Genomic DNA, 46,381 nt, shown 5'->3' with positions numbered 1-46,381 from the left:
CATCCTATGTAAAGCAGTCATCTAGTTCCAAAAACAAAAATAAGATTTTTAATTCATTTTAAATATAATTTATTATTAGGTGTGTTGAAATGTGAAAAACTAGGCGCAGGATTGCGCGATCGAAAGTTTTACACGTTTCAATGCACCATTTTTATTTTAATCATTTCGCTCAGTCTCCTATGTGTAGTCCGACTATTTTATATCCGGCCGCTACCAGCACCCGTATGGTTTGAATGATTATAAAATAGCTACCTGCTTAGCGGTGTGACTCAGTACAGTTGTTCTGATCACCAGCCCCGTTTTGTAGTCTATTCTTATTTTGTTTTGAGCTTCATGATGATTTAGTTTTTTAAAAAGCAGCTACAGGCTTGCCTTTGTAACTTCCTTTTGGAGGAATTACCTGCGGTGTTTTGTAGTCTGCTTTATTTCTTTTGAATAGTTTTTTTGATAAGGTGTTTCCTTTTTTATTACTGACAACATTCTGTTTAATAATTTTCTTGCAATTTTTATGATGATACTCTTTGGATTCTTGCCTTGGTGTTTTCGATAATAAGTTTGTATTTCAGGATCCAAACGCAGGGCTACCCAAGCACTTTCTATGATATAACTCCTCAGAAGATCTCTGCATCTTGGAGTTACTCCAAAAACATTCTCAGTCATCCCGGAATTTCGAATATTTGGAACCAACCCTACGAAAGATGCAAATTGTGTTTCTTTATTGAATCGCCTCAGATCTCCTACTTCAGCAAGAACAACCGATGATAAATATCCCCCAACCCCAGGAATACTTTTTAATAAATAATAATCCTTCTTGTGATTTTTTTCTGCAATAGGATCGTAGTTGATTGGCCAATTCTAAATATTCCTGATAAATTACTTTCAATAATCGAATCTTACTCTCCATACATAATTTTCCTACCGGTTCCTGCCATGGAATATTTTCAATCCATTCTATAAAATGCTTTGGACCAATTTGGATTGTCGAACTCTTTTGGTATTTCAATTCCATGATAAAGTAATAACGCTTTGATGCTACATTTTATCTTGCGGAGTTGCCGAGTAGTTTCTGCTCGTTGCCGTACTAAACTTTTCAAATAATCTTGTTTTTGATCCGGAATATAGATTCCTCGCAAATGACCGGACTGAAGTTGCTTTGCTAAGTTCCGACAATCGAGCACATCGGTTTTCTGGTGACTTTGTTTGTCAGTTCTAGGCACATCAGCCGGATTGACGACCAAAACATTCCATCCCAGATTTAAAAAATACCGGGAAGCCGTAAAACCGCAGCAGCCCGCTTCATAAACCAATGACACTTCATGCTCCGGAAAATTAGTTTGAACGTAATGATAAAGAACGTCATTGCTGGAAGGAATTGTAATTGTTTTGTGATCTGATATATCTGTCCGAAGATGTACAGACCAACTTTTTTTGTGAATGTCCATGCCAATGTATAGCTTTGGAAGAACAGTAGGTTGTGTTGCCATATCTTATCGTATTTGGGTAGACAATTTATTAATTAATTTGTACTACATTATTTTAGATGGAACACGACTTACTGCTTTTACATGGGTGCTTGCCAAAACATTATTTTTTGACTCTTTTTATTTTTATATTTCGGTAAAAAATAATGCTTCGGCAATGCTAAACGTTACCAGCAATGTTAGCCGCAACTGATGGAACCTATTTCAAAACATTCAATTAACCTTACATGGATACTGAATTACTAATTAAAAAAGAAGCAGACAATTTTAGACGTATTCTTGAATATGATTTTAAACCAGATTATCACCTAAAAGTTAAGAATGAATTAGAAAGCAAACTCTATAACTATGATGAAAATGTAGATAAGCTAATTTTTCTCTACAGAACGTTGACAAATATTGAAGACTTGTTGACTGCTCATAATAAAAAGTGTAAACATGTTAACGACCCAGAAAATTGTAACATAAATGTTTACTTTGAAAATGTAAAGTTTTTTACCGAACAAGAAATCAGACGGTTGAATCCATCCAATGAATTTTCTATACTTAGACCAAACATAAACTCAAATTTAATTAAACAGAATCTTGTGAATTTAGAAACACATCCAAAAACTTCTAAAATATATATTTCCGCCCTAGATAAGCTAAATCAAGCAAGTTATCAACGTAATTTACTTGATGATTTAAGATTATCAATGGAAGTCCTCTTAAAGGACATATTAAAAAATGAAAAATCTCTAGAGAAACAAAAAGATGAGCTAGGAAAGTACTTAAAGAATAAAAATGTTTCAACGGAAGTAATAAATATGTTTGTGACTCTTCAAGATTACTTTGTTAAATATCAAAATAATTATATAAAACATGACGACAATGTCAACAAGCATGAAATTGAGTTAATGATAAATTTATCATCTACATTTATGAATTTCATTTTGAATATCTAACAAATGGAATAAATTCCGTATGCGTCTAACACCGCATCCTATGTAAAGCAGTCATCTAGTTCCAAAACAAAAATAAGATTTTAATTCATTTAAATATAATTTATTATTAGGTGTGTTGAAATGTGAAAAACTAGGCGCAGGATTGCGCGATCGAAAGTTTTACACATTTCAATGCACCATTTTTATTTTAATCATTTCGCTCAGTCTCCTATGTGTAGTCCGACTATTTTATATCCGGCCGGCTACCAGCACCCGTATGGTTTGAATGATTATAAAATAGCTACCTGCTTAGCGGTGTGACTCAGTACAGTTGTTCTGATCACCAGCCCCGTTTTGTAGTCTATTCTTATTTTGTTTTGAGCTTCATGATGATTTAGTTTTTTTAAAAAGCAGCTACAGGCTTGCCTTTGTAACTTCCTTTTTTGGAGGAATTACCTGCGGTGTTTTGTAGTCTGCTTTTATTTCTTTTGAATAGTTTTTTTGATAAGGTGTTTCCTTTTTTATTACTGACAACATTCTGTTTAATAATTTTCTTGCAATTTTTATGATGATACTCTTTGGATTCTTGCCTTGGTGTTTTTCGATAATAAGTTTGTATTTCAGGATCCAAACGCAGGGCTACCCAAGCACTTTCTATGATATAACTCCTCAGAAGATCTCTGCATCTTGGAGTTACTCCAAAAACATTCTCAGTCATCCCGGAATTTCGAATATTTGGAACCAACCCTACGAAAGATGCAAATTGTGTTTCTTTATTGAATCGCCTCAGATCTCCTACTTCAGCAAGAACAACCGATGATAAATATCCCCCAACCCCAGGAATACTTTTTAATAAATAATAATCCTTCTTGTGATTTTTTCTGCAATAGGATCGTAGTTGATTGGCCAATTCTAAATATTCCTGATAAATTACTTTCAATAATCGAATCTTACTCTCCATACATAATTTTCCTACCGGTTCCTGCCATGGAATATTTTCAATCCATTCTATAAATGCTTTGGACCAATTTGGATTGTCGAACTCTTTTGGTATTTCAATTCCATGATAAAGTAATAACGCTTTGATGCTACATTTTATCTTGCGGAGTTGCCGAGTAGTTTCTGCTCGTTGCCGTACTAAACTTTTCAAATAATCTTGTTTTTGATCCGGAATATAGATTCCTCGCAAATGACCGGACTGAAGTTGCTTTGCTAAGTTCCGACAATCGAGCACATCGGTTTTCTGGTGACTTTGTTTGTCAGTTCTAGGCACATCAGCCGGATTGACGACCAAAACATTCCATCCCAGATTTAAAAATACCGGGAAGCCGTAAAACCGCAGCAGCCCGCTTCATAAACCAATGACACTTCATGCTCCGGAAAATTAGTTTGAACGTAATGATAAAGAACGTCATTGCTGGAAGGAATTGTAATTGTTTTGTGATCTGATATATCTGTCCGAAGATGTACAGACCAACTTTTTTGTGAATGTCCATGCCAATGTATAGCTTTGGAAGAACAGTAGGTTGTGTTGCCATATCTTATCGTATTTGGGTAGACAATTTATTAATTAATTTGTACTACATTATTTTAGATGGAACACGACTTACTGCTTTTACATGGGTGCTTGCCAAAACATTATTTTTTGACTCTTTTTATTTTTATATTTCGGTAAAAAAATAATGCTTCGGCAATGCTAAACGTTGTGCGTCAGTGTAAGACAACACTGCAAACAAGAAATGAACTAACAAAATATTGACACATAAATGACAAACGAAAATACATTGAAACTTTTGAATTCAATTCATAGCGACTTAAAAGTTGTAAAAGAATTGGTTTATGACAAATGTGGTTTTGACTTGTCAAACTTGAAGCAAAACATAGAAAGTTCAGAATACGGAGCTTGCACTTTTGAACTTAACGGGAAGAGAGTTCAACAACGAATTTCTAAAATCACACCGACAAAAACAGGACAATTTGTGACGATTTGGAAACGAAATAAACATGGAATTACAGAACCGTTTGACACTTCTGACGATTTTGATTTCGTAATTATAACAGCAAGAAATGACAACAATTTCGGACAGTTTATTTTTCCAAAATCGGTTTTGGCTGACAAAGGGATAATAACAAGAAAAGGAAAAGAAGGAAAACGTGGGATAAGAGTTTATCCACCTTGGGACAAAACAACAAATAAACAAGCGGAAAAAACTCAAACCTGGCAGACAAAATATTTTTTGACAATCAAGAATGACAACTCAACCGACCTTGATTTGACTAAGAAATTACTAACACAAACAATCGAAAATGTTTGACGAAGAAAAACACCGAACGCACAACAGCACCTACACGCAAGTGGGGGTTCAGTGCTTCTTTGAAAGTGAAGTGCTAAATCCAAGTTCTGTATTTTTAATGAAGTTTAGTGCTAAAAATCCCCACCTGCGTGTAGCTGCCAAACGTTACCTGCAAGTGTAACAGACCGACAATCCTAAACAAGCCAGCAATAAATTTTGACTGAAAAAGAAAATGTTGAAAACTTTTATTTCATTAAGTTAGTTATCCTAACTATATTTGCACCGACAATAATGTCATAACAAATTAAATTCATAAAAAATGAGTAAATCAGTTTTCTATCACGCAGGTTGTCCTGTTTGCGTAAGTGCAGAACACGACATCATTAACCTTTTAGGTCAAGACAATGTAGATGTTGTTCACTTCGGTAACGACAAATCTAGAATTGACGAAGCAGAAAAAGCAGGTGTAAAATCTGTTCCAGCATTGGTTACACCAAATGGAAATGTGCTACACATCAACTTTGGTGCATCAATGGCAGACGTAAAAGGTTAAAAAATTTGCCCCATAAAGTTAGGATAACTACCTTTGTGGGGCATTTTAAAAATGTAAAATGAAACCAATTTTAAATATTGTTTTGCTTTTAATCTGTTTTCAAGGTTATAGCCAAACTCAACATAAAACAAATACTAAAATGAAAATAGCAGTATGGGACACCTATGTAACAAAAAAAGACGGAACAATAATGCATTTTGACATTCTTGCACCCGAAACCATTAAAGATACAAGCGTAATATATAATTATGGTAAGGATTATTTAAAATCAAAAGAGCAAGAAGAACAACCTTTGACATCAAAGGAATGTAGATTTTGCCACGTTGAAACTTTACGACCACAATGGGAAACAGAAATTAAGCAAAATGGATATTTCATCATTGAAATGGAAAATTGTAATTAATGAAAAAGATATCGAAAATAGAGAAGACATTATTTTACTTGTAAATACATTTTACAATTCAGTAAAAGAAAATAAAACACTTGGTTATATTTTTAATGATGTAGCCAAAATTGAATGGGAAAGTCATTTACCAAAAATGTATTCGTTTTGGGCAAGTTTGCTTTTAGCAGAACATAGTTTTTCAGGCAATCCAATGGAAAAACATATTGCTTTAAGCAAAATCACATCAATGACAGAAACTGAATTTTCAGAATGGATTTTACTTTTTACAAATACTGTTGATGCACTTTTTGAAGGAGAAACAGCCAATGAAGCAAAATTAAGAGCAGGAAACATAGCACGTTTAATGCTTCATAAAATCCAAACTGTATGAAAAAATCGGCATTCGACTTAGAACACCAAAATTCGAGTATTGAAAGCAAAATTATTGCTTCATTAGAAAGGGTTTCACAGGCATTTAGAGTTTTGCTTTGGAACGAGAGTAAAGAACATTCGCTAAGCCCAATTCAGGTTCAAGTGCTGATATTTTTATTACATCATTCAGACCAAAAAAGGAAAGTGAGTTACTTGGCAGACGAGTTTAATATGACAAAAGCAACTATCAGCGACACCATAAAAACTCTTGAACAAAAACAACTCATCAAAAAAGAATTCGAGCAACACGACACAAGAAGTTATATAATTCAGCTAACAAAAAAAGGAAAAGAAATTGCAGAACAGACTTCTTTGTTTGCAAAACAAATTCAAGTTCCTATTGACAAATTGCATTCAACAGACAAAGAAAATTTATTATTAAGTTTATTAGACATCATTCATCATTTGAATAAATCAGGAATAATAACTATTCAAAGAATGTGTTTTACTTGCCATTTCTATAAAGCAAACAAAAACGGACAAGAACACTTTTGCGGACTTCTAAACACCAAACTTGCCGACACAGAATTACGCATTGACTGTGCAGAACATAATCAAAAACAAGCTGTATGACAAGAACACCAGCAGGTAACAGCGGTTTGGCAAAAGTGGCGGTTTCGTTCTCCGCAGACACATTTGTGGTTAATCAAAGTTTGGTTCTCCGCATCAACATTTGTGGTGAAAATCGCCACCTTCGCCAAGCCGCAAACCGTTAGCGGCAAGTATAACGAACCGACCAAGCGGACCTGTTAAACATAATTATCTTCACAAACACTTATCTCTTACTTTTACCGTAGACAGATTTTCTATAAGCTGTTCCCCATTTTGCCAATTCATCAATTAGTGGGGTAAGTGTTTTACCATATTCCGTTATTGAATATTCAACTGTTATTGGCTTTGTATTCATTACTTTTCGACTGACCAAATTATTTATTTCCAAATCTTGAAGTTCCTTCGAAAGCATTTTAGTTCCAATTCCATTTATTTCTCGCAACAAATCCATAAACCCCAATGTATTACCCTCTATGAGTGTTCCAAGAATATGAAATTTCCATTTCCCAGACAATAGACTCATAGAATCACTAATTGCTTGCATTCTTACCTGACAAACAGGTGTTGCATTTATTTCAGCGTTTTTTTTCATTGTCCTCAATTAATTTATTTGCCTCGCAAAGTTACAATTTGCTTAGATAGTTTCCAAGAGGAAACTAATTTCTTAATGGAAACCCATAGCAAATATACATTTACTGTGCAGTAGTTTTGTGCCATCAATAACAATTAAAAATTTAAGAAAATGTCACAAGAAACAACAAAAGCACTCAACGTAGTGCAAGAAATGCTAACCGCATTTGGCAAAGGCGATATGGAAGCCTTACAAAAAACTTTATCTGATGATACAATTTGGATTTACCACGGGACAGATGGTATTCCATATAATGGAACGTATAAAGGTAAAGAAGGAGCAGTAAAATTCATTACTAACATTGTGTCTAATGTAGATGTTTTGGATTTTCAGGTAACTAAAATTGTAGCTGACCAAAACACCGTTATTGTTTTAGGTAGCGAAAAGCAAAAAATAAAAAGTAATGGTGAAGTGTTAGAACAAAAATGGGTGCAAGTCTATACCGTAGAAAACGATTTGATTACCCGATTAGATGAGTTTGCTAATACTGCATTTTCACTACAACTATTTCAAAAATGAGATTAACTCAAAAAGTATTCATAATATTAATAATGCTTGGCAACTTAGGTTGCCAAGCTCAAAAAAGTAAGGAAATGGAAGAAAATAATAATCCGCTAATGTGTGACCCTGTCGAAGGAATATGTGGAATACCTGACAGCACAACAAAAACAAAATTCGCTACTTCTCCAAGCATAGAAAAACCAGTTAAAGTCATTTATTTTACAGACCCGATTTGTTCTTCTTGTTGGGGCATTGAGCCACAACTACGAAAACTGAAATTGGAATATGGCAACAGCATAGAAATTGAATACCGTATGGGAGGTTTGTTGCCCGATTGGAATTACAACAGCGGAGGTATCAGTAAACCAGCTGACGTAGCACACCATTGGGACGAAGTAAGTGCTTATTACGATATGCCTATTGACGGAGACGTTTGGTTGGAAGACCCTTTACATTCTTCCTACCCTCCTTCAATCGCTTTTAAAGCAGCACAAATGCAGGACAACGAGAAGTCTGTTTTGTTTTTAAGAGAAATCCGGGAAATGGTTTTTCTGCAAAAGAAAAACATTGCAAAATGGGAACATATAGAAACTGCCGCCAAAAAAGTTGGGTTAGATGCTGTGCAATTGAAAAAAGATTATGAAGGCAAAGCAAAGACACTTTTTGAAGAAGATTTGAAAGTATCAAGAGAATATGGTGTAAGAGGTTTTCCAACGATTTTCTTTTTAGACAATTCAGGAAACAAGGAAATTGTGTATGGTTCAAAACCTTATGCTTTTTATGAGACATCAGTTTTAAAACTTCATTCCACAGCAATCAAAAGTGAATACAGTAAAAATTGGGAAACACTTTTTACAAAGTATCATTCTTTGACAGCCAAAGAATATGCAGAACTTTCGGGAACACCAAGAGCAGAAAGCGAAAAACAACTAAATGAGCTTGTGACAAAAGGGAACTTAGAGAAACTGACTACTAAGAATGGTTCTATTTGGACGAGAAAGAATACCAGCCGCTAACAGCGGTTTGGCGTAATGGCGGGTTCAGTGCTTCGTAGAAACATTTTTGTATATTTGAATTGTGTGCTTCGTATGAACATTTGTGGTTAAAATCCGCCACTACGCCAAGCCGCAAAACGTTAGGCAATGCTCGGGCAAAACGTTAGGTGCAACCCTTGACGTGCTTCGTAGGACACATTTGTGCCGACATTAACTGAAATAAAAAACAGCCACCGCACGGTCAGGCACATTGTCTTGCCCCAACGCACAAGCCGACCCTTCAGCAAGCCAAAGAGCCTGCCCTTTTGCCTACGCACCCAAGCCCGCCCTCCACCCCAAACGACTTTCTTTCAAATTTTTGTAACCTTTTCATTTCTGACATACTCTAATGTAGCAGAAGTCAAATTTTATTTAAACAATTTAAAATTCTAAAAAATGAAAAGAAAAATCACACAACTGTTCTCAAATGGCAAGGTATTACTGCTTACTGCTGTCCTTGCCTCATCGTTTACGATGCAAAGTTACGCCTGCGAAATGTGCGGAAAAGATAGTAAAGCACAGCAACTACATACTGCCATGCAAAAATTATGGGGCGACCACATGATTTGGACGTATGCCTCCGTTGATGCTTTTTTCCATAATCCCACTGCCGTAAAACCATCCTTAGACAGACTATTGCAAAACCAAAAGGACATTGGAGCTGCCATTGTTCCTGTATATGGGCAAGCGGCAGGCGACAAATTAACGGCACTTTTAACTACACACATCAATCAGGCAGTACCTGTACTCACAGCCGCAAAAAGTGGTGATAAAATGGCTTTAGACAAAGCCCTTGCCGATTGGTATGATAATGCAAAAGAAATTGCACAATTCTTAACCTCCGCTAATCCTAAAAACTGGCCTGCTACCGCCACAGAGCCGATGATGAAAGCACATATTGACCAAACAACCGCTTACGCAGTTGATTTATTAAAAAATGATTATACAAACGCTGTTATACATTTTGATGCGGCACGACAACACATGGTAGAAATGGGTACTATACTTGCAAGTGGAATTATTAAACAGTTCCCTGATAAATTTAAAGAAGAAAAATTTAAGAAAAAGTAAGTTTAATTTTTAAATAAAATCATAACAATGGATAATAATAAATCTTTGACACAAACCTTTAATCTTTTAAAATACACTTTCGGAATTGTTCCCATTGTGGCAGGTGCAGATAAGTTTACCAATATACTAACCAACTGGGAGCAATACATCAATCCTTCTATTGCAGAAATGCTCCCATTTTCTACTTCTGTATTTATGATGATTGTAGGAATAATTGAAATTGTTGCAGGTATTATCGTGCTAAAAAAGACCGAATTTGGTGGCTATATTGTTGCAAGTTGGCTTACCGTAATTGCCTTAACTTTACTACTTGGATTTAACTATGTTGATGTAGCAATAAGAGATTTAGTAATGGCTATTGCAGCACTTTCTATGGCTCGATTAGCAAAAATTGTTTAATAAAATATGAGCCAGTTCACAGAACTTACGGAAGTAGAAATTATTGAACGGATTTTAAAAGGGGAAAAATCGCTTTACGAAATTATCGTAAGGCGGTTTAATCCCGTTTTATACAAAATTGGTCGTTCGTATAATTACAACCATGAAGACACGCAAGATTTAATGCAAGACACGTTTATTGATGCTTATAAAAGTTTGAGCCAGTTTGAGGGACGTGCCGACTTTAAGACATGGATAATTCGGATAATGCTAAATAATTGCTACCGCAAAAGGAGAAACTTAGTTTTAAAAATGAAATAACAAAAGATGCAAACGAAAATGCAATTCCCATGTTTACCAATTCGCAAAACGACACCCATAAATTAGTTCAAAACCGTGAATTAGGACACGTTATTGAAGAAGCTATCAGTCAAATACCCGAAGATTACCGAATGGTATTTTCTTTGAGAGAAATTAATGGATTAAATGTTGCCGAAACAGCCACCTTGCTCAACATTAGCGAAGCCAATGTAAAAGTGCGGCTCAATCGCTCGAAAGCAATGTTGAGAGGCGAAATCGAAAAATCCTATTCTGCCAACGAGTTGTTTGAATTTAATGCCATCTATTGCGATGCAATGGTAGATAAGGTGATGAAAAAAATAAATGCTATAATTTTTTGATGAAAGCGACAATCTATCGTAAAGAGCATTTTAATGCTGCCCACCGTTTGTATAACCCCAATTGGACAGAAGAAAAAAACAAAGAAGTCTTTGGGAAATGTAACAATCCTAATTTTCACGGACATAACTACGAGTTAATACTCCAGCTTACGGGCGAAATTGACCCCGAAACAGGCTATGTGCATGACACCAAAAAATTAAGCGAACTGATACGAACAAATATTATAGAGAAGTTCGACCACAAAAACCTAAACCTTGATGTAGAAGAATTTAAAAACCATAACCCAACCGTAGAAAATATTGCAGTTATAATTTGGAATATTTTACGAGAAAAAATTAGAGACGAATACATTTTGAAAGTGATACTTTATGAAACAGAACGGAATTATGCTGAATATCCACACGCTTGACACAATACTGAATGGTAATGGCAAAGTACATACTAAAACATCAATAGAAACACCAATCCGTGCCAATGCTTTTGAATTGACAGATGAAGAAAAAATAGCCAAAATTGAATATCATTTTGCCGAAATAATGGAAGCCCTTGGGCTTGATTTAACTGACGACAGCCTAAGCGACACACCCAAACGAGTAGCTAAAATGTATGTACAGGAAATATTTAGTGGACTTAATCCCGATAATAAGCCTGCAATAAGCCTGTTTGAAAACAAATATGGATACAAGCATATGTTGGTAGAAAAGGACCTTACACTCTATTCTAATTGCGAACACCATTTTGTACCCATAATTGGCAAGTCTCATGTAGCTTATATTCCGCACGACAAAGTAATTGGACTGTCTAAAATAAACCGCTTGGTACAGTATTATGCCACACACCCCCAAGTGCAAGAACGCCTTACTATTCAAATTGCAGAAGGCTTAAAAGAAATTTTGCAACACAACGATGTAGCTGTGGTAATAGAAGCCGACCATTTGTGTGTGGCTTCAAGAGGAATTAAAGATACTGGCAGTATTACCGTTACAGCAAGTTATTCGGGCAAGTTTGAAACCGAAAATACACAACAAGAGTTTTCATCATTTATACACAACAAAAGATAACGGACATGGCAGATATAGTAAAAATAAAATCTATTGAAAACCTTACCCACGATGTGTTACGAATTGTAACTGAAAAGCCCGTTGGTCTTGTTTTTCAAACAGGTCAGGCAGCCGACATTTCTTTAAACAAAAGCGGATGGGAAAATGAACTTCGGCCATTTACATTTACCTCGTTACCCCAAGATGATTTTGTGGAATTTATCATTAAAACCTATCCTACGCACAATGGCGTTACCAATCAACTATGTTCACTTGTTGCTGGCGATGAACTAATTATTGGCGATGTGTTTGGCGATATTCACTACAAAGGCGAAGGTGTTTTTATTGCGGGTGGAGCAGGTGTTACACCTTTTATAGCCATTTTGAAACAGCTTGAAAAAGAAAATAAAATAGGTAATAACAAACTAATTTTTGCCAACAAAACCAAAGCCGATATTATTTTGGAAGAGAAATTAAAATCGCTTTTAGGAGCTAATTTTATCAATGTTTTATCTGATGAAAAAGTAGAGGGCTACGTAAACGGATTTATCTCATCTGACATTATTAAAACCAAAATAGAAGGACGTAAATATTTCTATCTCTGTGGTCCTCCGCCTATGATGGAAGCAGTTGTCAAGTATTTAGCTGATTTGGGTATTTCAAATGAATTTATAGTCCAGGAAGCATTTTAATTATTTAACACGACTACTCAATTATTTAGGACTACGACAACGTTATTTACCCCTACACATTCATTTCTTACCTAAACTGACACATTATTGCAATGCCAACGCAATGCAGGCACATGGCAAAGCCACAGAAGCCGCCCACTACCAAAGCTTTGCCAAGAGACTGCACCCCACCCCGCCAGACAGACAGACAGAAGGGCAGCACCTAACAGCGGGCTTATGCAATGGGGGCTGACGTGGGTTTATTACCTTTGGTGCTTTCTATTATCTTTGTGCCGGTGGACAGTGGAGTGCTACTAATGCCCCCACTGCATAAGCCCGCAAACCGTTATGCAAAAGCCATTCTTGCTCATCATAACTTAGACTCTATCTAATGAAGAAAATTGTATTCATATTTTTTCTGCTTCTTTTCAAAAAATTCGTCAGTATGTTTTTCGCAAAACTCATGGATTCAAATGTCAAATTTTGGTGGAGGCGTACGTAATAGTGCTGTGAGTTTTTCCATTGGTAGTAAAGGATATGTTGGAACTGGTTCACCAAATAATACAGGCTTAAATCTTCAAAACGATTTTTGGGAGTTTGATCCTTCGACAAATATTTGGACACAAAAGGCAAACTATGGGGGAGGCCCTAGACTAGGTGCTGTTTGTTTTTCAATTGGAACGAAAGGATATATTGGGTTGGGGTCAGATGCAAATATGATATACCGAGATTTTTGGGAATACGATCCATTTACAAATATTTGGACTCAAATGGCAGATTTCCCAGGAAGCCTTCGCCATGCAGCGGTCGGTTTTTCAATCGGAACGAAAGGGTACATTGGTACTGGTAACGCGCCAACAGGTGGTGCTTTGCAAGACTTTTGGGAATACGATCCATCATCAGACAGCTGGTCACAAAAGTCGAATTTTGGGGGTATTGCTAGAACTGAAGCTGTTGGCTTTTCAATTGGAAATCATGGATACATCGGAACTGGGTGGATTCCAAATGGAATTTCTTTACAAGATTTTTGGGAATACGATCCTACTTTAGATACTTGGAATCAAAAATCTAGTTTTGGTGGAAATCAAGAGTCTCTGCAGTTAGTTTCTCGATTGGATCTAAAGGATACATTGGAATTGGATTGGATGGATCGTTTTCAAGAGATTTCTGGGAATACGACAAAGCAAATGATACATGGGCGCAAAAACAAATTATGGGGGCCCTGGAAGATCTAATGCGGTTGGCTTTTCTGTTGGGGGGCAAGGGTTATGTTGGGACTGGCTGGGCTGGATCATTTCAAAGTGATTGTTGGGAATATACACCAGATTCAATTAATTCCGAAATCACTCAATATGATCAACAACAATCAATTTCAATTTACCCCAATCCAATAATTGACAAATTAAATATCGAATCTAACAATAGTAATTTTTTCTTAGAGCTATATGAATTATCCGGTAACCTATTAGTGAAGGAAGTTATTTCTTCAAAACAATACTCATTAAATATGAACGAGTTTTACAGCGGAATTTATTTTTTAATACTTAATAGTAATAATAAATCCTTTCGATGGAAGATTATTAAGAAATAACTAGTCTTTTATTCTTTTTCAACAACTATTCCCACAAATATAATTGGCCTTCGCATAACACCGCATGCCAAAACATTATTTTTTGACTCTTTTTATTTTTATATTTCGGTAAAAAAATATTGCTTCGGCAATGCTAAACGTTATATGCCACCTTATGATGAACAGCGTTAGACGACATAAAACACTATTCTATATTTTTATCACTTTAACAGTGTTGACGGTTTTAGACTTTTCGCCTATGATATATCAAAGGATGTTTGGCAATGGCGGGTCTTTTGTCAAATTTTATTACGTTGATATAACTGGGGACAATTTGATAAAGCAACTTGTGACATATGATAATAATTTGGAATTTGATGTTACTCCTACTGATCATAGCGGATATTCTAAAGTTCAAGTTTTTGTTCCTAACTCAAAAGAATATATACACATGTGGGTCCTGACAGATCCTGCTTTTAGCTCGGGAACAAACATTGTATTCTATGGAATTTCCGATTCCCCTGATTTTAACGAGAGGAAAATAATTAACCGTGACTATGATAACATTTTCCGCAAAATTACTATTGACAAGTTTGAAGATCTTATTATTGAAAGAGTAAAAAATCAGAAAGGCAGCATATAACACCGCATTGCCAAAACATTATTTTTTGACTCTTTTTATTTTTACATTTCGGTAAAAATAATGCATCCGCAATGCTAAACGTAAAGGTGCAACCCGACCGAAACGCTCATCAAAACTAAAAACATTCAAAAATGGATAAAGAATTTAAAAACTGTCAGTCTTGTGGAATGCCATTAAAACGAGATGAAAAAGGAGGCGGAACAAATGCAGACAAAAGCATTAGCAAAAAATATTGTTCTTACTGCTATGAAAATGGCGATTTTATTTACAAAGGAAACAATGTTTTAGAATTTCAAGAATATAACAAACAGAAAATGATGGAAGGTGGACATTCAAGATTTTTTTCTTGGTTATTTACGAGAGGAATGAAGCGTTTGGACAGATGGAAATCTTAAAAATTAATGTGGAATAATTCAGAAACAGGGTAGCACCTAACAGCACCTACTGGCCATTGGGCGGAATCGGGTCATCGCGCGCGCAAAAAAGCGGCCCCTTCGGGAAATTAATTTGCGGCTAGCTAATAAACATGTATCTTCGAAATAACCTTTTGTCGGTAAGGAAGATGGTGCTTCGAAAGACCAACGGCCAGTATCTGCAAAACGTTAGCATCATAAATGAAAAAAACAATCGCCTTACTTCTATTATTCCATTTATCATTATGCGGATTGATAGCATCAACTCCTCATGAAAATGAATTGAAAAGTGAACAAGATTCGGTTGATTTAAAAATTTTGAAGTCGTGGAAAAGCTTTGTTACTGCGATTTTAGATTTTGACAAAATTAAATTGGTCAACTTATCTACAGACTGTATTGATTGTTATAGTTGTGTTCGAAATACTACAGAAAAGGATTCGCTTTTTTCATTATATCAAAATAACAATCCGGATGTTTGGTATGATAAACTTAATAATGAATTTTGTTACATATCATCACCAAAGTTTTATGATGAAGAATTTCTTAATATGTTCGATGAATTTATCAAATCAAAAATAGCGGATTCAACAAATTGGAGAATCTATGATGAAGGTGAACAAAACAGACGGATGTTTTATAAAGATTGTATATCCAAAAATTCAAATATAGATATTGCCAAAATTAAAGTAGTTTCAATTAAGACCTTTGAAACTACTGCTGATTATGAAGGAGCCGCTCTTCTTCTAAGTTTTATAGAAACGAAAGACGGATACAAATTCTGTAGATACAATACAAATCCGTAAAAAATATGATGCCACTAACACCGCATTACCAAAACATTATTTTTTGACTCTTTTTATTTTTATATTTCGGTAAAAAAATAATGCTTCGGCAATGCTAAACTTTAGTGGTAATGCCAGGACGACACTAAAACTGACACCTAATTTATGACATCAACAAACATATGAGAATAGAAAGAATAATTTTTGTTATTTTACTTTAACTGCAGATGTAGGATATTGTCAAAAAAATCAAATACAAGTTTTGAGTAATGAGAAGGTGTTAGGTAAAAGCCTTGTAGACAGTATTGTTTTTAAAGGAATGGAATATGTTTTTCCTGACAGAATTCATGAGACGTTTTTGGACACAACAACTGGACTTTTGACAGTTCAATTGAGGGGATTGAGTAAAAACGGAAAATGGCTTGACAACAGCGGGAAAATTATCCAGTTCGATATTAAAAATCAAAAGGTTTTATGGAGTAAGAATATTGTATATGAAGCTAATATTTTACAGCAGTTTAATAAAACAATGATTTTTTCTGTAGGAAATAAGAGTTCTTGCCTCGATATCTACACAGGAGAAGAACTTTGGGAAGTAAAAAACAATATTTACTTTGTTGACCCGATGGAGAACATTGGTCTTGGTTATAAATTTAAAAACTCATCAGGATTTACAAACGAACTTGAAGGAATAGATTTGCAAAATGGCAACGTACTTTGGAAAAGAGATTTGAATAGAGAATATGGTTGGAATGATGTGTTTTATACCAATGACTCCACCATGATTATTGTTGCAGCGGGTTTACACTCAATAAACATTAATACCGGAAAGGGCTGGGACTATCATTCAGTTACCGGCAAAAAAGACTATAAAGGAACTGCTGGTGCAAATGCGGCTGGTCTGGCATTAGGCTTATTGACAGGTGCATTCGCAATGTCTACCGGACACAATTTAGTTCGAGATTTGGTGTCAAACACGATAGTTGATAGTTCCAATATTTATTTTGCATCTAAAGAACAACTTGTAAAAATTGACAAGCAATCAGGAGAAATAGCCTGGAAATTTTCTTTTCCAAACGACATAGCAAGTAAATCTTCATTAATTTTACAAGACAATGTCATATATATGGTCAATAATGGGGTAGCTTTTATGGGTTACAGACAGATTGATTTTGGAAAACCATTTTTCGCGGCGTTTGATAAACAAACAGGCAAACAAATATTCTTGACAAATTTAAATGTAAAAGACGATCCCATTTTGAGTTATGAAATAAACAATGGAGCAATGTATTTCGTTTTTAAAAACAGGGTTGCAAAATATTCAATGGATACCGGAAATGAAATTTTACAAAAAGAATTTTCCAAAGAGAACTTTGGAGAGTTGAAATATTTTGTTGGCGGCAACGTATTCATTACATCGCAAAATGGCGATTTATTGAATCTCCATCAATCAGACTCAACCAAATTGTTTGTGTTCACAAACCAAAGCAAGACATTATCACTTGACGACCAACTAAGCATAACTAAAAGCATCGACTTTAACGAGATAAGTATTTACTACCAACGAACAAAGGATTTTAAATTCATTGCAAAAGATAAAAACACATTGATTGTAAATAATGAAGGTAAAAGTATTGCAGAAGTAGAAGCGACATTTAATGCATCAATAACCGGTAATACTTTATACGACACGCAAGACAAAAGTTTTATTATAATAGAACTGAATAAAATTATTGAAAATAAATAAAGCTATAAAGTATTCCGGAAATTTCAAATAAATTAACTCCAAACAAATTCATATGAAAACAAATTTACTCATCACGCTACTGACAATTCTTTCCTTTGTGGAACAAACATCAGCACAACTCACATTTCAAAAAACCATTGGCGGTACCGCGCTCGATTACGGAACCCAAATTCAACCCACCACTGACAACGGCTATATTCTGGTGGGTACAACCCTAAGTTTTGGAGCCGGAGGATATGATGTGTACTTAATCAAACTAAATAGCAACGGCGATACGTTGTGGACCAAAACTTACGGAGGGTCCAATGATGAGTATGGAAATTCTGTAAAACAAACTCCTGATGGCGGATATATCATTGCTGGAAACTCAACAAGCTTTGGCGCCAATGGACAAGATGTTTATTTGCTCAAAACCGATTCAATAGGAAATGTATCCTGGTCAAAACTTTTCGGTGGCGCAGGAACAGACTATGGAAATACGGTTCTGCTCACTTCCGATAGCGGATACCTGGTTGGAGGCACCACACAAAATTTGGGAGCCGGCAACTACGATGCATATTTAATTAAAACCGATGCCAATGGCAATGCCTTATGGACAAAAACTTATGGCGGTAGTTTTGAAGAAAACGGAAACTTTGTTCAGCAAACAAGTGACAATGGATTTATTTTAATTGGAATCACGCAGAGCTATGGTGCCGGCGGAGTAGATATTTATGTAGTGAAAACTAATGCCATTGGTGATACCCTTTGGACAAAAACATATGGCGGTGCCCTTGATGATTTTGGTTTTTCAATAATGCAAACAGCGGATAATGGGTATATAATTACAGGAGCAACTAATAGTTTTGGCGCCGGCGGTTTTGATTGCTTATTAATGAAAACCGATAGTAACGGGCTTGCCCAATGGACAAAAACCTATGGAGGTACTGACTGGGAGAATGGCTATTCGATGACGCAAACAGCCGATGACGGTTTTATTGTTGTGGGGCAATCATACAGTTTCGGAGTTGCCAGCGATGTTTACGTCATAAGAACGGATGCTGCCGGAGATACCCTATGGACTAAAACTTATGGCGGCAGTGGTTATGATTATGAAAATTGTGTTCTGAAAACAAGCGATGGGGGATATTTAATAAGCGCCAGCGAAGAAAGTTTTGGCGCAAACAGAAATATGTATTTAATCAAAACGGATTCCGCAGGAACTAGCAATTGCAATGAGGGGGGCACTACAACAATTGTAAATTCCATTTCAATGTCCGCAGCCGGCACTGCAACGAATGTCTCGTCAGGCGGAAGTACAATTACAGCAAACTCTCTGAAAGGAGGCGGCGCTTCGGTAAATATTCTTTGCACCACTATAGGAATAAACAATGTTGACAAAGCAATAAACAGTGTAAATGCTTTTCCAAATCCCTTTTCAACGCAGCTTACTTTTGTACTTACCGACAAGGTGCAGACAACAGTTACTCTTTACGACTTCCTTGGACGACATATTTTGCAACAGGCCTTTACAAGCTCCACGGCAATCAGCACAGAGCAACTTGCAGATGGAATATATTTTTATGAAATAAGGAACTCAAAAGGGACACTGACAACCGGAAAGGTTGTCAAGCAATGACAAGAAGAAAACCAACCGTTAACATCGGACTAAATGAAATGGCTCGGGAAGTCATAAGCAGTGAATTTCTCATTCTTATTTTGTTTAGTTTTAAAGGAGAAAGTACTCGTTTTAATGCGCCACTTCATTAGCCCGCATAACATTATGCGCCATTTTAGGACATGCCAAAACATAGACATAGCAATGACATTAATTCACAGACCAACAATTTTAATTACGCTAATTTGCTTGCTGACAAGTTATGCATATGGACAAAACAGCCATGACAATTTGCAATGGAGTGCAACATATAAACTGACATTGGACGATTTTTCAATCAAGACCAGATCTAATGAAACTACATCTTCATTTGCACAATTTTCTGTTGACTACGAAGTAGGCGGCTTTGACTTTTTGACAAAAAACTTTAACAAAAAAGTCCATAACTACATGATCAAAACTGCATCCTGGATTGACACAACAACTAATATTAATCAATCACTTTTGTATCAGCAGACACTCTTCGACATTTGTGAAATTTACACTCGACAATTCCGGAAAGAACTACGTGAGAACAGAAAAAAAATAGCAAACGGGACAGAAATAGCAAAGGAATTAAACAACAAAATTATGACCGACTTTTCAAAAAGACGAATCGAATACGACCATGAAACAAAGTACGGAACCGACTTGACGAAACAAAAAGAATGGGAAAACCAAATTCAAAAGGAGTTAATAGAATTAAAGGACTTTTCTTATGAAAATTGACAAAAGATAAAAACGAACACATGACAGCACCTACAAGAAATTGGTGGTTCAGTGGTTAAATGAAGCTTTGTGCTTAGAATCAAGTTTTGTGATGGCAGACAGTTTTCGTCTCCGAAATCGCCAACTTCTTGTAGCTACAAAACATTAGTGGCAACCCTGTTGAATCATGGCAACAAACAGTTGCCAACAAGAAATTTTATCTACAAAATAAACGCAATAAAATATGCTGACAGAAATAAATCCTAAGTTACCAATGCGAGACAAAGTGGTAACGAAAGACTATTACGTGAACAAATTAGGGTTTCAATTTTTTGGTGACAATGACTTTGGTGGTTACTTAATGGTTCATAAAGACAACATTCAAATTCACTTTTTTGAGTTCAAAGACCTTGACCCAAAAGAAAACTATGGACAAGTTTATATCAGGACAAACGACATTGATAAACTTTACCAAACACTTTTGGACAACAAGATTTCAATTCACCCGAACGGGCATTTAGAAACAAAACCTTGGGGACAAAGAGAGTTCGCATTACTTGATCCAAGCAACAACCTATTGACTTTTGGACAGAGTATTAAATGAAAATAAAATTTGGCGATCAGTAAAAACGGCAGCCGCTAACAACCGTTTGTATGAGCGGGAGTTTTGCGCTTCTATGAAAGTAAAGTGATTAAATCAAGCCCCGTGCTTCTAATGAAGTTTAGTGCTGAAAATCCCCGCCTTCGCAAAGCGACAAAACGTTATCAGTAATGTTGTGTGACGTGCTAACTGAAACAGAATGCAAGAAATAAACTCCTTAAAACAAAATTACAGAGAAATGAAAAAGTATTACATAAACATACAAATCTGCACCTTGCTGTTATTAATTTTATTTATTCCCTGCTACGGACAAGTAAGTGAGTATATGTTTCGTTGCAGTTTGAAAGATAAAGCCGGGAACCTTTGGTTCGGAACTATGGGTGCGGGTGTGTATCGTTATGATGTTGCATCAGACAAGTCTACCAATTTTACAAAGGAAGATGGTTTGAATAATAACAATGTTGAATCTGTTTTTGAAGATAAAGCAGGAAACCTTTGGTTCGGCACTGACAATGGAGTATGTCGTTACGATGGTAAATCCTTTACCGATGTTACAACGAAAGAAGGGCTGTGCAAATCCGAGATTAATTGTATTTTAGAAGACAGAAATGGAAATTTTTGGTTCGGTACGAATGGCTACGGAGTTTGTCGTTATAATCCTGCCACAGGTGCTGTTACCAATTTTACAGAAAAACAAGGATTGGGCAGTAATGGTGTTCAATGTATTTTAGAAGATAAATCAGGCAATCTTTGGTTCGGTGAAAGGGCCGGAGGCGTGAGTCGTTACGATTCCACCTCAGGTAGGTTTACTAAGGTTGATGGATGTTTCAGTAGTCAGATTATGGACATCAGAGAAGATAAAACGGGGAACATCTGGTTCGTCAATTTGTATAGAGGACTGTGCCGTTATGATGGAAAATCCTATACACATTTTACAAAGGAAAATGGTCTTTGCAATGATACTATTGATTGTATTTATGAAGATAAAAAGGGAAACATTTGGGTGGGCAGCGATACTAAGTGGAACACAGGGGCTGGAGGTGTTTGCTGTTACGATGGAAAGTCCTTCACCCACTTTTCAACAAAAGACGGTCTTTCTAATTCCGATGTCTGGACAGTTGTAGAAGATAATGAAGGAAACATTTGGGTAGGTACAAGGGGTGGATTGTTTCGTTATCATTCACCTTCAGGAAAGTTTATTAATTATACATACAAAGTGAAAAAGCAATAATTGAACGACATACAAATCTTGAAACACCTGACACGAAAGGAAAAGAAATGACAAAAAGTAAATTAATAGAAATGAACAATGTCGGTATTGTTGTAAAATCTCTTGACAATGCTATTTCCTTTTTCAAAGAAATTGGACTGACACTTGAAGGACGAGCAATGATTGAAGGCGAATGGGCAGGACGAGTGACAGGACTTGGAAATCAATCGGTAGAGGTTGCTATGATGGTAACGCCAGACGGACATAACCGACTTGAACTTTCACAATTTCTCGCCCCTCATACTATTGCAGATCACAGGAAAGCTCCAGTTAACTCTCTTGGTTATCTTCGTGTTATGTTCAGGGTTGACAACCTTGACGAATTACTAAAACGACTTGCGAAACATGGTGCCGAAGTCGTTGGAGAAGTAGTTAACTTTGAAAACACTTATAAGCTCTGCTACATTCGTGGGACAGAAGGACTTCTTATCGGCTTAGCTGAACAACTCGGTAATAAAACAGCGACAGACATTTTAGAAAAACCTTGACAGTTGACTTTTACTTACAATTTATAAGACAAATAAAAATAATTTGGTTAATAGAGACAATAAAAGCAGCGCATAGGAAAGATCAACATTAGTGAGACTACATACGAATTGGTGAAAAATAAATTCAAATGGGCATTCCGTGGTAAAGTTGATGCAAAGAATAAAGGAAAGTTAAATCAATTGAAGAACCTGTATAGTACATCAGACAACTTTGGCTTAGCGAAAGTGTCGGTTCAGTGGTAAATTGAATATTTGCGTTTCGCATAAAGCATATTGCTTTCAGACCGTTTTATGCTTCGTAATCGCTACCTTCGTCAAGCCGCATCACGTTATAGGGTATTTTAAAGAGCAAACATGAAACAATTTAAACCCCAATTTTATATTTTTATAATTCTGTCTTTGATTTCCTGTGGACAAAAACATATTAAAACACCAATTAACTCAATGGATCTGATTGAAGCATTTAAGAAAAAAGAAAAGTTTGTTCAAGACACCGCCATTTTCTACCCTGGAATTTCTGATTCTACACTGAGACCAATTTTAACTGAAAAAATAAATTTAGCTGCAGACGATTTTAAAAAAATTGCAGTAAGCGGAAAAGCGAGTGATAAAGTATATCAAGATAAAATACAAGAAGGGCTAGACCGTTTCAGTGACGTTTATAGTGATCTTGATACAGAAGATAGAGAAAGAGTTTGTCACTACTTCGAAGAACTTATGGATATCGTTGGACTTGAAAGTTCTGGAGGACACTTGAATGAATTCATGTATGGTTTTAATCCATCCAAATGAATACAGTAGACGAAAAAAACGGCCTATAACATGGGTGCTTGCTGCCATGCAAAGAAAGCACTACCTTCGATTCAAGAGGAAGGAGCGCCAAGCAGCAAGGCTAACCGTTATGTGTAACTTTATGAAACAGATACTTTCAATATTAATCGGATTGCTTTGGACTGCGACAGTATATGCTGAATGTGCGGGGACAGCTCTTTGGGTATTCCCAAGCAGCCAGACAATAAAACAAAACACAATTTTTATTCTTGACGGTTATGCCGAAAGTCAGAATGTTATTTTAGGACTAAACAAGAAACACGACATCTACCTTAAAAGTGGAAACAAGAAGGTAAAACTTATTGTTACAGGAATTTATACAGGACAATTTTATCTAACACAAGCCCTATTGAAACCTGAAACAGAATTAGTAGCAGGAGTTGAATATACTATGTTTATAGACAGTTTGCCCGAATATGATCGTTTCACTCGCTACAATGACAAAACAAAGTTATATGAACCAATAAAATACAAAGTTGTTGCGGGTATTGACAACGATAAACCTTTACTGACTTCAGTACCAAAGGAAATCGATAAATCATATATACGTTTTGGATGTGGCCCGGCTATGTCTGTTGATTTTGACTTTCCTGTAACAGACAGCTCTGAAGTAACAATCAAAACGACTGTTAAGAATATAAAATCTCGAATTGAAACAACATATTTTATAATGCCCCGAAATAATCAAATAATTGTGGGACATGGAATGTGTTCAGGAGCATTTACATTTGACGAGAGTAATGATTATGAAGTTGAGTTTTCATTTATGGACTCATCTGGCAACCAGACTTCGTGGGTTGGTGATAGAATCAAATTTACTAAACCAACAGATAAGAATTGGGATGAATGGGAAAAGCGAAAATAAAAAGGCTACATATAACACCGCATCCTATGCAAAAACAAAATTTTTATACTCTTTTTATTTTTATATTTCGGTAAAATAATAATGCTACGGAAAGGCGAAACGTAAAAAGTCATGCTATGACGACCATCAAACAAAATGACAAGGACGAAAAAAATCGTAATCGCAGGACTGACCTTAACAACACTAACAATAGCGGCTATGGGACTATTTAGTTTTTTCAAAAAAACTCCTGAACAATTATCGGCTTCGGAAGACCCCTACAAGGACAGCTCGACAAATCTTATATACAATCTATTGTTTTGCGACAACATTGACTTGTATAAAAAAAATACAAAACCGCCTTATCCCTAAATTTCGGACTTGCAGAAAATTATTGGCGACAGCACTTCTGACACAAGACTGAAAGTTCTTTCATACAACAGACAACTTGCAGGCGGACACAAACCAAATAAGAAAGAACTTCTTGCCGTAATTGTTGAAGTTGGACTTGACAGCGGTCTTGACGCTTTAGCATCATTTAATGACGGAACGGCTCGTTACATCAACCAGACTGGAAAAATTTTAGTTTGGGAAACGTCAGACGAAAAATCAAACGAACTAACCCAAGACTTGTTTTTAAAAAGCCAAAACATCGTTAATCAAATTGGTGTTTGGGACAAACCAAGACGACCAGCCCCGACAAAAGGAAATGTAAGAATTACTTTCCTTGTTTCCGACGGACTATATTTTGGTGAAGGACCAATTGACGTTTTATTTAACGACCCAATGGCTAGTCCAGCATTGACATCAGCGACTTACTTAATGAAATATCTCACAGAGAAATGATTAGAAACAAAATGACAAAGGGATAAGGTATAAAAGCACGAACCGCTAACACCTCATTGCCAAAACAGCAACTAAACAGAATGACAAGACGACAAACATTTGCTTTAGTGATATTACTATTTCTGACTCATCTATCAGTTGGACAGTCAATTGCTGTTGAAGTTGAAAAGTTTCCCGGATCCAAGAAACTAATTAATAAATCATATAATGGTTGTTGTGCTCAAAAAGGGTTTAGATCGATTTACTATTTTGACGACAACGGTAGAACGAATAAATCTTTTAACTATTTCAAAAGACAGCTCAGAGAAAGCTATGAATATCGTTATAATGACAAAGGGCTTCTTATTGAGAGTATCATGGTTTCCGACTCTAAGAATAAATCGCATAAGGACACAACCAAATTCGTCTATTCATTGGACGAAAAAGGCAGGGTAATTTCTAAAACTAAATATTTCGGTCAGTGGACAGTTATAGAAACGTATTCGGATTTCGACAGTTTTAACAACGCACAAATCGTAACACATTCATTCAACAACACCTCCTTTGTTGAAAAGAGACGATTTAATTCTGCAGGACAACAAATCTTTAATCAAATAGTGGAAGATGGCAACATTACTCAAATTGAAGAGAGTCAATACAATCAATACGGCGATAAAATTTACAGTAATGTTCCAACGCTTATGGACACCACAACAGGAAAAATGATAAGTCTGATTGGTGGAAACAGACATTGGTTTCTCGAAGAGTACGAATATACTTATGACAAATTAAATCGTTGGATAGAAAAATATGTTACTTATGACAACAAAAAGGTTTTACTTGAAACACGAATTTACAAATGACGGAAAAAGAAGTCCGAACTCCTAACATCGCATTGCCATAACATATTTTTCGAATCTTTTTATTTTTATATTTCGGTAAATAAAATAATGCTATGGCAATGCTAAACGTTAGCGGAAAGTTAAACGACTGACCCTGCAAACAACGCACGGCAACCATGTTAATTTATGGAACAAATCAAAGAACAAACAAACACGAATTTTTAAACAAATGAACGAAGCAATTCTAAAGACAGTTATAAATCAGTATGACTTTAATCTTGATTATGCGAAGAAACTCGTTGAAGACCTGAATCATGCACAAATGACAATTATTCCTTCAAACGGACTGGATAATCATCCCGCATTTACACTTGGACATTTGGTTTCAGGTAGTGCAATGCTTGCAGAGGACTTAGGTGCAAAATTTGAAATGCCGGACAATTGGGCGGACTTATTTCTACGAAAAGGACCGGGAGACCCACGAAAACCTGACAAAGATATTAGTAAATTCCCATCAAAGGAATTATTGATAAATGAATTAGAACATCAACATAATAAGGTAAAGAATTTATTGAAAATTGCAGATGAAAATAAATTGAGAGAAAATATAAAATGGCGTTTCAACAGTTATATGCCGACCCTGCTTGACCTTGTTATTTTTATGTGTATTAATCATGAGGCAATGCATTTAGGACAACTTGCGGCATGGAGACGGGCAACAGGTTTGACATCTGCACTTGCCACTATGTGATCCAAAGAATAAAAACCTTCCGCTAACATGGGTGCTTGCCAAAACATTATTTTTTTACTCTTTTTTTTTATCTTCGGTAAAAAATAATGCTTCGGCAATGCTAACCGTTATGCGGCATGCTTGGCGGCAATACTAATTTGAAACTGATTGCAAGAAATTAACTTTGTAAATTATCTACTTATGAAATGTAAAATTCAAAAGGCAACTTTTATAGCATTATTTTTTTTAAGCTCAGCAGGAGCACAAATAGTTAACCAAAACAATACTCTTCATCAGCTGTTCAAAAATTACTATGAAGACCGCATAAAGCTTTTTCCCCTGGAGGCAACTGCAGCCGGTGATAACCGGTACAATAACATTCTTCCAAATGATGGTTCGCAGTTGTTTTTAAAGCAGGTTCATGAATTTTATTCAAAATATCAGAATGATTTAAGCAGCTACAAACCTGAAAGCCTGAATCAGGAAGACCGGATTTCTTTTTACATTTTAAAAGACATACTTAACAGAGAACTCGAAGGCGAACAATTTCATAAAGAGTTGATGCCCTTTGCGCAGTTCTTTTCATTACCACTTAAGATGGGTCAGCTTGGAAGCGGCACGGGAGACCAACCCTTTAAAACGGTAAAGGATTATGATGACTGGCTTCAACGCATGGACGCTTTCTCTGTGTGGACAGATACTACCATTGCTAACTTTCGAAAAGGCATTGCAGCGGGAATAGTATTGCCTAAAGTCTTGGTCTTAAAAATGATTCCTCAAATGGAAAAACTTTCACAAAGTGATACATCCAAAAATGTTTTTTATGGTCCTGTAAAACATTTCCCCGCAAAATTTTCAAACGAAGATAAAAACCGTTTGACCATCGCTTATAATCGTGAGATTAATGAGCAACTTATACCTTCTTACAAAAAGCTGCATGCTTTTTTTAGTGGTGAATATTTAAATGCTGCCCGATCTACAAGTGGTATTAATGCATTGCCCAACGGAGATGCTATGTACCGTTACTATATCTACTACTTTACCACTACGCATAAAACTCCCGAAGAAATTTATCAAACAGGTTTAACTGAAGTGAGCCGGATTACAGCAGAGATGGAAAAGCTGAAAAATCAAATGGGTTACACCGGCACTTTAAAAGAACTCTTCAACTATATGCAAACTGACAAACAGTTTATGCCATTTAAAACTGTTCAGGAAGTCTTAGACAGCAACCGTGCGGTACTTGCTAAAATTCAGCCGCAATTGCAAAAACTTTTTAGCGTTGCCCCTAAAACACCCTTTGAAATAAGAGAAGTGGAATCATTTCGTGCGGCTGCCGCTTCACCTCAATATAATAGGAGTTCCGCAGATGGAACCCGTCCCGGCATTTATTATATTCCAATACTTGACCCTGCAAAAATCAATACAACAAACTGGCCCCTGGAAGCAACTTTTTTACACGAAGCAATTCCCGGGCATCATTATCAAATTTCCTTACTGCAGGAGAACACTTCGCTACCTGAATTCAGACGATTTTCTTTTTATCCGGCTTTTGCCGAAGGGTGGGCACTGTATTGTGAATCACTGGGCGAACAGTTGGGCTGCTATACCGACCCTTACCAAAGAATGGGTGCGTATGGCACAGAAATACACCGTGCTATTCGCTTAGTGGTAGATGTGGGATTGCATACAGGGAAAATGACAAGAGAAGATGCCATTAAATACATGATGGATAATGAAGCTATATCAGAACAAATTGCCACCCAGGAAATTGAACGCTATATTGCAATGCCCGGACAAGCGTTGTCATACAAGACAGGAGAACTAAAAATTAAGGAGCTACGCGATAAATATAAAAAAGAGCTTGGCGCTAAATTTAATCTCATGTCCTTTCATGATGCGATATTAAAAGGTGGCAATATGCCATTAAATATATTTGAAATATATATGGATGAATGGGCGAAGAAAAATTAGCACGAGCGTTTAGCACAAAGATTAAAAGAAAAAAAAAGGAAGGATTTGAGAGGTAAACAAAGTGATGAAGTTTAATTTAGAGTGAGTATTGAATTAGCTAATCAAATCTATATTGAAATGATATTAGAAGATTTAGGATATAATAATAAACTTGAAAAATTAAGGAATGATAACAATCTTAAAGAGTTTGAGATTGGAAGAGTTATATCAGAACATAGAGAAAGATATATTGTAAAGACTGAAAGAGGAGAATTTGAAGCCGAGATCACAGGGAATTTACGATTTTCTTCAAAAAGTCGTGAAGATTTTCCTGCAGTTGGTGATTGGGTTGCAATAACAATTCATGATTCAGATTTCTCCATTATACACAGTATATTGCCGAGATTCTCCGTTATTTCCAGACAGCACATAGGAAAATTCGGAGAGAAACAAATAATAGCAACAAATATTGATTATGCATTTTTGGTGCAAGCCGCTGACAGAGATTTCAATATTAATAGACTAGAAAGATATCTGACAATTTGTAATTCATCAAAGGTCAGGCCCATCATAGTCCTCACTAAGATTGATTTAATTGATGAACATCGGACTATTGAGATATTGGAGAAAATAAAAGCTCGTATTAATAATGTTCCGATTATTGCAATAAGTAACGAATCACAAGATGGCTACGATAAAATAAAAGCGATTATTGAAAAAGGCAAAACATATTGTATGCTTGGTTCTTCAGGTGTTGGAAAATCCACTCTATTAAATAATCTTTCCGGCAAATCTATAATGCGAACAGATATCATTAGCAAGAGTACAAATAAAGGAAAACACGTTACTAGTCACAGAGAATTAATTATTCTTGAAAATGGAGGAATATTAGTTGATAATCCGGGAATGAGAGAAGTAGGTATTGCTGATTCAACAAGCGGATTAGAAATTACATTTGATATGATTATCAGACTTTCTCATTCGTGTAAGTTCAAAGATTGTACTCACACGAATGAGATAGGTTGTTCTGTTATTGAAGCTGTTGAAAAGGGAGAAATTGACCGAGCTTCATATGAAAATTATCTGAAATTAGAAAAAGAGAAAGCTCATTTTGAATCTTCGGTTGCTGAAAGACGGAAAAAAGATAAAGAGTTCGGAAAAATAGTCAAGAATTACAAAAAGGACATCAATAGAAAAAAATGAATATACGCTAACAAGTATTTGGCAAAAAAGCAATTTCAGTGGTTAATTAAACATTTTATCTCGTATCAAATTTTGACTGTCCGTTGATTCCGGATAATTGTTCCTATCATTGGTAACTGAATTATTTTATAAATCAACAACTCTTTCTATTTTTACATTTCGGTAAAAAAATAATGCTGCGGCAATACTAAAACGTCAGGCTTAAAGACACAAAAATATGACGGAATTAAAACATTTTATCGAAGGATACTTCGGAGTAATCAACCAAGCCGACCAAGAACATATCATTTCCTTTTTTGAACATAAAGAACTGAAAAAAGGTTCTATGGTGCTTCATGCTGATCAACAATGTAACTTTTTGAGTTTTATTCAATCGGGTTATTTTAGAATGTTTGCCTATTCAGATGGGAATGAAGTAACACAATGGATTGGATCAAAAGGATATTTTGTCGTAGACTTAGCAAGTTTTTTGACAAACAATCCTGCAAAATGGAATATTCAAGCAGTTACAGACGGTGAATTACTTTCAATATCCAAAGAAAATTACGGAAAGCTCACAGAAATTGTTCCCAAGTGGAAAGACCTGGAAAAAATATTTTTGGTGAATTGTTTTTCAGCCATGGAACAGAGAATTTTCACTCATCTTTCCATGACCACGGAAGAAAGATATTTGAGTTTTTTTGAAAACAATAAAGAACTGTTTAATCAAGTGCCGCTACAAAATATTGCATCAATGCTTGGTATGACGCCCGAAACATTTAGCAGAATAAGAAAAAAACTTTCCAAATAATTTCTTGATTTTTATCAAAAGATGCCACCAATAAACGCCTGATCTTTGTAGCGAAATAAATTTCTAATAAAAAAACTTGTCGCAATGGAAATCAAAACACAAATCTTAATCAACGCCACATCTGATAAAGTTTGGGCTGTATTGACGGACTTTCAAAACCACCCCACATGGAATCCTTTTATTAAAAACATCACGGGAGAACCTAAGGTAGGAAGTCAAATTACTATAAGTATTGCCCCTCCCGATGGCAAGGGAATGACATTCAAGCCAAAGGTATTGGCTTTTGAACATAATAAAGAATTTAGGTGGTTAGGAAAATTATTGTTCAAAGGATTGTTTGACGGAGAACATAAGTTTGAACTTATAGACAATGGCGATGGAACAACTACTTTTTTACATAGTGAAAAATTCAAAGGACTTTTAGTTGGGCTATTTAAAAATCAACTTGAAAACAATACAAAGAAAGGATTTGAATTGATGAATGCAAGCTTGAAAAATTATATTGAAATAAAATAAACGATCACAAACTTTAATGCTAAAAAATGAACCTGAATCAAATAACAATTCCATCCTTAAACCTTATAAATGCCATAGCATTTTACCAAAAACTTGGAATGAAACTAATCGTAAATTCATTACCTCGCTACGCAAGATTTCAGTGTCCCGATGGAAATGCTACTTTTTCAATTCATGAAGTAGATGTCTTACCTGTAGGTGAAGGCATTTGGATATATTTTGAATGCGAAAATTTAGACGAATTTGTGAATAAACTTATAGTCAAGGGAATTTCTATTGATGAATTGCCAAATGACAAACCTTGGCTATGGAGAGAAGCAAGAATAAAAGACCCCGATCAAAATACATTGATACTATATTTCGCTGGTGAAAATAGACTTAATCCTCCATGGAAAATAAAAGATTAATAAAAGTCCAAACCGCTTACAGCACCAACCCGAAAGTGGAGGTTCAGAAAGCTTTGTTCTACTATCAAAGTTTGTGCTTGGTTGACAGTGAAGTGCTCCGATATCACCATCTTCGGGTAGTAGCCAGCCGTTTACAGTCCCTACAAACTAACTAGCTATATATAACACACCAATTAATCGACAAATGGAAAGTTTAACAATTAAGCAAATGGTTAAGAAATATTCGGTTTTGATATGTATGGTCATTTCCGTTATTTTGATAATAGTAGCAACCCAATTTTATCCTGGCGGATCATTGTTTGACAAAAATTCTATAGGGTTTGACTGGTCAAAAAATTTTCTTAGCAATCTGTTTAAAACAAAAGCAATAAATGGTTCAGAAAATCCTGGCTGGATTTGGGCACTTATAGGATTGGCATTCCATTCGGTTGGTTATGGAATTTTTTTTATCAATATGTCAAAAAAGATTCCATCAAAACAATCGGCCAATATTTTAAAATTTATAGGGGCTATCAACATATTATTTATTTTCTTAATTGCAACTCCCTTGCATGACCTGGGAACAATATCGATCATTTTTACTTTGCTTGGTTTATTTACTATTACCGTATTTATCCTAAAGACAAAACTTCATTTTCTTAAATTCTGCTGTATTATTTGCTTGTTGACTTATTACTGTTTTTTTTATCTATTTGGTTTTGGTTATTTGGGTTTAGCAATCACAATGCAGAAAGTGTATAATATAAGCTCAATGTTATTAGTTTTAGGACTAGAGTATTTTACCAATTATGAAAACTTTAAACACATAAAATCAGGAGGACAAAAAATATATGCAACGAAACGCTAACAGCACCTACAAGAAATTGGCAGTTCAGTGGTTAAATGAGGCTTTGTGCTTCTTATTAAGTTCCGTGATGGTAGGCAGTCTTCCTCTCCGAAATAGCCAAATTGTAGCTACCAAACGTTGTCGGTAAGCAAATGACTACAGAGTTCAACGACACATTTAAACAACTTCTGACATAATACAATCTGCCTCCCGACTTTTCGTTTTCGGTTGACTTGCCGACAGGAGTTCAAACGATTTTGGCCGACCAAATTTTGACAACTGAATTTGGTATTACATTAAAATCATTCAATGGACTTTACAAAGCGACTGAGAGTTGGGACAATCAGTCATTTATTGAAGATAATGAAAACCACTTCCATGTTAACCGTTATATTGACTACCTGACAATAAAAAGGCTTTTATGATTGCTGTAAAAACATTGACTTTGCTTGCGGACAAATTTCAAAAAGACAATATAGAAGGTATTAGATTTTTTTTGTCTTTTCAAACACCTGAACTAGGTGAATTCCAAGATCGAGAGAACAAATTTCATGAGGATGGGGATCAATATTTTATAAGTGAAAGGTTGAGTTTTCATACGAGAAGAGAAAATGAAGAGGTAATATCAATTACACAATTCATGACAACCTATTCTGCAATATTAATAATTGACATATAAAATACCTGCCACTAACACTGGACCTAAAACATTATTATTTTACTCATATTCATAATGTTCCTAAATGACAAAAGTGAATTGGACGCGAAGATCAATCAATGATCTTTTTTGATAGAAGGAAACTATATCACATTTTCTCTCTTTTTATTTCTGTTCTCCCTCGTCTCATTGCTTTAGGTTACAACATGGCATGTTTTTTTTACTCAAAATATGAAATGATGTAACTCATTTTAAATTGAATAACAATAAGGTATCATTAAACCATACCGGAGCAAAATTGAAATAGAACATTTTAAAAAAACAAAAATGGAGGAAAAATTTAATGACGCTACCAATCAACGCCCGCAAGGGGAACGTATTATTGATGCAGAACTTGTTAAAATTGACCTTGTCAGTTTTTCAAAGCAGATAAAAGAAGAGCAGGCATGGAAGGATAACGACCGAAACGCTATTACAGTTTTTAAAACTGATGGTTTGCGAATAGTCCTCATTGCACTGCACAAAGATGCTGAAATGAAAAAACATACAGCGGATGGAATCATAAGTGTACAAGTACTGGAAGGACAAATACAATTTACAACGAGTGAGCAGACTGTTGAAATTAGCAAAGGTCAAATGTTGACATTGCATAAGGGTATACCACATAATGTGCTGGCTATGGAAGAAACTATCTTTTTACTGACGCTTACTACAACAATGGATGAAAATAAATAACCGTTTATCTGAAGGGGTATTTCGGGCAAAAAAGAAATCAATTTACATTAATCATATACCTAAATTATTTTGAAAACGTCTGATAATAAATCCAACACCCAACCTGTTAATGATAATATTACCTCAGGTGAAAATGTATCTGTTTGGTTTGATGCATTTAACCAACCCCTCTCTTTTGAGAAACTAAATAACGATGTTGATACCGATATTTTAGTTATTGGCGGAGGCATATCTGGCTTAACCACGGCTTATTGCCTGGCTAAAGAAGGACGTAATGTAGTATTGGTAGAAGATGGATACATTGGTAGTGGCGAATCTGGTAGAACAACTGCTCATCTCACTTGTGCTCTTGATGACCGCTATTTTGAAATAGAAAAAATATATGATGCGGAAACTGCACAATTAGCGGCCAACAGCCACATGAAAGCGATTGAATGGATAGCAGGCACCGTTAAGCAGCATAATATTAATTGCAATTTTAAACGAGTGGATGGCTATTTGTTTTTACATTCATCTGATTCAAAAGAAACTTTAGAAAAAGAATACGAGGCTACCAAAAGAGCAGGGCTGATAACAGAGATGTTGAATACTGTTCCGGATATTGAAGCGGAAGATGGTAAATGGTGCATTAAATTTTCCAACCAGGCACAGTTTCATATTTTGCTTTATTTAAAGGGACTGGCAGATGCATTTATAAAATTGGGTGGTAAAATTTATACACAAACAAAAGCTGAGAATATAACAAAAGAAGGTGCAACCGCTAATGGCTATGTTCTAAAAGCTAATCATATAGTAGTAGCTACCAATACTCCGATCAATGATTGGGTTACCATGCACACCAAACAATGGCCTTATCGCACTTATGCAATTGGTGCCAAAGTTCCTAAAGGGAAATTGCCATGTGCCTTGTGGTGGGATACCGGTAATCATGAATCTAAATGGGTATCGCAGCCCTATCACTATGTTCGACTGGCTGAATATGATGATCAATATGATTTATTAATTGCAGGTGGCGAAGACCACCGCACGGGTCAGGCAGACGATGAAAATATTAAAGAAGAAGACCGCTATACAAAATTGATAGAATGGACAAGGAAACGTTTTCCAAGTATAGAAGATATTTCTTTCCAATGGTCAGGCCAGGTAATGGAACCCATTGATTCCATGGCATACATTGGTAAAAATCCAGGTGATGACAACATATATATTATTACAGGCGATTCCGGCAATGGCATGACACACGGAACCCTAGGCGGAATTATAATATCAGATATTATTACCGGGAAAGATAACCCATGGATAAAAATATACAGCCCTTCTCGCATTACATTAAAAAGCACCAGCGATTATTTGCAGGAAGTGGGAAACATGGTTGTACAATATGGCGATTGGTTTGGCAGTGCTGATATAAAAAATTTGGAAGAATTAAAACCGGGAGAAGGTGGAATTATGTCTTCGGGATTTAAAAAGATTGCCGCCTATTGTGATGAAGAAAATAACCTGCATACCTGCACAGCTGTTTGCCCTCACCTAGGAGCCATCCTGCAATGGAATGCTGATGAAAAAACATTTGATTGCCCAATGCATGGCTCCAGGTTTACTACAGAAGGCAAAGTAATAAATGGCCCGGCAACATCCGATTTGAAAAAAGTGGTAGTAAAGGAATAACATCCTGTTAATTAATAAACGTAACAAAGTTAAATTAAAGGTATTTATTTCAGGAGGTATTAATCCAAAACATACTTTCTGATATACTGATGCAGGGTTTGCAATGCAAATACACTCTCCCATTCATACAAACATAGTACGGCATACTTTGGGACAAGAAGAAGAACCAACGCGGCTTGCCAAAATGTGGGCGGACGGAAGCTGTGTTTCCGCTTTTTGTTTTTCAATTTTGCTTCATATCTGGCTGGACGTTAGAAATTGGGCTATGTGCATATCATCAACTTTTAGTTATAAATTTATCTTCGATTAGCCGGGGCGGATGAATATCTATGTTCCCCACTTGGGCAAGCCATACCGTTATGCACAATTTTATGACAACCGACAACAACAAGCCAGTGATAACAATTGACAACTACTTAGACAGCCATTATATACACAGAAGCAACTGGCTGAGAGCCGCTGTATTAGGAGCAAACGATGGAATAATTTCTATTTCAAGTCTTGCAATAGGAGTTGCTGCTGCAAGCTCAACAAGAGAGCCTATTGTTTTAGCAACAGTCGCTGGACTTGTTGCTGGCGCATTATCTATGGCTGCCGGTGAATATGTTTCCGTAAGTTCTCAAACTGACACAGAAAAAGCGGACATTGAAAGAGAAATCAAAGAACTCAAACAAATGCCAGATATAGAGTTAAACATATTAGCTCAAATCTATGAGAAAAGAGGACTAAAAAAAGAAACAGCAATGCAAGTAGCCATTGAAATGACAGAGAAAGATGCATTGGCAACACACATTAGAGAAGAACTGGGTATAAACGACATTAGCCAAGCAAAACCCATACAAGCAGCAATTGCATCAGGAGCTTCATTTACTGTTGGGGGAGTATTACCTCTTTTAGTAATACTTTTTGCACCAATGAAAGGACTGGAATATTGGCTATATGGCTTCACAACTATTTTTTTAATTGTTTTAGGAACAACTGCGGCCAAAACAGGTGGTTCAAGTGTAAAAAAAGCTATTCTTCGCATTACTATTTGGGGGACAATCGCAATGGGCTTATCAGCACTCGTGGGCTATATCTTTGGTGTTAAAATATAATTTATGTTTTAATTAATTGTATAGAAACTGAAATAAAATAAATGGTAACGGAAATACTGATGCGTATATTCAAAAGATGAACTTCACTCCAGTCGGCTTGGTTGACTTAACTGATGAAAACTCATTTATACTCTATCCTAATCCTGCTTCAACAAAGTGCATTGTACAAAGTTCACGTATTAAGGTTGGTGATGTAATCAGGATATTTGCTGTGATGGGGAAAGAAATTTTGACTTTAAATAATGTAGAACAAGAAATTGATGTAAGTAAATTTCAAAACGGAATTTATTTTGTTACGATTCTATCAGGAAATGTAACAGCAAATCAAAAGCATGTCATCCAACACTAAAAACAAGCACTTTATATTTAGACAAAAGTAACTCAGAAATATCAATGCAAGAGTTTCCCCTTTTTGCACAAATCGGATTTGTGAAAAAAGGGGAAACTTATATATTTGCGGGACACCAGTAATATTGGCAAACAAGCTTGATATTTCCAACTCTAATCAAGTTGAATTACGGACCGACTAGATCATTAAATATTTGTTAGAAAATTGGTCGGAAAAAGAAGTCAAGAATTTTTTAGATGCATTAGAATAATTTGAAGAAATCGTTTCTCGGTTTCCGGAAATTTACCCTCAATCACAAACGTTGAAAGGATTTCGAAAAGCTGTCGTTGCAAAACAAATTTCTGTAATCTATTCAGTTCACAAATCTGAAATCAGAATTTATACTCTCTTCGACAATCGACAGAATCCCAAATCGCTAAAATAGTCACGCACATAACATCGCTTGCTACCAGGCAAAGAAAGTACTATCTTCGAATCAAGAGAACGGCGTGCCCGGCAGCAAGGCAAAACGTTATAGGGCTTTTACAGACCACAAACCAAAACGAAAAGTAAAATGACAGACATAAAACTAAGACCATCAGTAGTTGCAGACATAAACAATTTCTTTGAGTATCAACTTGACACAGAAGCAAATTATTTAGCCGCATTCACGGCAAAAGACCCGACAGACAAAACAGCCTACCTTGAAAAATACACAAAACTTCTGTACAATCCAACAGTGAATATGCAGACAATAGTTGTGGACAGCAATGTTGTTGGAACTGTTACGAAATTTGAAATAAATGACAAGACGGAAGTTGCTTTTTGGATAGACAAACCATTTTGGGGACAAGGCATTGCGACAAAAGCTTTAAAAATGTTTCTTGACATTGAAACGAAACGGCCCATTTTCGGACACGCTGCATTTGACAATTTTGGCTCGCAAAAAGTTTTAGAACAATGTGGTTTTGTAAAAATCGGGACAGAGAAAGGTTTTGCCAATGCCCGTCAAGCCGAAATAGAAGAATTTGTTTATAAACTAGACAAATAAATGACAGAATAAAACAACCTATAACACGGGTTGCGTCAGGTGACATCAAACAAAGGCTTCAGAGCAGATGGTAGAAGACACCCTCATTCTTGGTCAATAGCAGACCCTATTGATACACTTAATTGGTTATCGCAATACTTGAAATAAAATTATCTCTATGCAAACGGAAAGAGTGCCAGTATCAAAGTTGCAATTGCTAATGACATTTTATTTACCACTTGTTTATTTGTCATGTACAATGAGTAACGAAAAAGGAGAACAACAACAAGATTCAAGCAATTTTGTATCCTACAATTCTATTCAAATCACAGATACATTACCGAAACTAACAACGAATCAACAAACCGCACTTGATGCATTAAACTCAATACAAGTAAAAGGAAAACATCTCTATTCAACCTTTTCAGGCATACATTCACGACTTTTTTTCGGGGGGTTTGTGCGGGAAAACTATTAGAAAGACATTACGCACACATCGAAGCAGATCAGAGATCCAAACTTGCGAACGAATCTGTTTTAGCACAAGAAGAATATTTAGTTTTACAATGCAACGGATATTCAAATAGGACTGTGAGTTATGAGAATAAATATATTCCGAATTTCGGCTCATGGATATTACCTGAAATTCTGGGAAGAAGAGACGTAATAATTGAGTGGTGAGTTTTCGAAAAAAAACGTTGCCTAACACGGGTTGCGTTAGTGGGCGGACAGTGCGAATAGAAACATTTGAGCAATTAATAAACTTTGGTGCTGGCAGACTGTTTACTGTTTCAAAAGCCCACCAACGCAAAGCCCGAAAACGTTATCAGAAACACTAAAGACCCATTGCAAATCAACCACAAAACACTTTTGACAATTTTCATCTTGATACTATTTAGCTATTGGGCTTTGTGTCAAGTAGCTGGCGACACAGAGATAGTTGGTAGTTATCAACGAGGAGTTCCCGGTTTAGGCACACAAAATCTACCTTTATCAAAAGACATTCTATTTTCAATTGAATATCATAGTGAGTTCAATCCGTTACTTTTCCTTGAAGATTATTGGACAAAAAAAGGAAAATATATTTTCATGAAATTTAATTCAAGTACAAGAAATAGTAAAGCATTATATTCAATAAACGAAGAATTTAAAAATAATTTAAATCAAATAAAACTTACATATTGTCATGAACCAATATCGGGAGCTGAAATATATTATTCCTCAAATGGAAATCTATCAATAGGCCGATCAGATATAGATGGAAATTTTGTACTTCCTCCCCTATTGATAGACACATTTATTATTAATTCGATTGGACTTGATCAAGTTGAATACAAAGTAATGTGTCGATCAAATAATTATTTCGAAGTGAATTTTGAAGCGAACCGCAAATATTACTATGAATATTTAAATAAAGATAGCCTGGACCAATCTGATACATTAAAAATAATCAATTACAACCTAGTTTGGGTCAGCAACTTATCGGATGAAGGCGATACAACAAATTGGAATTATTTAAAGAAGATGATCTCGGTTGAAGAGTCTAAAAAAAGAGAGTGATTCTGATAACACCGGTGACCGTTGCGTAACCCTCATCAAAAAATCAAATCTTTCTTTTTATTATTTAATCAACTGCATTAGCCTTGATTAGCCAATATTTCTTTCCGGCTTTGTAAATGTTGGTGAAAAATGAAGCCTCGTTATATGAATCATAATGAAGCATTAAAAAGCGGATTCAAAGAATTTTGTCGGAGGTGGGCTAATTGCCATCACCTGAGTGTTTTCCCAACTCGGTCGACATTTCATTGTAACTCGACACCAATTCAGCATAAAACACGCTTATAAGTGGCTAATCGGAGTAATCTAAATATAATAGTGGACAAAAATAACCACTAATAAAAAATTAATAGTTATCTTTACTCCGTAAATAAAGTAACAAATGTTTTCAAAAGCTTGTGAATACGGAATCAGAGCTTCCATCTTCATTGCTGAGCAATCGAAGTTGGGTAGAAAAGTAAGTTTGAAAGAAGTTGCCCTAGCCATTGAATCTCCAGCGGCTTATACTTCAAAAATACTTCAGCAGCTTATACGAAACAACATCATTAATTCTGACAAAGGACCTTGGGGAGGTTTCTCAATGAATAAACAAGCATTTAATAAAGTAAAGTTAAGCACAATAGTCTCTGCTATTGATGGAGATGATATTTATAAAGGATGCGGACTTGGATTGAAGCAATGCAATGAGCATAAGCCTTGCCCGGTTCACTATCGATTTAAAGTTGTACGAGATGAACTCAAAAAAATGCTTGAAACTACCACGGTTGATTCTTTAGCTATCGATTATGAAAAGGGATTGACGTTTTTAAAAAGGTAAAAAAATTTGAAATAATAATGGATAATATTGTCCAATATAAAATAGGCAATGGAAACAAAGAACATATTTAGCGAATCCGGCATAATCATTACCATGCTACTTATTGCAATTCCAATAATTGCAGCTTCAATCCTTGTAATGATAAAAGCTAAGGCAGTTCTAAAAAAATATCTCAAGAAAAAAGAACTTGAAAAATTTAATGAGTACTTAAAAGGATTAAGTCCCGATGAAATTGAAAAACTGGAACAACGAAAACGAGAACATGAATTTTCGCTTTCAAATCTTGAATTATCGGGAGATAAAGAACCTATTGACTGCAAAGGTTTGATTGATAACATTAGCGAAGTAGAAACGCTAAGATTTGTTGAGCAAAAGAAGAAAAGTCAGCCAAGACCTTATATAGAACCTGATTTATCTAAATTAATTTTATGGTACTTGGGTTGTGCTACATTCTGGCTGCTATTCGGAACTACTGTTGGGGAATATCTCGGAATAAAATTCGTAGCACCTGATGTTGATCAATATAGTTGGTTGAGTTTTGGAAGACTTCGACCGGTTCATACAAATGCGGTTTTCTGGGGTTGGGCTTCTTTGGCAATGATGGGCTTGGCTTATTATGTTATTCCACGAGTAAGCAACGTCCCTATCGCAAGCATTAAAACTGGTTACCGTTCTCTTGTGCTCATTAATGTCTCAGTGATCTTAGGAAGTATATTTTTAATGGCTGGCATTAATAATGGCGGAGGCGAATACAGAGAATACATCTGGCCTGTAATGGCATTATTTGGCATAGGTATTATTATTTCCTTACAAAACTTCTTTAAAACAATTGCTAAAAGAACAACCAAAGAAATTTATGTTTCCAACTGGTACATTATTTCGGCAATGATGTTTCTCTTGGTTATTGCAATTATCGCATATTGGCCGAGCTGGCAAAATGGCTTAGGCGAAACGATTATTCAAGGATATTATATGCATCAGGGCGTGGGAATGTGGTTTATGCTTTTTAACCTTGGTTTGATGTATTACTTTTTACCTCAGCAACTCAATAAACCTATATACTCTTATAGTTTAGGGATACTAGCTTTTTGGGCTCAAATTCTATTCTATACTTTAATTGGCACACATCACTTTATTTTTAGTGCTATTCCCTGGTGGCTACAAACCGTTGCCATTATAGGAAGTGCAGGAATGATTATCCCTGTTGTTGCTGGAACTACCAATTTCTTGCTGACTTTTAAGGGGTCGTGGAATAAACTTTCGGGTAGTTATACACTTCCTTTTTATTTGATTGGAATTTTATTCTATTTCACAGGCTCACTGCAAGGAACAGCAGAAGCATTCCGCTTTACCAATTTGGTTTGGCACTTTACTGATTTTACTGTTGCTCATTCGCATTTAACCATGTATGGTATTATCTGCTTTATGCTTTGGGGTTTCATTTATACTGTAGTGCCAAGGATTACAGGCAAAGAGCCACCACAAATTACAGTGGGAGCACATTTTTGGTTGGCTTTAATTGGCTTATTATTCTACACTTTCCCGTTAATGTACGGTTCTACCCTTAGAGGTTTGATGTGGATGGAAGGTACAAAATCATTTATCGAAAGTGTAGAGTTAATGGCTCCGTACTGGCTTTGGCGTGCCATTGGCGGTTCATTAATGTGGTTTTCTCATGTTTTGTTTGCCTATAATTTTTATGTTATGGTTCGAAAGAAAGATGAAATTGAAATACCAAAATCACCGATAGATATTTTGAGAGCAAAACAAGAAGTAGACAAACAAACCATTACAAATTAACGATAATATAAAATGGAATTCTTTAATAATCATAAAACACTATTCAGAACTGCATTGAGCTTGTTTATTGGTTTAACACTAATAGTTGCAATAATGCCAGCTATTAATAATCAGGAAAATAATGCTCCGCTTCCAAATTATGAACCATTGAGCCCAGAAGTTTTCTTGGGCAAAAAGAGTTTTATCGCCAATGGTTGTGTAGCCTGTCATACCCAACAAGTACGTAATGTGGCTATGGACAAAATATGGGGTAGCAGACCTGGCATAGCTGCTGATTATGCTGGTATTACACGAACCGACTTCTGGCGAAACACCGCCACATTGATGGGGACAGAAAGAACCGGTCCTGACCTAACTAACATAGGCACACGACAACCTAGTTTGGCCTGGAACTTATTGCATCTGTATCAACCAAGATCAGTGACAGAAAAATCGATAATGCCTGCCTACCCTTGGCTATTTGAAGTAAACACTGGACTAAAAGAAGGCGATGTTGAGGTTGTTGTTCCTGATAAATTCAGAAAAGATATCAAAGGAAAAATTGTCGCTACGCAAGAAGCTCTAAATCTTGTAGCATATTTACAAAGTTTGAAACAACCCTCATTACCTGATGGGAAAACTCCGATGGAATTTTTGTACAAGAAAGAAGAAAAGCCAACAATTAACTCTGCAAACAAAGCTGTACTTCCGGATGGCAAATTGCTCTATACACAAAATTGCGGGGCATGTCATCAAGCCAATGGTGAAGGATTAAAAGGGGCCTTCCCTCCATTGAAAGGAAGTCCGATAGTTTTAAGTGAAGATCTGGAACTTTTTGTAAGTATAATAATGCGTGGTTATGACGCAAGGCCAGAATATGCCGTAATGAATGCCGTAGGAACAGATAATAACTTAACTCCCGAAGAAATTACTGCCATCATTAATCACGAAAAAACTAATTGGGGGAATAATGCCAAGACTGTTACACCCGAAGAAATAAAAAAAATGATGGACTTTATTAAACTGACCTCGAAAAAATAAATTATGGAAGCAAAAGAAATTTGGTTCGACAATCTTATCATCCAAACACCACGAGAAGCAAGAGAATTAGCTGGAAAAAATTGCTGGAAAAAAGCATTGCCGCTATTCAGACAGATACTCAAGCAAGAAAAAAGTTGAGCAGCGATTATGCAAATGATACAGGTCAACTCTCTGCATCAGCAAATGTAATTGCTATTAAAGTTCAAATTATTGATCAAGCAAACAACTACTGGAAAAATGAAAAATGAAATAAAATACTTACTCGCAAGTACACTATTGATACTTGTACATATAAGTGCCTTCGCTTGCCCTGTTTGCGAAAAACAACAACCTAAAATAATGCAAGGATTAACACATGGAGCAGGCCCTCAAAACGTTTGGGATTGGGTAATAATAGCTGTCATTACACTAATCACAGTACTTACATTTATTTATACCATAAAATATTTAATCAAGCCCGGAGAAAAAGAGGCCAACCATATTAAAAAATCAATCTTAAATTTTTAATAATATGAAAGAAGATAAGAGTAAAATAGTAGTATTTGTTGATGATGATTCGCAGCCAATTGCGGAGTTTATGGCTCCTGTGCAGTTCGAGTTGGACACTAGAAAATTGACTGATGGAGAGCATACTTTGAAATTAGTTAGCAAATCCCCAACCGGTAGGGAAGGCATTCGAAAGATAAAATTTATTGTTCGCAATGGGCCTGCAATTGCTATTGAAGGTATTTTAGAAAATGCTATTGTCGATGGAATAATTCCGTTAATGATTAACGCTTACGACAAAGGAGATTCAAAAAAATTTATTATTGATGGCAGTGAAACACCACAAAGTGTCCCCAATTGGTTATGGATATTGTTGATTGCCTTTTTCGGTTGGGCAGCTTATTACTTCATTACAAATTATAGTCTGTAACGAATGAAAAAAGACATATCAAACATACAAGACATTAAACTCTTAGTAGATGTCTTTTACGGCAAAGTCCGTGAAGATGGAAAACTAAAAGATATTTTTAATAATAAAATTCAAGACCGCTGGCCTGAGCATCTGGAAAAAATGTATCGCTTCTGGCAAACGGTTCTTTTGGAGGAACACACTTATTACGGTAGTCCATTTTTGCCGCATGCCAAACTACCTGTTGGTAAAGTACATTTTAACCAATGGCTTAAACTGTTTTTTGCAACCGTAGATGAACACTTTATTGGTGTAAAAGCAGAAAGAGCCAAGTGGCAGGGACAGCGAATGGCGGAGATGTTTCACTCCAAAATTGAATATTATAAAAACAACCCGTCAATACCATTATTATGACAACAGTTAAAATGCCAATAGCTCTAATTATAACATTTCTTTGGATAGGATTTGTTTGCGCTATCAGTTTTATGGAAGGTTGGCTCAAATTCAGAGCTCCGGGCATTACGCTACCATTGGGACTTGGTATTGGCAAATTGGTTTTTAATGCACTCAACAAGGTAGAATGGGTGTTTGCAATAGCGATATTGATAAATTTAATTCCAATAAAAAACACATTTTTATCAGTGAGCAATTTGTCCTTTTTTATTCCAATGATTCTTCTCATCGTTCAAACAACATGGCTGTTACCTGAATTGGATGCGAGAGCTGAACTGCATATACAAGGACAAACTCCACCATCTTCTAACCTTCATTTTTACTATGTAGGTATGGAAATCATCAAGGTAGTTTGCTTGTCCATTTTCGGAATAACACTTTTTAAGAACACATCAATATGAACAAGGAAAAATTAAGCAATGATACTGAAAAGACGGAAATGAACACAAGAAAAAACATAGATATGAAATCAAATGATAATCCAAAAATGATACGTCTTGAATTAGGAAATACATTCAAGATATTGCAAGTTACCGGAAGTGCCGGGATGAATATGCCTGAACATATTAGCACAAAAGAAGCTGTAATCATTGTTCAAAAAGGTAGAGCAATTCTAAAAATGAAAGGAAATAACCATGAATTAAAGCTAAACGAATCTTTAATTATACCTGCTGGAGAAAAGCATGAGTTACAAATAATTGAAGATTTTCAGTCCATTGTAATCATGGAAAGTGGCTCTGAAATCAAATTTATAAACAGTTAAAAACATAAATAAATGAAAGAAAATCAAATTATTGGAGAACTGGTAGCAAAAGACTACCGTACTGCGTCAGTATTTAAAAAATTCAATATTGACTTTTGTTGTCAGGGTAATAGAACTATTCAAGATGCATGTGACAAGAAAAACATTGATTCAAAGAAAGTATTAGAAGATTTAGACGCTATGCTGCAGGCGAAAAGTGAGTCTTCTACAAATTATCAATCGTGGCCACTTGATTTATTAGCAGATTATATTGAAAAGAAACACCACAGGTACGTTCAAGATAAAACACTAGAAATAGAACCGTATTTAGATAAAATATGCAAAGTTCATGGAGAAAACCATCCCGAACTATTTGAAATAAAAGAAGAATTTAATAAAAGTGCTGGTGAGCTTGCTGCCCATATGAAAAAGGAAGAGTTGATTTTATTTCCTTTTATACGTAAATTGGTAAATGCGAAACTTGTGAATACGAAAATAGATCCAGCACATTTCGGCACCGTTAAAAACCCTATACAGATGATGATGGATGAACATACTGTGGAGGGGCATCGCTTCATGAAGATTGAAGAATTAAGCAAAAACTATACTCCACCTGAAGATGCGTGCAACACCTATCGTGTATCGTTTGCTCTACTAAAAGAATTTGAGCAAGATTTACACCTACACATCCATTTGGAAAATAATATTCTATTTCCAAAAACCATTGAAATGGAGAAAGAATTAATTTAAGAATTGTATGTATAATTACAAAACCGTAAGCGAAGCAATAAACGACCTTATAAAAAGAGGCTACGCATGACTTCAATTTTCATTTGGAGGAAGAATGTTTAGTTTGCAATAATAACATGTCGCAACTTTCACCCGATGATTTTGAATTTGATGAAACCTTTCGGTTTGAAGGAAATACTGACCCTGGAGATGAATGATTCTTTTACCGATTTCTTATCCAAAGCACAAATAAAAGGCACTTTATTAAGTGCTTATGGATTGTATTCAGACTCTGCCACTACCAGAATTGTAGAAAAATCAGCAAATCACATAACAACTATGAAACTTATAAAAAGAGCAGAATATCTTAAAACATTGAGCCGAGAACACCATCTCGGTTTATTACTTTGCTGGAAAATAAAAACAGGTTTTTCAAATGGTATTTCAATTGAAAGAATGAAATTATACCTTGATTGGTTTTTAAAAAATCATCTACAGCAAACTTTTTGAAATAGAAGAAAAGTATATTTTTCCAATACTTGGTAATGAAAATACTCTTGTCAAACAAGCTATCGAAGAGCACAAAATAATTACTGGTT

At 35.6% G+C, this 46,381-nt stretch carries 53 protein-coding genes and 5 pseudogenes (1 of these 58 running past the window's edge); 55 read left to right on the top strand and 3 right to left on the bottom strand.

The window, feature by feature from the left end:
- Positions 1-396: 396 nt before the first annotated feature.
- Positions 397-1,373, bottom strand: a pseudogene (locus tag IPL24_18215) (IS110 family transposase).
- A gap of 335 nt (positions 1,374-1,708) precedes the next feature.
- Here IPL24_18215 and IPL24_18210 point away from each other — a divergent pair.
- Positions 1,709-2,425, top strand: coding sequence for a hypothetical protein (locus IPL24_18210; GenBank protein MBK8365523.1), 717 nt, complete (start codon positions 1,709-1,711; stop codon positions 2,423-2,425).
- A 474-nt stretch (positions 2,426-2,899) separates the two neighbouring features.
- Here the strand turns inward: IPL24_18210 and IPL24_18205 are convergent.
- Positions 2,900-3,832 (bottom strand): annotated as a pseudogene (locus IPL24_18205) (IS110 family transposase).
- A 338-nt stretch (positions 3,833-4,170) separates the two neighbouring features.
- Here IPL24_18205 and IPL24_18200 point away from each other — a divergent pair.
- The 6 genes from IPL24_18200 to IPL24_18175 all read left to right on the top strand — a co-directional run bounded on the left by IPL24_18200 (position 4,171) and on the right by IPL24_18175 (position 6,641).
- Complete coding sequence (locus tag IPL24_18200) at positions 4,171-4,719, top strand: MepB family protein (protein ID MBK8365522.1); 549 nt, start codon at positions 4,171-4,173, stop codon at positions 4,717-4,719.
- Entirely contained in the window at positions 4,712-4,879 is a 168-nt protein-coding gene (locus IPL24_18195) for a hypothetical protein (protein MBK8365521.1), read from the top strand. Before IPL24_18200 ends, IPL24_18195 begins: the two co-directional genes overlap by 8 nt.
- Before the next feature lie 138 nt (positions 4,880-5,017).
- Positions 5,018-5,251 carry a thioredoxin family protein gene (locus IPL24_18190; GenBank protein MBK8365520.1) on the top strand — a complete coding sequence of 78 codons (234 nt, stop codon included), beginning with the start codon at positions 5,018-5,020 and terminating at the stop codon, positions 5,249-5,251.
- 139 nt (positions 5,252-5,390) lie between these two features.
- Positions 5,391-5,654, top strand: a complete 264-nt coding sequence (locus tag IPL24_18185) for a DUF2024 family protein (GenBank protein ID MBK8365519.1) — start codon at positions 5,391-5,393, stop codon at positions 5,652-5,654.
- Positions 5,617-6,027 carry a group III truncated hemoglobin gene (locus IPL24_18180; protein ID MBK8365518.1) on the top strand — a complete coding sequence of 137 codons (411 nt, stop codon included), beginning with the start codon at positions 5,617-5,619 and terminating at the stop codon, positions 6,025-6,027. Before IPL24_18185 ends, IPL24_18180 begins: the two co-directional genes overlap by 38 nt.
- Positions 6,024-6,641, top strand: coding sequence for a winged helix-turn-helix transcriptional regulator (locus IPL24_18175; protein ID MBK8365517.1), 618 nt, complete (start codon positions 6,024-6,026; stop codon positions 6,639-6,641). The genes IPL24_18180 and IPL24_18175 overlap by 4 nt, the downstream gene beginning before the upstream one ends.
- Before the next feature lie 202 nt (positions 6,642-6,843).
- Here IPL24_18175 and IPL24_18170 read toward each other — a convergent pair whose 3' ends face one another.
- Positions 6,844-7,212: a helix-turn-helix transcriptional regulator gene (locus tag IPL24_18170; protein MBK8365516.1), complete on the bottom strand. Its 369-nt coding sequence runs from the start codon at positions 7,210-7,212 to the stop codon at positions 6,844-6,846.
- 150 nt (positions 7,213-7,362) lie between these two features.
- Here IPL24_18170 and IPL24_18165 point away from each other — a divergent pair, with 150 nt between their 5' ends.
- The 48 genes and pseudogenes from IPL24_18165 to IPL24_17930 all read left to right on the top strand — a co-directional run.
- Entirely contained in the window at positions 7,363-7,770 is a 408-nt protein-coding gene (locus IPL24_18165; GenBank protein ID MBK8365515.1) for a nuclear transport factor 2 family protein, read from the top strand.
- 74 nt (positions 7,771-7,844) lie between these two features.
- The gene (locus IPL24_18160; GenBank protein ID MBK8365514.1) at positions 7,845-8,768 is read left to right on the top strand and encodes a DsbA family protein; all 924 of its coding nucleotides are present in this window, start codon (positions 7,845-7,847) and stop codon (positions 8,766-8,768) included.
- 414 nt (positions 8,769-9,182) lie between these two features.
- A complete protein-coding gene (locus tag IPL24_18155; protein MBK8365513.1) occupies positions 9,183-9,857 on the top strand; it encodes a hypothetical protein in 675 nt (224 codons plus the stop codon).
- Positions 9,858-9,884: 27 nt separating this feature from the next.
- Positions 9,885-10,256, top strand: coding sequence for a hypothetical protein (locus IPL24_18150; protein MBK8365512.1), 372 nt, complete (start codon positions 9,885-9,887; stop codon positions 10,254-10,256).
- Positions 10,257-10,262: 6 nt separating this feature from the next.
- A pseudogene (locus IPL24_18145) lies at positions 10,263-10,915 on the top strand (sigma-70 family RNA polymerase sigma factor).
- Entirely contained in the window at positions 10,915-11,325 is a 411-nt protein-coding gene (locus tag IPL24_18140; protein ID MBK8365511.1) for a 6-carboxytetrahydropterin synthase, read from the top strand. Before IPL24_18145 ends, IPL24_18140 begins: the two are co-directional and overlap by 1 nt.
- On the top strand, positions 11,285-11,977 hold the full coding sequence (gene folE, locus IPL24_18135) for a GTP cyclohydrolase I FolE (GenBank protein ID MBK8365510.1): 693 nt from the start codon (positions 11,285-11,287) through the stop codon (positions 11,975-11,977). Before IPL24_18140 ends, folE begins: the two co-directional genes overlap by 41 nt.
- Positions 11,978-11,982: 5 nt before the next feature.
- Positions 11,983-12,648: a flavodoxin reductase gene (locus IPL24_18130; protein MBK8365509.1), complete on the top strand. Its 666-nt coding sequence runs from the start codon at positions 11,983-11,985 to the stop codon at positions 12,646-12,648.
- 380 nt (positions 12,649-13,028) lie between these two features.
- Entirely contained in the window at positions 13,029-13,862 is an 834-nt protein-coding gene (locus tag IPL24_18125; protein MBK8365508.1) for a galactose oxidase, read from the top strand.
- Positions 13,841-14,218, top strand: a complete 378-nt coding sequence (locus tag IPL24_18120) for a T9SS type A sorting domain-containing protein (GenBank protein ID MBK8365507.1) — start codon at positions 13,841-13,843, stop codon at positions 14,216-14,218. The genes IPL24_18125 and IPL24_18120 overlap by 22 nt, the downstream gene beginning before the upstream one ends.
- Positions 14,219-14,531: 313 nt before the next feature.
- Entirely contained in the window at positions 14,532-14,840 is a 309-nt protein-coding gene (locus tag IPL24_18115; GenBank protein ID MBK8365506.1) for a hypothetical protein, read from the top strand.
- A gap of 131 nt (positions 14,841-14,971) precedes the next feature.
- A complete protein-coding gene (locus IPL24_18110; protein MBK8365505.1) occupies positions 14,972-15,235 on the top strand; it encodes a zinc ribbon domain-containing protein in 264 nt (87 codons plus the stop codon).
- A 219-nt stretch (positions 15,236-15,454) separates the two neighbouring features.
- The gene (locus IPL24_18105; protein MBK8365504.1) at positions 15,455-16,057 is read left to right on the top strand and encodes a hypothetical protein; all 603 of its coding nucleotides are present in this window, start codon (positions 15,455-15,457) and stop codon (positions 16,055-16,057) included.
- 241 nt (positions 16,058-16,298) lie between these two features.
- Positions 16,299-17,783: a PQQ-binding-like beta-propeller repeat protein gene (locus IPL24_18100; GenBank protein MBK8365503.1), complete on the top strand. Its 1,485-nt coding sequence runs from the start codon at positions 16,299-16,301 to the stop codon at positions 17,781-17,783.
- 52 nt (positions 17,784-17,835) lie between these two features.
- Positions 17,836-19,401 (top strand): T9SS type A sorting domain-containing protein, encoded by a 1,566-nt coding sequence (locus IPL24_18095; GenBank protein MBK8365502.1) that lies wholly within the window; start codon positions 17,836-17,838, stop codon positions 19,399-19,401.
- Between the two features lie 183 nt (positions 19,402-19,584).
- Entirely contained in the window at positions 19,585-20,148 is a 564-nt protein-coding gene (locus IPL24_18090) for a hypothetical protein (GenBank protein ID MBK8365501.1), read from the top strand.
- 223 nt (positions 20,149-20,371) lie between these two features.
- Entirely contained in the window at positions 20,372-20,731 is a 360-nt protein-coding gene (locus tag IPL24_18085) for a VOC family protein (protein MBK8365500.1), read from the top strand.
- A 235-nt stretch (positions 20,732-20,966) separates the two neighbouring features.
- On the top strand, positions 20,967-21,959 hold the full coding sequence (locus IPL24_18080) for a hypothetical protein (protein MBK8365499.1): 993 nt from the start codon (positions 20,967-20,969) through the stop codon (positions 21,957-21,959).
- A 47-nt stretch (positions 21,960-22,006) separates the two neighbouring features.
- A complete protein-coding gene (locus IPL24_18075; GenBank protein ID MBK8365498.1) occupies positions 22,007-22,486 on the top strand; it encodes a VOC family protein in 480 nt (159 codons plus the stop codon).
- A gap of 354 nt (positions 22,487-22,840) precedes the next feature.
- On the top strand, positions 22,841-23,278 hold the full coding sequence (locus IPL24_18070) for a DUF4844 domain-containing protein (protein MBK8365497.1): 438 nt from the start codon (positions 22,841-22,843) through the stop codon (positions 23,276-23,278).
- Positions 23,279-23,399: 121 nt separating this feature from the next.
- Entirely contained in the window at positions 23,400-24,182 is a 783-nt protein-coding gene (locus tag IPL24_18065) for a hypothetical protein (protein ID MBK8365496.1), read from the top strand.
- Between the two features lie 360 nt (positions 24,183-24,542).
- On the top strand, positions 24,543-25,007 hold the full coding sequence (locus IPL24_18060) for a hypothetical protein (protein MBK8365495.1): 465 nt from the start codon (positions 24,543-24,545) through the stop codon (positions 25,005-25,007).
- Between the two features lie 80 nt (positions 25,008-25,087).
- Positions 25,088-25,849, top strand: a complete 762-nt coding sequence (locus IPL24_18055) for a hypothetical protein (GenBank protein MBK8365494.1) — start codon at positions 25,088-25,090, stop codon at positions 25,847-25,849.
- A gap of 208 nt (positions 25,850-26,057) precedes the next feature.
- Positions 26,058-26,579 carry a DinB family protein gene (locus IPL24_18050; protein ID MBK8365493.1) on the top strand — a complete coding sequence of 174 codons (522 nt, stop codon included), beginning with the start codon at positions 26,058-26,060 and terminating at the stop codon, positions 26,577-26,579.
- A 180-nt stretch (positions 26,580-26,759) separates the two neighbouring features.
- The gene (locus tag IPL24_18045; GenBank protein MBK8365492.1) at positions 26,760-28,532 is read left to right on the top strand and encodes a DUF885 domain-containing protein; all 1,773 of its coding nucleotides are present in this window, start codon (positions 26,760-26,762) and stop codon (positions 28,530-28,532) included.
- 117 nt (positions 28,533-28,649) lie between these two features.
- The gene (rsgA, locus tag IPL24_18040; GenBank protein MBK8365491.1) at positions 28,650-29,714 is read left to right on the top strand and encodes a ribosome small subunit-dependent GTPase A; all 1,065 of its coding nucleotides are present in this window, start codon (positions 28,650-28,652) and stop codon (positions 29,712-29,714) included.
- Positions 29,715-29,931: 217 nt separating this feature from the next.
- Positions 29,932-30,504 (top strand): Crp/Fnr family transcriptional regulator, encoded by a 573-nt coding sequence (locus tag IPL24_18035; GenBank protein MBK8365490.1) that lies wholly within the window; start codon positions 29,932-29,934, stop codon positions 30,502-30,504.
- A gap of 84 nt (positions 30,505-30,588) precedes the next feature.
- On the top strand, positions 30,589-31,020 hold the full coding sequence (locus IPL24_18030) for an SRPBCC domain-containing protein (protein MBK8365489.1): 432 nt from the start codon (positions 30,589-30,591) through the stop codon (positions 31,018-31,020).
- Positions 31,021-31,046: 26 nt separating this feature from the next.
- Positions 31,047-31,427, top strand: coding sequence for a VOC family protein (locus IPL24_18025; protein MBK8365488.1), 381 nt, complete (start codon positions 31,047-31,049; stop codon positions 31,425-31,427).
- Between the two features lie 208 nt (positions 31,428-31,635).
- The gene (locus IPL24_18020; protein ID MBK8365487.1) at positions 31,636-32,274 is read left to right on the top strand and encodes a hypothetical protein; all 639 of its coding nucleotides are present in this window, start codon (positions 31,636-31,638) and stop codon (positions 32,272-32,274) included.
- A gap of 400 nt (positions 32,275-32,674) precedes the next feature.
- The gene (locus tag IPL24_18015; GenBank protein MBK8365486.1) at positions 32,675-32,932 is read left to right on the top strand and encodes a hypothetical protein; all 258 of its coding nucleotides are present in this window, start codon (positions 32,675-32,677) and stop codon (positions 32,930-32,932) included.
- 306 nt (positions 32,933-33,238) lie between these two features.
- Complete coding sequence (locus IPL24_18010; GenBank protein ID MBK8365485.1) at positions 33,239-33,646, top strand: cupin domain-containing protein; 408 nt, start codon at positions 33,239-33,241, stop codon at positions 33,644-33,646.
- Between the two features lie 69 nt (positions 33,647-33,715).
- Complete coding sequence (locus IPL24_18005; GenBank protein MBK8365484.1) at positions 33,716-35,314, top strand: FAD-dependent oxidoreductase; 1,599 nt, start codon at positions 33,716-33,718, stop codon at positions 35,312-35,314.
- Between the two features lie 371 nt (positions 35,315-35,685).
- Positions 35,686-36,411 carry a VIT family protein gene (locus tag IPL24_18000; protein MBK8365483.1) on the top strand — a complete coding sequence of 242 codons (726 nt, stop codon included), beginning with the start codon at positions 35,686-35,688 and terminating at the stop codon, positions 36,409-36,411.
- Positions 36,412-36,487: 76 nt separating this feature from the next.
- Positions 36,488-36,760, top strand: a complete 273-nt coding sequence (locus IPL24_17995) for a T9SS type A sorting domain-containing protein (protein ID MBK8365482.1) — start codon at positions 36,488-36,490, stop codon at positions 36,758-36,760.
- A 553-nt stretch (positions 36,761-37,313) separates the two neighbouring features.
- Positions 37,314-37,790: a GNAT family N-acetyltransferase gene (locus tag IPL24_17990; GenBank protein ID MBK8365481.1), complete on the top strand. Its 477-nt coding sequence runs from the start codon at positions 37,314-37,316 to the stop codon at positions 37,788-37,790.
- Positions 37,791-38,654: 864 nt separating this feature from the next.
- Positions 38,655-39,329, top strand: coding sequence for a hypothetical protein (locus IPL24_17985; protein ID MBK8365480.1), 675 nt, complete (start codon positions 38,655-38,657; stop codon positions 39,327-39,329).
- A 379-nt stretch (positions 39,330-39,708) separates the two neighbouring features.
- A complete protein-coding gene (locus IPL24_17980; GenBank protein MBK8365479.1) occupies positions 39,709-40,143 on the top strand; it encodes an Rrf2 family transcriptional regulator in 435 nt (144 codons plus the stop codon).
- Between the two features lie 48 nt (positions 40,144-40,191).
- Complete coding sequence (locus IPL24_17975; protein MBK8365478.1) at positions 40,192-41,943, top strand: cbb3-type cytochrome c oxidase subunit I; 1,752 nt, start codon at positions 40,192-40,194, stop codon at positions 41,941-41,943.
- Positions 41,944-41,955: 12 nt separating this feature from the next.
- Complete coding sequence (locus tag IPL24_17970; GenBank protein ID MBK8365477.1) at positions 41,956-42,963, top strand: cytochrome c; 1,008 nt, start codon at positions 41,956-41,958, stop codon at positions 42,961-42,963.
- Between the two features lie 3 nt (positions 42,964-42,966).
- Positions 42,967-43,211, top strand: a pseudogene (locus IPL24_17965) (hypothetical protein).
- Positions 43,201-43,470 (top strand): hypothetical protein, encoded by a 270-nt coding sequence (locus tag IPL24_17960; protein ID MBK8365476.1) that lies wholly within the window; start codon positions 43,201-43,203, stop codon positions 43,468-43,470. Before IPL24_17965 ends, IPL24_17960 begins: the two are co-directional and overlap by 11 nt.
- Before the next feature lie 4 nt (positions 43,471-43,474).
- Complete coding sequence (locus IPL24_17955) at positions 43,475-43,879, top strand: cytochrome C (protein MBK8365475.1); 405 nt, start codon at positions 43,475-43,477, stop codon at positions 43,877-43,879.
- A 3-nt stretch (positions 43,880-43,882) separates the two neighbouring features.
- Positions 43,883-44,272 (top strand): group III truncated hemoglobin, encoded by a 390-nt coding sequence (locus tag IPL24_17950; GenBank protein ID MBK8365474.1) that lies wholly within the window; start codon positions 43,883-43,885, stop codon positions 44,270-44,272.
- On the top strand, positions 44,269-44,712 hold the full coding sequence (locus tag IPL24_17945) for a hypothetical protein (protein MBK8365473.1): 444 nt from the start codon (positions 44,269-44,271) through the stop codon (positions 44,710-44,712). The genes IPL24_17950 and IPL24_17945 overlap by 4 nt, the downstream gene beginning before the upstream one ends.
- Entirely contained in the window at positions 44,709-45,074 is a 366-nt protein-coding gene (locus IPL24_17940; protein MBK8365472.1) for a cupin, read from the top strand. Before IPL24_17945 ends, IPL24_17940 begins: the two co-directional genes overlap by 4 nt.
- Before the next feature lie 12 nt (positions 45,075-45,086).
- Positions 45,087-45,803 (top strand): iron-sulfur cluster repair di-iron protein, encoded by a 717-nt coding sequence (gene ric / locus IPL24_17935; GenBank protein ID MBK8365471.1) that lies wholly within the window; start codon positions 45,087-45,089, stop codon positions 45,801-45,803.
- Positions 45,804-46,121: 318 nt separating this feature from the next.
- Positions 46,122-46,381 (top strand): annotated as a pseudogene (locus IPL24_17930) (hemerythrin domain-containing protein) (it continues 197 nt past the right edge of the window).

It is taken from the genome of Bacteroidota bacterium (assembly GCA_016711505.1).
Lineage (GTDB): Bacteria > Bacteroidota > Bacteroidia > AKYH767-A > 2013-40CM-41-45 > JADKIH01.
Note: the sequence above shows the minus strand (reverse complement) of the source record. Positions and strands in the feature narration are given on the sequence as shown.

Excerpts from the sequence above, each read along its gene's own strand:
- IPL24_18055 (MBK8365494.1), top strand. The coding sequence starts at position 25,088 with ATGACAAGACGACAAACATTTGCTTTAGTGATATTACTATTTCTGACT.
- IPL24_18195 (MBK8365521.1), top strand. The coding sequence starts at position 4,712 with ATGTTTGACGAAGAAAAACACCGAACGCACAACAGCACCTACACGCAA.
- IPL24_18080 (MBK8365499.1), top strand. The coding sequence starts at position 20,967 with ATGAAAAAGTATTACATAAACATACAAATCTGCACCTTGCTGTTATTA.
- IPL24_17950 (MBK8365474.1), top strand. The coding sequence starts at position 43,883 with ATGAAAAAAGACATATCAAACATACAAGACATTAAACTCTTAGTAGAT.
- IPL24_18150 (MBK8365512.1), top strand. The coding sequence starts at position 9,885 with ATGGATAATAATAAATCTTTGACACAAACCTTTAATCTTTTAAAATAC.
- IPL24_18170 (MBK8365516.1), bottom strand. The coding sequence starts at position 7,212 with ATGAAAAAAAACGCTGAAATAAATGCAACACCTGTTTGTCAGGTAAGA.
- IPL24_17960 (MBK8365476.1), top strand. The coding sequence starts at position 43,201 with ATGAAAAATGAAATAAAATACTTACTCGCAAGTACACTATTGATACTT.
- IPL24_18010 (MBK8365485.1), top strand. The coding sequence starts at position 33,239 with ATGGAGGAAAAATTTAATGACGCTACCAATCAACGCCCGCAAGGGGAA.
- IPL24_18105 (MBK8365504.1), top strand. The coding sequence starts at position 15,455 with ATGAAAAAAACAATCGCCTTACTTCTATTATTCCATTTATCATTATGC.
- folE (MBK8365510.1), top strand. The coding sequence starts at position 11,285 with ATGAAACAGAACGGAATTATGCTGAATATCCACACGCTTGACACAATA.
- IPL24_18065 (MBK8365496.1), top strand. The coding sequence starts at position 23,400 with ATGAAACAGATACTTTCAATATTAATCGGATTGCTTTGGACTGCGACA.
- IPL24_18175 (MBK8365517.1), top strand. The coding sequence starts at position 6,024 with ATGAAAAAATCGGCATTCGACTTAGAACACCAAAATTCGAGTATTGAA.
- IPL24_17980 (MBK8365479.1), top strand. The coding sequence starts at position 39,709 with ATGTTTTCAAAAGCTTGTGAATACGGAATCAGAGCTTCCATCTTCATT.
- rsgA (MBK8365491.1), top strand. The coding sequence starts at position 28,650 with ATGATATTAGAAGATTTAGGATATAATAATAAACTTGAAAAATTAAGG.
- IPL24_18210 (MBK8365523.1), top strand. The coding sequence starts at position 1,709 with ATGGATACTGAATTACTAATTAAAAAAGAAGCAGACAATTTTAGACGT.
- IPL24_18075 (MBK8365498.1), top strand. The coding sequence starts at position 22,007 with ATGACAAAAAGTAAATTAATAGAAATGAACAATGTCGGTATTGTTGTA.
- IPL24_18025 (MBK8365488.1), top strand. The coding sequence starts at position 31,047 with ATGAACCTGAATCAAATAACAATTCCATCCTTAAACCTTATAAATGCC.
- IPL24_18165 (MBK8365515.1), top strand. The coding sequence starts at position 7,363 with ATGTCACAAGAAACAACAAAAGCACTCAACGTAGTGCAAGAAATGCTA.
- IPL24_18000 (MBK8365483.1), top strand. The coding sequence starts at position 35,686 with ATGACAACCGACAACAACAAGCCAGTGATAACAATTGACAACTACTTA.
- IPL24_18085 (MBK8365500.1), top strand. The coding sequence starts at position 20,372 with ATGCTGACAGAAATAAATCCTAAGTTACCAATGCGAGACAAAGTGGTA.
- IPL24_18130 (MBK8365509.1), top strand. The coding sequence starts at position 11,983 with ATGGCAGATATAGTAAAAATAAAATCTATTGAAAACCTTACCCACGAT.
- IPL24_18015 (MBK8365486.1), top strand. The coding sequence starts at position 32,675 with ATGATTGCTGTAAAAACATTGACTTTGCTTGCGGACAAATTTCAAAAA.
- IPL24_18120 (MBK8365507.1), top strand. The coding sequence starts at position 13,841 with ATGGGGGCCCTGGAAGATCTAATGCGGTTGGCTTTTCTGTTGGGGGGC.
- IPL24_17970 (MBK8365477.1), top strand. The coding sequence starts at position 41,956 with ATGGAATTCTTTAATAATCATAAAACACTATTCAGAACTGCATTGAGC.
- IPL24_18190 (MBK8365520.1), top strand. The coding sequence starts at position 5,018 with ATGAGTAAATCAGTTTTCTATCACGCAGGTTGTCCTGTTTGCGTAAGT.
- IPL24_18160 (MBK8365514.1), top strand. The coding sequence starts at position 7,845 with ATGGAAGAAAATAATAATCCGCTAATGTGTGACCCTGTCGAAGGAATA.
- IPL24_18050 (MBK8365493.1), top strand. The coding sequence starts at position 26,058 with ATGAACGAAGCAATTCTAAAGACAGTTATAAATCAGTATGACTTTAAT.
- IPL24_17990 (MBK8365481.1), top strand. The coding sequence starts at position 37,314 with ATGACAGACATAAAACTAAGACCATCAGTAGTTGCAGACATAAACAAT.
- ric (MBK8365471.1), top strand. The coding sequence starts at position 45,087 with ATGAAAGAAAATCAAATTATTGGAGAACTGGTAGCAAAAGACTACCGT.
- IPL24_18020 (MBK8365487.1), top strand. The coding sequence starts at position 31,636 with ATGGTTAAGAAATATTCGGTTTTGATATGTATGGTCATTTCCGTTATT.
- IPL24_18090 (MBK8365501.1), top strand. The coding sequence starts at position 19,585 with ATGACATTAATTCACAGACCAACAATTTTAATTACGCTAATTTGCTTG.
- IPL24_18200 (MBK8365522.1), top strand. The coding sequence starts at position 4,171 with ATGACAAACGAAAATACATTGAAACTTTTGAATTCAATTCATAGCGAC.
- IPL24_18045 (MBK8365492.1), top strand. The coding sequence starts at position 26,760 with ATGAAATGTAAAATTCAAAAGGCAACTTTTATAGCATTATTTTTTTTA.
- IPL24_17940 (MBK8365472.1), top strand. The coding sequence starts at position 44,709 with ATGAACAAGGAAAAATTAAGCAATGATACTGAAAAGACGGAAATGAAC.
- IPL24_18140 (MBK8365511.1), top strand. The coding sequence starts at position 10,915 with ATGAAAGCGACAATCTATCGTAAAGAGCATTTTAATGCTGCCCACCGT.
- IPL24_18035 (MBK8365490.1), top strand. The coding sequence starts at position 29,932 with ATGACGGAATTAAAACATTTTATCGAAGGATACTTCGGAGTAATCAAC.
- IPL24_17945 (MBK8365473.1), top strand. The coding sequence starts at position 44,269 with ATGACAACAGTTAAAATGCCAATAGCTCTAATTATAACATTTCTTTGG.
- IPL24_18155 (MBK8365513.1), top strand. The coding sequence starts at position 9,183 with ATGAAAAGAAAAATCACACAACTGTTCTCAAATGGCAAGGTATTACTG.
- IPL24_18030 (MBK8365489.1), top strand. The coding sequence starts at position 30,589 with ATGGAAATCAAAACACAAATCTTAATCAACGCCACATCTGATAAAGTT.
- IPL24_18095 (MBK8365502.1), top strand. The coding sequence starts at position 17,836 with ATGAAAACAAATTTACTCATCACGCTACTGACAATTCTTTCCTTTGTG.
- IPL24_17975 (MBK8365478.1), top strand. The coding sequence starts at position 40,192 with ATGGAAACAAAGAACATATTTAGCGAATCCGGCATAATCATTACCATG.
- IPL24_18180 (MBK8365518.1), top strand. The coding sequence starts at position 5,617 with ATGGATATTTCATCATTGAAATGGAAAATTGTAATTAATGAAAAAGAT.
- IPL24_17995 (MBK8365482.1), top strand. The coding sequence starts at position 36,488 with ATGAACTTCACTCCAGTCGGCTTGGTTGACTTAACTGATGAAAACTCA.
- IPL24_18070 (MBK8365497.1), top strand. The coding sequence starts at position 22,841 with ATGAAACAATTTAAACCCCAATTTTATATTTTTATAATTCTGTCTTTG.
- IPL24_18110 (MBK8365505.1), top strand. The coding sequence starts at position 14,972 with ATGGATAAAGAATTTAAAAACTGTCAGTCTTGTGGAATGCCATTAAAA.
- IPL24_17955 (MBK8365475.1), top strand. The coding sequence starts at position 43,475 with ATGAAAGAAGATAAGAGTAAAATAGTAGTATTTGTTGATGATGATTCG.
- IPL24_18185 (MBK8365519.1), top strand. The coding sequence starts at position 5,391 with ATGAAAATAGCAGTATGGGACACCTATGTAACAAAAAAAGACGGAACA.